The sequence below is a fragment of the Enterobacter cloacae complex sp. IR5458 genome, assembly GCF_049238025.1.
In the GTDB taxonomy this organism is placed as follows: Bacteria; Pseudomonadota; Gammaproteobacteria; order Enterobacterales; family Enterobacteriaceae; genus Enterobacter; species Enterobacter kobei.
Map to the genome: position 1 here is coordinate 1 of NZ_JBMKIF010000004.1, position 57,671 is coordinate 57,671.

At 57.6% G+C, this 57,671-nt stretch carries 51 protein-coding genes (1 of these 51 running past the window's edge); 18 read left to right on the top strand and 33 right to left on the bottom strand.

The genetic code is table 11. The features are described 5' to 3' along the window. Nucleotides 1-62 precede the first annotated feature (62 nt). The 11 genes from ACOTYN_RS04075 to nfsA all read right to left on the bottom strand — a co-directional run bounded on the left by ACOTYN_RS04075 (nt 63) and on the right by nfsA (nt 10,808). Nucleotides 63-1,532 carry a sensor histidine kinase gene (locus ACOTYN_RS04075; protein WP_332956646.1) on the bottom strand — a complete coding sequence of 490 codons (1,470 nt, stop codon included), beginning with the start codon at nt 1,530-1,532 and terminating at the stop codon, nt 63-65. Then, nucleotides 1,516-2,223 (bottom strand): response regulator transcription factor, encoded by a 708-nt coding sequence (locus ACOTYN_RS04080; RefSeq protein ID WP_023332505.1) that lies wholly within the window; start codon nt 2,221-2,223, stop codon nt 1,516-1,518. Before ACOTYN_RS04080 ends, ACOTYN_RS04075 begins: the two co-directional genes overlap by 17 nt. A 174-nt stretch (nt 2,224-2,397) precedes the next feature. Then, on the bottom strand, nt 2,398-3,528 hold the full coding sequence (rlmC, locus tag ACOTYN_RS04085; protein ID WP_318594430.1) for a 23S rRNA (uracil(747)-C(5))-methyltransferase RlmC: 1,131 nt from the start codon (nt 3,526-3,528) through the stop codon (nt 2,398-2,400). Between the two features lie 40 nt (nt 3,529-3,568). Further along, a complete protein-coding gene (locus tag ACOTYN_RS04090; RefSeq protein ID WP_045134203.1) occupies nt 3,569-4,087 on the bottom strand; it encodes a YbjO family protein in 519 nt (172 codons plus the stop codon). A 20-nt stretch (nt 4,088-4,107) separates the two neighbouring features. Beyond that, nucleotides 4,108-4,953, bottom strand: a complete 846-nt coding sequence (gene potI / locus ACOTYN_RS04095; protein WP_014883155.1) for a putrescine ABC transporter permease PotI — start codon at nt 4,951-4,953, stop codon at nt 4,108-4,110. Next, nucleotides 4,950-5,885, bottom strand: a complete 936-nt coding sequence (potH, locus tag ACOTYN_RS04100; RefSeq protein ID WP_032637105.1) for a putrescine ABC transporter permease PotH — start codon at nt 5,883-5,885, stop codon at nt 4,950-4,952. Before potH ends, potI begins: the two co-directional genes overlap by 4 nt. A 10-nt stretch (nt 5,886-5,895) precedes the next feature. Beyond that, nucleotides 5,896-7,029 (bottom strand): putrescine ABC transporter ATP-binding subunit PotG, encoded by a 1,134-nt coding sequence (gene potG / locus ACOTYN_RS04105; protein ID WP_023332502.1) that lies wholly within the window; start codon nt 7,027-7,029, stop codon nt 5,896-5,898. Nucleotides 7,030-7,127: 98 nt separating this feature from the next. Next, complete coding sequence (gene potF / locus ACOTYN_RS04110) at nt 7,128-8,240, bottom strand: spermidine/putrescine ABC transporter substrate-binding protein PotF (RefSeq protein ID WP_014883152.1); 1,113 nt, start codon at nt 8,238-8,240, stop codon at nt 7,128-7,130. Nucleotides 8,241-8,591: 351 nt separating this feature from the next. Then, complete coding sequence (locus tag ACOTYN_RS04115; protein WP_003858385.1) at nt 8,592-9,068, bottom strand: YbjN domain-containing protein; 477 nt, start codon at nt 9,066-9,068, stop codon at nt 8,592-8,594. Between the two features lie 63 nt (nt 9,069-9,131). Next, entirely contained in the window at nt 9,132-10,034 is a 903-nt protein-coding gene (gene rimK / locus ACOTYN_RS04120; protein WP_032628797.1) for a 30S ribosomal protein S6--L-glutamate ligase, read from the bottom strand. Between the two features lie 51 nt (nt 10,035-10,085). Then, the gene (gene nfsA, locus ACOTYN_RS04125; protein WP_332956636.1) at nt 10,086-10,808 is read right to left on the bottom strand and encodes a nitroreductase NfsA; all 723 of its coding nucleotides are present in this window, start codon (nt 10,806-10,808) and stop codon (nt 10,086-10,088) included. A 183-nt stretch (nt 10,809-10,991) separates the two neighbouring features. Between nfsA and ACOTYN_RS04130 the strand changes: the two genes are divergently transcribed. After that, on the top strand, nt 10,992-11,261 hold the full coding sequence (locus ACOTYN_RS04130) for a GrxA family glutaredoxin (RefSeq protein ID WP_014883149.1): 270 nt from the start codon (nt 10,992-10,994) through the stop codon (nt 11,259-11,261). A 30-nt stretch (nt 11,262-11,291) separates the two neighbouring features. On the opposite strand, the gene ACOTYN_RS04135 is transcribed toward ACOTYN_RS04130, so the two are convergent. Further along, entirely contained in the window at nt 11,292-11,660 is a 369-nt protein-coding gene (locus tag ACOTYN_RS04135; RefSeq protein ID WP_014883148.1) for an inner membrane protein YbjM, read from the bottom strand. A 279-nt stretch (nt 11,661-11,939) separates the two neighbouring features. Here ACOTYN_RS04135 and ACOTYN_RS04140 point away from each other — a divergent pair, with 279 nt between their 5' ends. Further along, complete coding sequence (locus ACOTYN_RS04140) at nt 11,940-13,625, top strand: aspartate:alanine antiporter (RefSeq protein ID WP_014169303.1); 1,686 nt, start codon at nt 11,940-11,942, stop codon at nt 13,623-13,625. Between the two features lie 250 nt (nt 13,626-13,875). Here the strand turns inward: ACOTYN_RS04140 and ACOTYN_RS04145 are convergent, their stop codons facing one another. Beyond that, nucleotides 13,876-14,427 (bottom strand): TetR/AcrR family transcriptional regulator, encoded by a 552-nt coding sequence (locus tag ACOTYN_RS04145; RefSeq protein WP_014883147.1) that lies wholly within the window; start codon nt 14,425-14,427, stop codon nt 13,876-13,878. An 81-nt stretch (nt 14,428-14,508) separates the two neighbouring features. Between ACOTYN_RS04145 and ACOTYN_RS04150 the strand changes: the two genes are divergently transcribed. After that, nucleotides 14,509-15,723, top strand: a complete 1,215-nt coding sequence (locus ACOTYN_RS04150; RefSeq protein WP_332956633.1) for an MFS transporter — start codon at nt 14,509-14,511, stop codon at nt 15,721-15,723. Then, complete coding sequence (locus tag ACOTYN_RS04155) at nt 15,713-16,525, top strand: Cof-type HAD-IIB family hydrolase (protein WP_014883145.1); 813 nt, start codon at nt 15,713-15,715, stop codon at nt 16,523-16,525. The genes ACOTYN_RS04150 and ACOTYN_RS04155 overlap by 11 nt, the downstream gene beginning before the upstream one ends. A 60-nt stretch (nt 16,526-16,585) precedes the next feature. Here the strand turns inward: ACOTYN_RS04155 and ACOTYN_RS04160 are convergent, their stop codons facing one another. Next, complete coding sequence (locus tag ACOTYN_RS04160; protein WP_014883144.1) at nt 16,586-17,818, bottom strand: MFS transporter; 1,233 nt, start codon at nt 17,816-17,818, stop codon at nt 16,586-16,588. Nucleotides 17,819-17,986: 168 nt separating this feature from the next. Here ACOTYN_RS04160 and ACOTYN_RS04165 point away from each other — a divergent pair, with 168 nt between their 5' ends. The 3 genes from ACOTYN_RS04165 to deoR all read left to right on the top strand — a co-directional run bounded on the left by ACOTYN_RS04165 (nt 17,987) and on the right by deoR (nt 20,157). Beyond that, nucleotides 17,987-18,715 (top strand): phosphatase PAP2 family protein, encoded by a 729-nt coding sequence (locus ACOTYN_RS04165; RefSeq protein WP_071922448.1) that lies wholly within the window; start codon nt 17,987-17,989, stop codon nt 18,713-18,715. 7 nt (nt 18,716-18,722) lie between these two features. Beyond that, nucleotides 18,723-19,331, top strand: a complete 609-nt coding sequence (ybjG, locus tag ACOTYN_RS04170) for an undecaprenyl-diphosphate phosphatase (protein ID WP_023338185.1) — start codon at nt 18,723-18,725, stop codon at nt 19,329-19,331. 67 nt (nt 19,332-19,398) lie between these two features. Continuing rightward, entirely contained in the window at nt 19,399-20,157 is a 759-nt protein-coding gene (gene deoR / locus ACOTYN_RS04175; RefSeq protein ID WP_014883141.1) for a DNA-binding transcriptional repressor DeoR, read from the top strand. A gap of 67 nt (nt 20,158-20,224) precedes the next feature. On the opposite strand, the gene dacC is transcribed toward deoR, so the two are convergent. Beyond that, the gene (gene dacC / locus ACOTYN_RS04180) at nt 20,225-21,430 is read right to left on the bottom strand and encodes a serine-type D-Ala-D-Ala carboxypeptidase (RefSeq protein ID WP_014883140.1); all 1,206 of its coding nucleotides are present in this window, start codon (nt 21,428-21,430) and stop codon (nt 20,225-20,227) included. Between the two features lie 242 nt (nt 21,431-21,672). Here dacC and ACOTYN_RS04185 point away from each other — a divergent pair, with 242 nt between their 5' ends. Further along, nucleotides 21,673-22,299 carry a glutathione S-transferase family protein gene (locus ACOTYN_RS04185; RefSeq protein ID WP_023338183.1) on the top strand — a complete coding sequence of 209 codons (627 nt, stop codon included), beginning with the start codon at nt 21,673-21,675 and terminating at the stop codon, nt 22,297-22,299. On the opposite strand, the gene ACOTYN_RS04190 is transcribed toward ACOTYN_RS04185, so the two are convergent. Together ACOTYN_RS04190 and bssR are read right to left on the bottom strand one after the other, a co-directional pair. Then, complete coding sequence (locus tag ACOTYN_RS04190) at nt 22,300-23,418, bottom strand: PQQ-dependent sugar dehydrogenase (protein WP_023336979.1); 1,119 nt, start codon at nt 23,416-23,418, stop codon at nt 22,300-22,302. 106 nt (nt 23,419-23,524) lie between these two features. Beyond that, nucleotides 23,525-23,908 (bottom strand): biofilm formation regulator BssR, encoded by a 384-nt coding sequence (bssR, locus tag ACOTYN_RS04195; RefSeq protein ID WP_023332493.1) that lies wholly within the window; start codon nt 23,906-23,908, stop codon nt 23,525-23,527. A 216-nt stretch (nt 23,909-24,124) separates the two neighbouring features. On the opposite strand from bssR, the gene rimO reads away from it, so the two are divergent. After that, nucleotides 24,125-25,450 (top strand): 30S ribosomal protein S12 methylthiotransferase RimO, encoded by a 1,326-nt coding sequence (rimO, locus tag ACOTYN_RS04200; RefSeq protein ID WP_045134211.1) that lies wholly within the window; start codon nt 24,125-24,127, stop codon nt 25,448-25,450. A gap of 63 nt (nt 25,451-25,513) precedes the next feature. Here the strand turns inward: rimO and gsiD are convergent, their stop codons facing one another. Genes gsiD through iaaA form a run of 5 tightly spaced genes read right to left on the bottom strand, consistent with a single transcriptional unit; the run spans nt 25,514 to nt 31,736 of the window. After that, on the bottom strand, nt 25,514-26,425 hold the full coding sequence (gsiD, locus tag ACOTYN_RS04205) for a glutathione ABC transporter permease GsiD (RefSeq protein ID WP_071922449.1): 912 nt from the start codon (nt 26,423-26,425) through the stop codon (nt 25,514-25,516). Nucleotide 26,426: 1 nt separating this feature from the next. Further along, nucleotides 26,427-27,347 carry a glutathione ABC transporter permease GsiC gene (gene gsiC, locus ACOTYN_RS04210; RefSeq protein WP_045268560.1) on the bottom strand — a complete coding sequence of 307 codons (921 nt, stop codon included), beginning with the start codon at nt 27,345-27,347 and terminating at the stop codon, nt 26,427-26,429. A 5-nt stretch (nt 27,348-27,352) separates the two neighbouring features. Next, complete coding sequence (gene gsiB / locus ACOTYN_RS04215; RefSeq protein WP_071922450.1) at nt 27,353-28,891, bottom strand: glutathione ABC transporter substrate-binding protein GsiB; 1,539 nt, start codon at nt 28,889-28,891, stop codon at nt 27,353-27,355. Nucleotides 28,892-28,914: 23 nt separating this feature from the next. Continuing rightward, the gene (gene gsiA / locus ACOTYN_RS04220; protein ID WP_023338180.1) at nt 28,915-30,786 is read right to left on the bottom strand and encodes a glutathione ABC transporter ATP-binding protein GsiA; all 1,872 of its coding nucleotides are present in this window, start codon (nt 30,784-30,786) and stop codon (nt 28,915-28,917) included. 11 nt (nt 30,787-30,797) lie between these two features. Next, nucleotides 30,798-31,736, bottom strand: a complete 939-nt coding sequence (iaaA, locus tag ACOTYN_RS04225; RefSeq protein WP_032637926.1) for a beta-aspartyl-peptidase — start codon at nt 31,734-31,736, stop codon at nt 30,798-30,800. A 188-nt stretch (nt 31,737-31,924) separates the two neighbouring features. Between iaaA and moeA the strand changes: the two genes are divergently transcribed. Further along, complete coding sequence (gene moeA, locus ACOTYN_RS04230) at nt 31,925-33,157, top strand: molybdopterin molybdotransferase MoeA (protein WP_071922452.1); 1,233 nt, start codon at nt 31,925-31,927, stop codon at nt 33,155-33,157. 1 nt (nt 33,158) lies between these two features. Beyond that, entirely contained in the window at nt 33,159-33,911 is a 753-nt protein-coding gene (gene moeB, locus ACOTYN_RS04235; protein WP_047343480.1) for a molybdopterin-synthase adenylyltransferase MoeB, read from the top strand. A gap of 89 nt (nt 33,912-34,000) precedes the next feature. On the opposite strand, the gene fsa is transcribed toward moeB, so the two are convergent. Next, complete coding sequence (gene fsa, locus ACOTYN_RS04240) at nt 34,001-34,663, bottom strand: fructose-6-phosphate aldolase (protein WP_071922453.1); 663 nt, start codon at nt 34,661-34,663, stop codon at nt 34,001-34,003. Between the two features lie 127 nt (nt 34,664-34,790). Between fsa and ACOTYN_RS04245 the strand changes: the two genes are divergently transcribed. From ACOTYN_RS04245 to ACOTYN_RS04260, 4 genes are all read left to right on the top strand, one after another. Next, on the top strand, nt 34,791-35,690 hold the full coding sequence (locus ACOTYN_RS04245) for a glycyl-radical enzyme activating protein (RefSeq protein WP_014883127.1): 900 nt from the start codon (nt 34,791-34,793) through the stop codon (nt 35,688-35,690). 4 nt (nt 35,691-35,694) lie between these two features. Further along, on the top strand, nt 35,695-38,127 hold the full coding sequence (locus ACOTYN_RS04250; RefSeq protein ID WP_071922454.1) for a formate C-acetyltransferase/glycerol dehydratase family glycyl radical enzyme: 2,433 nt from the start codon (nt 35,695-35,697) through the stop codon (nt 38,125-38,127). 167 nt (nt 38,128-38,294) lie between these two features. Beyond that, nucleotides 38,295-39,110, top strand: coding sequence for a Cof-type HAD-IIB family hydrolase (locus ACOTYN_RS04255; RefSeq protein ID WP_023336967.1), 816 nt, complete (start codon nt 38,295-38,297; stop codon nt 39,108-39,110). Between the two features lie 149 nt (nt 39,111-39,259). Continuing rightward, nucleotides 39,260-40,516: a DUF1479 domain-containing protein gene (locus ACOTYN_RS04260; protein ID WP_045134218.1), complete on the top strand. Its 1,257-nt coding sequence runs from the start codon at nt 39,260-39,262 to the stop codon at nt 40,514-40,516. Here ACOTYN_RS04260 and ACOTYN_RS04265 read toward each other — a convergent pair. Further along, entirely contained in the window at nt 40,513-41,586 is a 1,074-nt protein-coding gene (locus tag ACOTYN_RS04265; protein ID WP_032637126.1) for a LacI family DNA-binding transcriptional regulator, read from the bottom strand. The genes ACOTYN_RS04260 and ACOTYN_RS04265 overlap by 4 nt on opposite strands. Before the next feature lie 288 nt (nt 41,587-41,874). Between ACOTYN_RS04265 and ACOTYN_RS04270 the strand changes: the two genes are divergently transcribed. After that, nucleotides 41,875-43,176: an MFS transporter gene (locus ACOTYN_RS04270; protein ID WP_014883122.1), complete on the top strand. Its 1,302-nt coding sequence runs from the start codon at nt 41,875-41,877 to the stop codon at nt 43,174-43,176. A 17-nt stretch (nt 43,177-43,193) separates the two neighbouring features. Next, nucleotides 43,194-45,557, top strand: coding sequence for a TIM-barrel domain-containing protein (locus ACOTYN_RS04275; RefSeq protein ID WP_179120651.1), 2,364 nt, complete (start codon nt 43,194-43,196; stop codon nt 45,555-45,557). Nucleotides 45,558-45,647: 90 nt separating this feature from the next. Here the strand turns inward: ACOTYN_RS04275 and ACOTYN_RS04280 are convergent, their stop codons facing one another. After that, nucleotides 45,648-47,243 (bottom strand): ABC-F family ATPase, encoded by a 1,596-nt coding sequence (locus ACOTYN_RS04280; protein ID WP_014883120.1) that lies wholly within the window; start codon nt 47,241-47,243, stop codon nt 45,648-45,650. Nucleotides 47,244-47,465: 222 nt separating this feature from the next. Between ACOTYN_RS04280 and ldtB the strand changes: the two genes are divergently transcribed. After that, nucleotides 47,466-48,386 carry a L,D-transpeptidase gene (ldtB, locus tag ACOTYN_RS04285; RefSeq protein WP_014883119.1) on the top strand — a complete coding sequence of 307 codons (921 nt, stop codon included), beginning with the start codon at nt 47,466-47,468 and terminating at the stop codon, nt 48,384-48,386. A gap of 41 nt (nt 48,387-48,427) precedes the next feature. Here the strand turns inward: ldtB and ACOTYN_RS04290 are convergent, their stop codons facing one another. The 8 genes from ACOTYN_RS04290 to ACOTYN_RS04325 all read right to left on the bottom strand — a co-directional run. Further along, nucleotides 48,428-49,144, bottom strand: coding sequence for a GntR family transcriptional regulator (locus tag ACOTYN_RS04290; RefSeq protein WP_014883118.1), 717 nt, complete (start codon nt 49,142-49,144; stop codon nt 48,428-48,430). 15 nt (nt 49,145-49,159) lie between these two features. Beyond that, nucleotides 49,160-50,482, bottom strand: a complete 1,323-nt coding sequence (locus ACOTYN_RS04295; protein ID WP_014883117.1) for a PTS sugar transporter subunit IIC — start codon at nt 50,480-50,482, stop codon at nt 49,160-49,162. A gap of 51 nt (nt 50,483-50,533) precedes the next feature. Continuing rightward, nucleotides 50,534-51,910 carry a glycoside hydrolase family 1 protein gene (locus tag ACOTYN_RS04300; RefSeq protein ID WP_332956615.1) on the bottom strand — a complete coding sequence of 459 codons (1,377 nt, stop codon included), beginning with the start codon at nt 51,908-51,910 and terminating at the stop codon, nt 50,534-50,536. 161 nt (nt 51,911-52,071) lie between these two features. Then, entirely contained in the window at nt 52,072-53,112 is a 1,041-nt protein-coding gene (locus ACOTYN_RS04305) for an aldo/keto reductase (RefSeq protein WP_014883115.1), read from the bottom strand. A gap of 102 nt (nt 53,113-53,214) precedes the next feature. Continuing rightward, the gene (locus tag ACOTYN_RS04310; RefSeq protein ID WP_023332473.1) at nt 53,215-54,738 is read right to left on the bottom strand and encodes an efflux transporter outer membrane subunit; all 1,524 of its coding nucleotides are present in this window, start codon (nt 54,736-54,738) and stop codon (nt 53,215-53,217) included. Next, the gene (locus tag ACOTYN_RS04315) at nt 54,738-56,309 is read right to left on the bottom strand and encodes a DHA2 family efflux MFS transporter permease subunit (RefSeq protein WP_047624354.1); all 1,572 of its coding nucleotides are present in this window, start codon (nt 56,307-56,309) and stop codon (nt 54,738-54,740) included. Before ACOTYN_RS04315 ends, ACOTYN_RS04310 begins: the two co-directional genes overlap by 1 nt. Then, nucleotides 56,306-57,400: an HlyD family secretion protein gene (locus ACOTYN_RS04320; protein WP_014883112.1), complete on the bottom strand. Its 1,095-nt coding sequence runs from the start codon at nt 57,398-57,400 to the stop codon at nt 56,306-56,308. The genes ACOTYN_RS04315 and ACOTYN_RS04320 overlap by 4 nt, the downstream gene beginning before the upstream one ends. 101 nt (nt 57,401-57,501) lie before the next feature. Then, nucleotides 57,502-57,671: the 3' portion of an anion transporter gene (locus ACOTYN_RS04325; RefSeq protein ID WP_023332471.1), read on the bottom strand. 940 nt of this gene lie beyond the right edge of the window; only the last 170 of its 1,110 coding nucleotides appear in the window; its start codon lies off the right edge, out of view — the gene reads right to left on this strand; its stop codon occupies nt 57,502-57,504.

Below are 57,671 nucleotides of genomic sequence, written 5' to 3' on the forward strand. Positions count from 1 at the left end.
TGTATCCGGTCTAAAGTGTTACCCATGTTTCCGGTTCATACCGCAGCGCCACCCGGCAATTCTCACAACGGCACAAAGAACCTGAATCGTGCCCCACTCACCGACTCCATCAGCCGTATTCCACCGCCGTGCAGCTCCAGCATCCGTTTGACGATTAACAGCCCTAACCCGCCGCGGTTCTCCCGCGAGGCCTGAGTGTTCAACGCTGAAGGCCGCTGGAACAGATCGTCGCGCAGCGACGCATCCACGCCCGTACCGCTGTCAGCCACTTCGACCTGAAGCTGTTCATTCTCCTGCCAGACCGCCAGACGAATTTCCCCGCCGGTCGGCGTATGACGCATTGCGTTATCCAGCAAATTGGTCACCACGCGCTCGATCATTGATACATCGGCATTGACCAGCGGCAACGGCCCAGGCACGTCAATATGCAGATTGACCTCTCGCGTGCGGGCAGTGAGCTCAAACTTCTGCGCCACGTCGGAAATCAGCTCCCCCATCGCGAAACGCTCGCGCTGCGGTTTAATGCCGCCGTGCTCAAGACGCGCCAGCTCAAACAACTGCTGGGAAAGATGGCGTACCTTTTGCCCCTGACGCAGGGCGGTGGCGAGATATTGCTGGTGCTCCTGAGGCGTCAGCGTGGTGGATTTCAGCGACAGCGTTTCCAGATAACCCAGCAGAGAGGTCAGCGGCGTGCGGAGATCGTGCGAAATATTGGCGATAAACTCCCGGCGCTGGCGATCGCTGTCGGCCAGCTGATCCCACTGGCGGGTGATTTTGCGCGCCAGCTCGATAAAACTGTTGCGCAGGCGTGCCACTTCGTCATTGGCCGCGACGTCCGGCGGCTCTGCTGCCAGCAGCCTGATTGCGCTAATGCTGTCCTGCTCAAGCCCGGTGACCTCTTCCGTCAGGCGTTTAACCGGACGCGTCACCCAGTACCAGACCAGTAATCCCGCCAGCAGGCCGAACAGTGCAACCCACAGCAATGACCAGAGCACCGTGCTCCACAGCGCCTTATGCCAGGCCATGTCCGCCAGCGCATTCGACTCCTCGCCCTGCAAAATAATGTACAGGTAGCCCTTAAGCTCGCCGTCCTGACGCAGCGGCGTGGTGCTGAAGACTTTTTTGTTCTGGCTGCGCGGATCGTCGCCGAGTACCGGGATGGCGGTGCCGCTCAGGAAGGTCTGAACCGGTGCCAGATCGATTTTTTGCCGCTGAATATGCCCCGGCGGGGCGGCATCGGCCAGGATGTCGCCGTCGGGTGAGACAACATAGAGCTCCACGCTCGGATTAAAGGTCATCAGACGGTCAAAGAGCGGTTTCAGCGAACTGCGGTCAACCCTGCCCTGCGCGTCGAGAATCGGTTCCCGCTGGACGATCTGCTGCGCCAGTCCGCCCGACAACCGTTGCACCATGGCGTTGCCGTATTGCGTACTGGTGTAGAGCTGTACCGCGCAGGCGACGGTGGCGCAGAGCATCATCAGCAGAATGAACAGCAGCGTCAGGCGCTGGCTGAGGCTATAGCGACGCATCAGGCGTTGGCTCCGCAAATTTGTATCCCTTACCCCAGACGGTGCGAACGATTTCCGGCTCGGCAGCGTCCTTCTCAATCTTGATGCGCAGGCGGTTGATATGGGTGTTGACGGTATGCTCATAGCCTTCGTGCTGATAACCCCAGACCTGCTCCAGCAGCGCCAGACGGGAAAACACCTCGCCAGGGTGGCGGGCAAAGAAGTAAAGCAGTTCGAATTCGCGCGGGGTGAGATCCACCACCTGTCCGTGGAGCAGGACGCTGCGCGCCAGCGGATCGATCGTCAAACCGTGCGCCTGAATTTGCCCGTCCGTTTGTGCCTGCCCCATCGCCTGCTGACGGCGGAACAGCGCTTTGATGCGCGCAATCAGCTCCTGCACCGAAAACGGCTTAGCCAGATAGTCATCGGCACCGGTTTCCAGCCCGGTAATGCGGTCGGTTTCGCTGCTGCGGGCGCTGATGATGATGACCGGCAGGTAGCGCGTCATCTGACGGATGCGTCGGCAAATCTCCAGCCCGTCAACGTTCGGGAGCATCAGGTCGAGGATCACCGCATCCCACGGCTGTTTTTCCAGGCGCTGCAGGGCGTTGCCCCCGTCGGGCTCGTGGGTGATGGCGTAGCCTTCGTCTTCTAAATTGAGTCGCAGAAGCGCCGCGATATCGTGGTCGTCTTCCACCAGCAGGATGTGCTTCATGGGTAAGCCTTCAATCATTTCTTATGACGTAAGCTTACCTGATTTCGAGCGGGGGAAGAGTTCACATTTTGTTGAACATTGTGCGGGGTTCTTGCCGGGTGGCGGCTACGCCTTACCGGGCCTACTCCAGATTGTAGGCCCGGTAAGCGCAGCGCCACCGGGCGATGTTTAGGATTAGCGCGTTTTCACCAACAGCGTCAGCACTTCATAATGCGCGGTATGCGGGAACATATCGAAAAGCTGAACGCGTTCAATGCGGTAGCCCGGCAGGCTGGCGATATCTTTCGCCATGGTCTGCGCATTGCAGCTGGAGTAGACGATGTAATCCGGTGCCATCTGGCTCAGGTAATCGCAGAGTGCGTTTCCGATGCCCCGACGCGGCGGGTTGACCAGCACCAGTTCCGGCACATTGCCCTGGCCGGTGGCGAACTGGGTAGAGTCCAGTGCCTGGAAGTGGAGATTCGTTAATCCCAGCCCGGCGGCGGACTGTTTCGCGCAGGCAATCGCTTCGGCCGAGATCTCAATCCCGGTCAGCTGCATTTCAGGCGTGGCGCAGTGCAGGCCGAAACCGCCCACGCCGCAGAACAGATCCCACATATGTTGAATGTTTAACGCCCGAACCCAGTCACGGGCGGTGGCATACAACGCACTCGCCACGGTCGGGTTGGTCTGGAAGAAGCTTTGCGGGCGGATCCACAGCGGTACGCCGTTAAAATTTTCGGCCAGCGCAGGCTGGTCGGTGAAAAAGATCTCTTTCTCCCCTTCCATAATCGCCATATGCACCGGCTGTATGTTTGCCGTAATGACCTTAAGCTGCGGCAGTTGCGCCTGCAGCCACGGCAGCGCCGCGCGAAGCTGCGCCAGCTTCGCTTCCGAGCGCAGCACAAAACGCAGCATCATGCCGCCGTCTAGCTGGCTTTCCGTCAGCAGGAGATATTTGAGCTCGCCGCGCTTGCGGGCGACGTGGTAGGGCGTTAACCCTGCCCGCGCAATAAACGGTTTGAGTGCGGCAAAGACGGGTTCAAACGACGCGGGATACAGCGGGCAGTCGGTTAAGTCTTCCGGCGTGCCGTCGCGGTGCAGCATCCCCAGAAGCGGTTTTTCGACGCTGCCGCTGACCACCATTTTGGCTTTGTTGCGAAAGCCCTGCTCCGGTCCGCTGACGGGTGCGCACCACTCCCCCACCGCGTGTTCAGCCAGCAGCTGTTGCAGGTCGGCCATTTTGGCGGTGAGTTGTTGAGAGACCGGCTGTTCTATCCACTGACAGGAGCGGCAGCGTCCGGCGTCATAGAGTGCGCACTGCATATGAAAACCTTAAGAATAACGGGGGCTGCGATTATACACATTATTGCAACTGGAAGAACCGTCGACTGGACGCAGGCACGAACAGGAAGAACAGCACCAGCATATCCGGCAGTTTTTGCAAAAACAGCGCGTGCAAAATCTCGCGTTTTGATCCGCCCGCAATGCTGAACAGTTCGGGATAGCCATACCCCAGCGAGGCGGCCCACAGGTAGCTGGCGGCGGTCACCTGCGTCAGCAGATAGACCCAGCGCGCCCAGTTGCGCCCTTTGACCAGCGAAAACGCACAGTAGATCTCAATGAACACCAGCACCAGGCTGCTCAGAAAAACCAGCGTCAGATTCCACGTCTGCACGCTGCGGTGAATGAATTCACCGATACCGCGCACGCCCAGGGTATTCAGAATCATCAGCACGTCCAGGCAGCGGATCATAATAATGGCGAGCGCCGCCACCTGTACCAGCGCAGGAACGTTAGGACGAGCGTGCGTAAGCCGTGATTTTTTTAATAATCCCAATGTTTTACTTCCCTGAAAAACAGTGCCGCGTGATACGCGGCACATCACTGGAAATTTTAAATGCTTCAGCCGCGTCTTGCACGCTGGATATCACGCACGCGCTGTTTTTCCGCGCGCGCCATCAAATACCAGGCGATAAATCCGACAATTCCGACCACGCCGAGGATGATAGAGGCCAGGGCGTTGATCTCCGGGTTAACCCCCATGCGCACGCTGGAGAAGACCAGCATCGGCAGCGTTGTCGCCCCCGGACCGGAGACAAAGCTGGCGATCACCAGATCGTCGAGCGACAGGGTAAATGCCAGCAGCCAGCCGGAGATCACCGCCGGCATGATCATCGGCAGGGTAATGATGAAAAAGACCTTCAGCGGGGTCGCGCCGAGATCCATCGCCGCCTCTTCTATCGAGCGATCCAGCTCGCGCAGACGCGAGGAGATCACCACGGCGACATAGGCGGTACAGAACGTGACGTGCGCCAGCCAGATGGTGAGCATGCCGCGATCCGCCGGCCAGCCGATGGCATGCGCCAGCGCCACGAACAGCAGCAGCAGCGCAAGGCCGGTAATCACGTCCGGCATGACCAACGGTGCGGTGATCATAAAGGCGAAGCCGTTAGAACCGCGAAAACGGCCGAAACGCACCATCACCAGCGCGGCGATGGTGCCCAGAACAGAGGCCATCGTTGCCGCCAGTGCGGCGATGGTCAGGCTCAGCCCTACCGCGCTCATCATTGCATCGTCGTGGAACAGCTCACTGTACCAGCGCGTCGACCAGCCCGCCCAGACCGTCACCAGTTTGGAACTGTTGAACGAGTAGATCACCAGCATCAGCATCGGCGCATACAGGAAGGTAAAGCCGATCGCCAGGATCGCAATTCGCCACGGGGAGCGCACTACCGGTAAGTTATTCATCCGTGGTCTCCCATCTGTTTCTGCTGATGTTTGTGGAACCACATGATCGGCACGATCAACAGCAGCAGCATGATAATCGCCACCGCAGACGCCACCGGCCAGTCGCGGTTATTGAAGAACTCCTGCCACAGCACGCGGCCAATCATGATGCTGTCCGGCCCGCCGAGCAGTTCCGGGATCACAAACTCCCCTACCGCCGGAATAAAGACCAGCATCGACCCGGCGATAATCCCGCCTTTGGTCAACGGGACAATGACGCTGAAGAAGGTTTTCAGCGGACGCGCACCGAGGTCAAGCGAGGCTTCCACCAGCGAGTAATCTATCCGCGTCAGCGCCGTATAGATCGGCAGAACCATAAACGGCAGATAGGCATACACAATGCCAATATAGACCGCGAGGTTGGTGTGCAGGATCGTCAGCGGCTGATCGATAACCCCAAGCCACATCAGGACGTTATTCAGCACGCCGTTGTTTTTCAGGATCCCCATCCAGGCGTAAACGCGGATCAGGAATGAGGTCCACGACGGCAAAATCACCAGCAGCAGCAGGATATTACGCGTCGAGGGTTTACTGTGCGCCACGGCCCACGCCAGCGGATAGCCCATAACCAGACAGCAGAGCGTCGAGATCGCCGCCACCTGCAGCGACTGCAGATAGGCTTCAATATAGAGCGGGTCCTCGGTGAGCTGCAGGAAGTTACCAAGGTTTAAGGTCAGCGTCAGCTGCCCGTCTGCCCACTCCCACAGGTCGGTATACGGCGGGATCGCCCGCGCCATCTCCGCCAGGCTGATCTTGAAAACGATCAGGAATGGCAGCAGGAACAGCAGGATCAGCCACACGTAAGGCATGGCAATCACCAGCTTGCGGCCGTGCTTCATCTTAAGGCGCGTCAGCCAGCTGGCTGCGCGGGCTGGAGGTTCAAGTGTACTCATTGGCCGCTCCTTATACCGTCAGCACGACACAACTGTCAGCATCCCAGCACAGGCGCACTTCGTCGCCCCAGGTCGGCTGACCTTTGCGGTAGCGATGTTCGTTTTGCAGCTGGGCGCTCAGCATCTGACCGCTTTTCAGACGCACGTGATAGATAGACAAATCGCCCAGATAAGCAATGTGCACCACTTCACCCACGGCGAAGTTATAGCCATCGGCTGGCGGATCGTCACAGAGCATGATCTTTTCCGGACGCAGCGCGACGTAGACCGGCACGTTATCCACCACGGCACTGTCAGGATCGACCTTGAGCGGATGCTGCAGACCCGGCGATTCAATGACCAGGCCATCCTCCTGACGATCTTTCAGTAGCCCTTCGAAGACGTTGACCGAACCGATGAACTCGGCGCTGTAGCGGGTGGTTGGATGCTCATAAATCTCCTCCGGCTCGCCAATTTGCACAAACTTACCGCGGTTCATGATCGCAATACGTCCGGCCATGGTCATGGCTTCTTCCTGGTCGTGGGTCACCATTACGCAGGTCACGCCGACGCGCTCAAGAATATCCACCACTTCCAGCTGCATACGATCACGCAGTTTTTTATCCAGGGCCCCCATCGGCTCGTCGAGCAGCAGCAGCTTAGGGCGTTTTGCCAGGCTTCTGGCGAGCGCCACGCGCTGGCGCTGGCCGCCTGAAAGCTGGTGCGGTTTACGCTTCGCGAACTCCTGCATATGGACCAGACTCAGCATCTCGGCCACGCGCGCGGTGATTTCGGCTTTTGGCAATTTATCCTGCTTCAGGCCAAAGGCGATGTTCTGCTCCACCGTCATGTGCGGGAACAGTGCGTAGGACTGGAACATCATGTTAATCGGGCGCTGGTACGGCGGCACGCTGGAGAGATCCACGCCATCAAGCATGATTTGCCCGGCCGTGGGTTGTTCAAAACCGGCTAACATACGCAGCAGGGTTGATTTGCCACAGCCCGATGCGCCCAGTAGCGCGAATATTTCACCTTTATAGATAGTCAGGCTGACGTCGTCCACGGCATGCTGGCCATCGAAAGATTTGGTGAGGTTACGAATTTCAAGAAGCGGGGTCAGCGCTTTACGGACTTTCGCCTGCGGGCGGGGGATCGCGTCATTCACGGGGTGCTCTCCGGCAGAAATCAAATCATGGTGCAGGCGCACCAGAACGGTGCGCCTGTTGCCGGGTGCGCTTCGCTTGCCCGGCCTGTGATAAAGGGTTACTTACCGCTTTTCACCTTGGTCCACGCACGGGTACGTACGCGATCAATTTTTGGATCCTGTACTTTCAGGGTGAAGAGCTTGGCGAACACGTCCGCTGGCGGATAAATTGCCGGATTACTGCGGATCGCTTCACTCACCAGCGGCACGGAAGCCTTGTTACCGTTGGCGTAATAAACATGGTCGCTGATGTGGGCGATCACGTCCGGACGCATCAGGTAGTTAAGGAACTGATACGCTTCGTCTTTGTTTTTCGCATCAGCTGGCATCGCGAAGACGTCGAAGAAGGCCAGCGCCCCCTCTTTCGGGATGAAGTAGGACACATTCACGCCGTTTTTCGCCTCTTTCGCGCGGTTCGCCGCCTGCCACACGTCCCCTGCCCAGCCAATCGCAACGCAGATGTCACCGTTCGCCAGGTCATTGATGTACTGGGAAGAGTGGAAATAGCGAATGTTTGGACGCAGCTTCAGCAGCAGATCGGTCGCCGGACCGGTGTAGTCATCCGCCTTGTTGCTGTTCGGATCTTTGCCCAGGTAGTTCAGCACGGTGGCAAAGATCTCTTCTGGCGCGTCCAGGAAAGAGACGCCACAGCTTTTCAGCTTCTCAAGGTTTTCCGGCTTCAGCACCACGTCCCAGCTGTCCAGCTTGACGTCCGGGCCCAGCGCCGCTTTGACTTTATCCACGTTGTAGCCGATACCGGTGGTCGCCCACAGGTAAGGCATGGCGTATTTGTTATCCGGGTCATGCTTAGCCACCAGCTTCAGGACTTCTGGATCGAGGTTTTTCCAGTTCGGTAATTTGCTTTTGTCCAGTGGCTGGAAGACACCCGCCGTCAGCTGACGCTCCAGGAAGCTCGCGGAAGGCACGACCAGGTCAAACCCGGTGCTGCCTGCCATCAGTTTTCCTTCCAGCACTTCGTTTGAATCGAAAACGTCGTAGACTACTTTAATGCCGGTCTCTTTCTCAAAATTGGCCACGGTGTCCGGCGCAATATAGTCAGACCAGTTATAAACGTGCAGCGTTTTTTGTTCAGCAGCGAGCGTGCCGGCAGAGACGGCCATCAGAGCACCCGCAACCAGACCCGATAACCATTTTTTATTCAAGGCGATCATAGTGTTATTCCTTCTGAAAGCTCGTTAACAAACGAACTAAAACTGTGCAATCTGGATATATGCAAAAATCATGCATAGTTTGTCGCTCTGCTCAAAATAAAAAGAAACCTCTTTACCCGGCAGGATCCGCTCGCTTTTTGAAGCATCGCAAGAATAACTGTAGCCCGTGTCTCCGGCTATAGCCCAGACGAAAAAACGCCTTTTATCAATTTTTTATGCAGGTTTAGTCTACGTGATAAGCCGAAACGGCCTTTGGGGAGGTGAAAAATTCTTTAAAGAAAGGTTAAAAGCAGCAGAAAAAATGGCCTAATGCAGCCGCCATGGCAGCGACTGCGCAAAAGTCAGACAGCCTTAGTGAAGAAAATTGGGAGATGCATCATTATTCTCTGCATCATCTTCCGCGCTATACAGCAGATGGTGTGCATTGGCTTCCATCATAACCATGGAAATTTGCTCTTCACTCAAGCGCATAAACCAGGCGAACTGCTTAAAGGAGAGCCCTGCCCCGGAGAATAAAGACTGGCAAACGACCAGTTTTGGCAGATTATCATCCTGTATATCGAGAAATGCTTTCACCGTCAAAGAACTGGCATTGATGGCCGACAGGTCGGAGGCCAGCGCCAGTAGCGCAGACGGCTTCACTTCGGCCAGCGCGGAGAAAAGGATCACGTCGTTAATCAGATCGATTTTGGCATCAAAAATACCGTCGAAATTTTGCATATGAGGCAGATGCAGCGCCTGGCAGGAATCACATTCAAAGAACGTAATACCGGCATCATCGAGCCATTGACGTAACGTATCCAGTGTTGGTACGACCTGTAAATCCATCGCGGTGCAGCCTCTCTAATAAAAACTTCGCATAGATTACGCAAAAAGTGCGTTCAATGCCATTTAACCGCCCGTTTTCAGACAGTAGCCCGGCGTGGCATGACGCTCGATCCATGTGATCATTTTACCTGCAATATCGACCCCCGTGGTTTTTTCCACGCCTTCCAGCCCCGGTGAGGCATTCACCTCCATGACCAGCGGCCCGCGCGTCGCCCGCAGGAGGTCAACGCCCGCCACGTCCAGCCCCAACGTTTGCGCGGCTTTTACGGCAATGTCCCGTTCGCGATCGCTAATATCAGCCACTCTCGCTATGCCGCCGCGGTGAAGGTTAGAGCGGAAATCGCCCTCTTTGGCCTGACGCTCAATGGCCGCCACCACTTCATTTCCGACCACGAAACAGCGAATATCACGCCCTTTCGCCTCTTCGATATACTCCTGCACCAGAATGTGCGCATTCAGTCCCCGAAAGGCGTCGACCACACTTTCTGCAGCCTGCCGCGTCTCCGCCAGCACCACGCCGATACCCTGCGTGCCTTCTACCAGCTTGATCACTAAAGGCGCGCCGCCCACCATGTCTATCAGATCGCTGGTGTCGTCCGGCGAATGGGCTATTCCGGTAACGGGGAGATCGATCCCCTGACGGGCGAGCAGCTGCAGCGAGCGCAACTTGTCGCGGGCGCGGGAAATGGCCACGGATTCATTGAGCGGATAGCTGCCCAGCATCTCAAACTGGCGCAGCGCGGCGGTGCCGTAATAGGTGATCTGGGAGCCGATACGCGGGATCACCGCATCAAAATGCGGCAGCTTGCGGCCTTTGTAGTGTATAGATGAAGCGGCGGGGTCGATGTTCATATAGCAGGACATCGGGTCAAGGATCTCAACCTGATGTCCGCGTTTTGCCGCCGCTTCTCGCAGGCGTTTACATGAATAGAGCGTTCCATCCCGGGACAATATGGCAATTTTCACCCTGCACCTCTCTGAAGACATGGAAAAAGCCTTCATATCATACAGAATGGACTATCGCGTCGCCCAGCCCTGTTTATGCAGATAATCGAGAATAAACGGGCGATTTTCTTTAATGATGGTGCGGCGAATGTGCTCGCTCCAGGTATCGCGGCGGTTATTGCTGTCACGCGTCAGATAGTAATTCGCCAGCTCTTCATCATAGTGATTCAGGACATCACGATCGACCGGCTGGTAGTGGTTCTCGTGCACCAGCATTGCCGCAGGAATACGCGGTTTCAGGTCCGGATTATCCGCCGGCCAGCCGAGGCAGAGGCCAAACAGCGGCAGTACATGTTTTGGCAGCTTCAGCAGTTCGGTGACGCTTTCAATGTTGTTACGCAACCCGCCGATATAGACCCCGCCTAGTCCCAACGATTCCGCCGCAGTAAAGGCGTTTTGCGCCATCAGCGCGGTATCCACGACGCCCAGCAGCAGTTGTTCGGCGAGCTCCAGTTGCGCTTCAGGGCAAATCTGCAGATGGCGGTTAAAGTCGGCACAAAATACCCAGAACTCGGCGGCCTGGGCCACATGCTTCTGCCCGCCGGTCAGCGTCACCAGCTGTTCACGCATCGCCGGGTCGGTAATGCGAATAATGGAGCTGCACTGCAGGAAACTGGAGCTGGAGGTCGCCCTTGCGCTGTTAATAATGGCGGTACGCTGCGCCTCGGTGATCGGCTCATCGGTGAAGTGGCGAATGGAACGATGGGAAAGGAGCAGGTCAATCGTGGGTGTCATCTTCTCTCTCTTTGCTTGCTTAAAACGTATGGCAGCCAGTATAGGCAATGATCTGCGCGGTGTAATTGGCGAAACATAGCTCATAGGTATTATAACGACAGGCGAAACCTTCTTTAATGACGACAGGTTATGAGGCACTATACGTCTCATTCGCCGTCAGGCTTGTTTTTTGAGGAGAGAGAAATGTTTGCAGTAATTTTTGGTCGTCCAGGGTGCCCTTACTGTGTGCGCGCAAAAGAGCTGGCAGAGAAACTGACCGCAGAACGCGATGACTTCAATTTCCGCTATGTGGACATCCACGCGGAAGGCATCACCAAAGCCGATCTGGAAAAAACAGTCGGTAAGCCGGTTGAAACCGTCCCACAGATCTTCCTCGATCAGAAACACATCGGCGGTTGCACCGACTTTGAAGCCTACGCCAAAGAACATCTTGGCCTGTTTGCCGAGCAGTAATGAAAGGACGCCCTCACCCTGAGGGCGTTTTTATTTGTGGTGCCGTCGGTGCTGAATCAGGCTGCGCACAAATAAGTAGCAGAGCGCGCCAAGGGCGCACCAGAATATGGCACTTAGCAACCACGCCAGCTCCTGCCAGAAACTCCGCGTTGAAACATACAGCAGTCGCATTAGCAGCAGACATAATGGCGCTGCAAGTATCGCCCCCAGTAACGGTTTCACCACTTCCCCTTTACGGGAGAGAAAACTGGCGGCGGCTCCCGGTAGCGTGAAGAAGAGCAACCCCAGCTCCGGATGCCCGGACGCCCTGAATGCGCCCTTCACATTAAATGCGAGCGACATGCACACGACCGTGAACAGCAAAAAGCAGCTGATCACCCCCGCCCAGTTTCGTTTCATATTCAAACAATCCTCCTGACTTATCTCTATCAAATACACTTTCGTCGGGTAGACGCCCAGTCAGATAAAGCAATGCGGCAATCCTTGCCAAAGTACGCACAGGGTGATGCGATAATCAGTAGCTGTCAGTAGCTAATGCGATTAAACTACACGCCAGCTAATGTTTTAGGGAATAAAGCAGGAAACAGGGAGCGTTAACGCCTTTCCCTGACCCAGAAAACAGTAGCCCAAAAAGTCCTTTCATTCAACAACTTACTGGTAAACAAGAAGTTAGCCTCCGTGAATATAAACGTCGCAGACTTGTTAAATGGGAATTACATCCTGTTATTATTTGTGGTACTGGCGCTGGGTCTTTGCCTGGGTAAATTGCGCCTGGGATCGGTTCAACTTGGTAATTCCATTGGCGTTTTAGTCGTCTCCTTATTATTAGGCCAGCAGCACTTCAGCATTAACACGGACGCGCTCAACTTAGGTTTTATGTTGTTTATTTTTTGTGTTGGCGTGGAAGCAGGACCGAACTTTTTTTCGATTTTCTTCCGCGACGGCAAAAATTATCTGATGCTGGCGCTGGTGATGGTCGGCAGCGCACTGCTGATCGCCTTAGGACTGGGTAAGCTGTTTGGCTGGGATATCGGGTTAACGGCCGGTATGCTGGCAGGCTCCATGACCTCTACGCCAGTGCTGGTGGGTGCAGGCGATACCCTGCGCCATTCGGGCATGGCTGGCGCACAGCTTTCGACCGCGCTCGACCACCTGAGCCTGGGCTATGCCCTGACCTATCTGATTGGTCTGGTGAGCCTGATTGTCGGCGCGCGCTATCTGCCAAAACTGCAGCATCAGGATCTGCAGACCAGTGCCCAGCAAATCGCCCGTGAGCGCGGGCTGGATACCGACAGCAAACGTAAAGTCTACCTCCCGGTGATCCGCGCCTACCGCGTCGGACCTGAGCTGGTGGCATGGGCAGATGGGAAAAATCTTCGCGAGCTGGGGATTTACCGCCAGACCGGGTGCTACATCGAACGTATCCGCCGTAACGGCATTCTGGCGAACCCGGACGGTGACGCGGTGCTGCAGATGGGCGACGACATCGCGCTGGTGGGTTACCCGGACGCGCACGCCCGTCTCGACCCAAGCTTCCGAAACGGCAAAGAGGTGTTCGACCGCGATCTGCTCGACATGCGCATCGTCACCGAAGAGATCGTGGTGAAAAACCATAACGCCGTTGGCCGTCGTCTGGCGCAACTCAAGCTGACCGACCACGGCTGCTTCCTTAACCGCGTCATCCGCAGCCAGATTGAGATGCCCATCGACGACAACGTCGTGCTCAACAAAGGCGACGTTTTGCAGGTCAGCGGCGACGCGCGACGCGTAAAAACCGTTGCCGACCGCATCGGCTTTATCTCCATTCACAGCCAGGTCACTGACCTGCTGGCTTTCTGCGCCTTCTTTATTGTGGGCCTGATGATCGGGATGATCACCTTCCAGTTCAGCAACTTCAGTTTCGGAATCGGTAACGCCGCCGGTCTGCTGTTCGCCGGGATCATGCTGGGCTTCCTGCGAGCGAACCATCCGACGTTCGGTTACATTCCGCAGGGCGCATTGAACATGGTAAAAGAGTTCGGTCTGATGGTGTTTATGGCGGGTGTTGGCTTAAGCGCCGGCAGCGGCATTGGACACAGCCTTGGCGCCGTCGGCTGGCAGATGCTGGTTTCCGGCCTTATCGTCAGCCTGGTGCCGGTGGTGATCTGCTTCCTGTTTGGTGCCTACGTGCTGCGCATGAACCGCGCCCTGCTCTTCGGAGCAATGATGGGGGCGCGTACCTGTGCGCCGGCCATGGAAATTATCAGCGACACCGCGCGCAGCAACATCCCGGCGCTGGGCTATGCAGGCACCTACGCTATCGCCAACGTACTGCTGACGCTGGCAGGTACGCTGATCATCATCATCTGGCCAGGACTCGGATAACTCTGAAGTTTGCGCGTAATGAAAAAATTTTTGTTACGCGCAGAACTTTTTTATCAGGGGGCAGTCATAACTAGTGCCACTGCTTTTCTTTGATGTCCCCAATTTGTGGAGCCCATCAACCCCGCCGTTTTGGTTCAAGGTTGATGGGTTTTTTGTTGCCTTAAATAAACCCCAACAAAGAATAACCAAAGCCCGTTATCCAGCTTTTCTAAACATGGGCATACGTAATGCCAGGCTTAACGAGCGATGTCTAAGCGTTTCCCTCCCCCGCAATCCTCCCAACCATCGCCCGAATCTCGTCCCGGGTTAACGGCGCACGGTCGGTCACATAGTGCAACGTCATCCCTTCGATAAACGCATCCAGCGCGCGGGTGGTAACCGGATCGAACCACTGCTCCAGCGTAGTCTGGCTCATCTTCATCCAGTCCTGCATCACCGTTTTGAGCGCCGCGCTGCGGTGCATAAAGGCGTAAAGCTGGTACATCAGCGCCATGTTGTGCGGCGTCGTCACCTGCGAACTGTGGATCAGGGTGGTGATGGACTCGCACGCCATTTCAGGCCCGGTGACGCCCGCAAAGAAATCCCGATACTGCTGCGACATCTGTTGCGTAAACCATGTGAACGCTTCCTCCAGCAGTGGCTCCATACCGTCGAAATAGTAGGTCATCGACCCCAGCGGCACGCCCGCGCAGGCGGCGATTTTACGGTGCGTGACGGCGTGAATACCGTGCTCGGCAATGGTATCGAGTGTTGCCTGCAGGATCTTCTCCCGGCGATGCGGATCGTTCGGTGGTCTGCTCATAAATTCCTCACGTGGTTTGTGTACAAATGTACACAAACTTGCTAGTGTTGTCGCTATTGTTGTACTTCTGGTGCTACCCCAATGACGCTGACCTCTCCCCGTAAAACCCTGCAGCTCCGCATGTGGGCGCTGTTTATGTTCTTCTTTATTCCCGGTCTGCTGATGGCCTCCTGGGCCACGCGCACGCCCGCCATTCGCGATATTTTGTCTGTCTCTACGGCTGAGATGGGCATCGTGCTGTTCGGCCTGTCGATCGGTTCCATGAGCGGCATTCTCTGTTCCGCATGGCTGGTGAAGCGCTTTGGTACGCGAGCTGTGATCCGCACCACCATGTGCTGCGCGGTGTTCGGGATGGTGGTATTGAGCATCGCGCTGTGGTTTGCCTCGCCGGTGTTGTTCGCGCTGGGGCTGACGTTATTTGGCGGCAGCTTCGGTTCTGCGGAGGTAGCCATCAACGTTGAAGGGGCGGCGGTCGAACGTGAGATGAACAAAACCGTGCTGCCCATGATGCATGGCTTCTATAGCCTCGGTACGCTGGCCGGTGCGGGCGTAGGGATGGCGCTGACGGCCACGGGTGTGACCGCCAATCTGCATATCCTGCTGGCGGCGCTGGTGTGCATCATTCCGATCCTCACCGGCATCCGGGCCATCCCGGACGGCACCGGTAAAAACTCTGCTGACGAACGCTCGTCAGCCGAAAAAGGACTCCCCTTCTACCGCGATTTCCAGCTGATGCTGATCGGCGTGGTGGTACTGGCGATGGCGTTTGCAGAAGGCTCCGCCAACGACTGGCTGCCGCTGCTGATGGTGGACGGTCACGGCTTTAGCCCGACCTCCGGCTCGCTGATTTACGCCGGGTTTACGCTGGGGATGACCGTCGGGCGCTTCACCGGCGGCTGGTTTATCGACCGCTACAGCCGCGTGGCGGTGGTGCGCGCCAGCGCCCTGCTGGGCGGCCTGGGGATTGCGATGATTATCTTTGTGGACGTGGACTGGATTGCCGGCGTCTCGGTGATCCTCTGGGGACTGGGGGCGTCACTCGGCTTCCCGCTGACCATTTCCGCCGCCAGCGACACCGGGCCGGATGCCCCGACGCGCGTCAGCGTGGTGGCGACAACGGGCTACCTCGCCTTCCTAGTGGGGCCGCCGCTGCTCGGCTTCCTGGGTGAACACTACGGGCTGCGCAGCGCCATGCTGGTGGTGTTAGGGTTGGTGATCATCGCCGCGCTGGTGGCGCGCGCGGTGGCAAAGCCGGAAACGAAACAAACGACACTGGAGAAGGGATATGAGCGTTAAACTGATCGCCGTCGACATGGATGGCACATTCCTGAGCGATGCCAAGACCTATAACCGCCCGCGCTTTTTGGCGCAGTACGCCCGCATGAAGGCGCAAGGCATTCGCTTCGTGGTCGCCAGCGGCAACCAGTACTACCAGCTGATCTCCTTTTTCCCGGAGATTGCGCATGAAATTGCGTTCGTCGCTGAGAACGGCGGCTGGGTCGTGAGCGCCGGAGAGGATGTCTTTAACGGTGAATTGTCGAAAGCCCATTTCGAGACCGTCGCGAATGTATTAAACGACGTTCCGGGCATTGAAATTATCGCCTGCGGAAAAAACAGCGCCTATACGCTGAAATGCTATGACGATAACTTTAAGGATATCGCCGCGAAGTACTATCACCGGCTCGAAATGGTGAGTGATTTCGACAACCTGAACGACATTTTCTTCAAGTTTGGGCTGAACGTGTCAGACCATGAAATTCCGCGCATCCAGGCGATGCTGCATGAAAAGCTTAACGACATTATGGTGCCCGTGACAACCGGCCACGGCAGTATCGACCTGATTATCCCCGGGGTGCACAAAGCCAACGGCCTGCGGATCCTGCAACAGCGCTGGGGCATAGAGGACAGTGAAGTGGTTGCCTTCGGTGACAGCGGCAACGACGTGGAGATGTTGCGTCAGTCCGGGTTCAGCTTCGCGATGGCGAATGCCAGACCGCATATTAAAGCAGTGGCGCGGTTTGAAGCGCCGCATAATAACGAGGAAGGTGTGCTGGATGTGATTGAGAAGGTGTTGAACGGGGAGGCACCGTTTAATTGATATCGTGCGGTCTGGTGCCCTCGCCCTAACCCTCTCCCTGTGGGAGAGGGAATAAACAGATTACGGTTGCAGGGCGTTGCCGACGCGTTTGTCCTTCAGGAACACCATCATCAGGCCAACCCACAGCACGCCGTTGGCGAGGTTAAACAGACTGAACAGACCGTTGCCACCCATCGCGTAAGCGTGCTTGCTCACCTCGATACCGACGGTAAAGATCAGCATCTGCAGCATACCCATCGCCGCGGACACCGTGCCTTTACTCATCTCGCTGGCAAACAGCGTCAGGCGCACCAGCCCGGCGTTCGCCACGCCAATCCCGAAAGCATAAAGGCTGAGCCCCGCCGTCATCCACAGATAAGCGTGGGATGACGCAACGGTCGCCACCGCGGCCAGAATCAGCCCTGCTGCAATCGGCCAGCCACCCATAATAATCAGTGAACGCACGGTGCGGCGTGACGTCAGACGTGCCAGCACCAGGTTACCGATAATCAGCGCGCCAAAAATCGGCACCTGCAGCAGACCATACTCGTAGCTGCTGAGCTTTTCACCGCTGATGATAATGACCGGAGACTGCGCAATCCACGCCAGCAGCGGCAGGCTCACAAACCCGGTCGCCAGCGCCCCCGCCAGAAAGCGGCCATTCTTCAGCACTTCTTTGTAATCCCGGCCCAGCTCTTTGAGCGAGAGTTTTTCACCCAGACGGGTCGCCGTTTCCGGCATTGCGCGGTGCAGGCCAAAGAACGCGATAGCAGCGAGAACCGCAAAGAGGATAAACATCCCTTCCCAGGGCGCAACATGTACCCACGCGGCGCCCACCAGCGGCCCGAGTAAAGGGGCAATCAGCGCCACGTTTGCCATGAGCGCGGTAATTTTGATACACACCGCCTCTTCAAACGACTCCTGAATGGCGGCATACCCCACGGCACCGATAAAGCACAGGCTCACCCCCTGCAGGAAACGCAGCAGGGTAAATTGCTCAATGTTTTGCGCCAGCAGCGTAGCGAGGCAGGTGACGATAAACCACACCACGCCGGTCAGCATCACCGGGCGACGGCCAATACGATCCGACAGCGGCCCTAACAGCCACTGTAAAAACATGCCGCCAGCCAGATAGGCGGTCATGGAGGTCGGCACCCATTCAATTCCCGCGTTGTACTGCTCCACAACGGCCAGCATGCCGGGCTGGATCATATCGTTGCCGATATAGGTGGAGAATTCGTAGAGCACCAGACACAGGGGGAAAAGCAACGCCTGACGACCCAGACGTGAACCAGAAGAAGAACGGTTTAACATGCAATCTCTTTAAAATGACAAAATCGCGATGAGTGTAATGAAATGCCGCAGCCCGAGATAGTGATTTATCGAGGATAAACAGAAATAAAGCACATATCGTCTTCGTTTAAGGTTTCCTTAAGTTGACAGATTTATGATAGCCCGATTACTCGTCAACGATCCCAAATTATGGCACTCACTTCCAGCCGTTCAGAATTGTCTAACTTACAGACAAATAAGACAAAACGACTTTACCGCTTACCCTCCCGCTTTTATGGTTATCAGCTTTTCGTGCTGTTAGTCCTTGCCGTGGTGTTTACGTGGCTTTCGCGCGATGAAGCGCTCGACAGATGGATCACCGGTTTTTGGTATGACGCGGCGATGCAGAGCTTCCCGCTGCAGAAAGACCACCTGCTGGATTTGCTCAACCATCGTCTGGCGAAGTACATCGCCATCGCCTTAGGTGCCGTGGCGCTGCTTTACGGCGCTTACAAACGTAACGCCAGGCTGGTTACGGCGGCGCTGCTGATGGGGCTTGGCGCGCTGGTAGTGGGCGTACTGAAAAGCATTAGCCACCACAGCTGCCCGTGGGATCTGGTGGAGTATGGCGGGAAGGCGATGTCTTACCCACTGTTTAGCGCCGTCCCGACAGACAGCGGGCCGGGGCGCTGTTTCCCCGGCGGCCATGCCTCCAGCGGTTTTATGGTGATGGGGCTGTTTTTTGCCTTCTGGCGCGAGCGTCCACGTCTCGCCTGGAGCTTTGTTGCCCTCGGCGTGCTGCTGGGTCTGGCGATGGGCTTCGGTCAGGTGATGCGCGGGGCACATTTTTTCTCTCACAACCTGTGGGCCGGGTGGTGGGTTTGGTTTTCCCAGGTGGCCGTCTACGGGCTGGTTTCCACCCGGTTTGCAAAAGAGTGATAACGCTATGCTAGAGAATCTGAATTATCAGCTGTTTTATCTGATCAACGCCACACCGGCCTCGCCAGAGTGGATGATTGATTTTGCCACTTTCCTGGCAAAAGATCTGATTAGTATCGTGCCTGTGCTGGCCGCTATCCTCTGGCTCTGGGGCCCTCGCAGTCAGGTGAAGGCACAGCGCCAGCTGGTGATCAAAGTCGCGATGGCGCTCGGGGTCAGCGTACTGGTTAGTTATATTCTCGGCCATGCGTTCCCGCACGATCGTCCTTTTGTCGACCATGTCGGTTATACCTTCCTGCACCACGCGCCGGATGACTCCTTCCCGAGCGATCACGGTACGGTTATCTTCACCTTCGCGCTGGCTTTCCTGTTCTGGCATCGCCTGTGGTCTGGTGCGGTGCTGATGGTGGCAGCCGCGGCGATTGCCTGGTCCCGCGTGTATCTTGGCGTCCACTGGCCGCTGGATATGGTCGGCGGTTTCCTGGTAGGACTGATTGGCTGCGTGAGCGCGGCAATCCTGTGGAATCTCTTCGGTGAAGCGCTCTACCGGGGGCTCTCTTCCCTTTATCGCGCCATTTTTGCCCTCCCGATCCGCAAAGGCTGGATACGTGACTAACCCCAACCGGACAGGTTACACTGAGCCCCCGCCCTGCGGGGGCTCATTTTTTTTATCCTGAGGAACTATGGAAACACGACGCGATGACCGCATAGCTCAGCTGCTTCAGGCGCTGAAGCGTAGTGATAAGCTGCATCTTAAGGAAGCCGCCAACCTCCTCGGCGTCTCAGAGATGACCATTCGTCGTGATCTGAACAGCGACAGCGCTCCCGTGGTACTGCTGGGTGGGTACATTGTGCTTGAGCCGCGTAGCGCCAGCCATTATCTGATAAGCGATCAGAAAACGCGTCTGGTGGAAGAGAAACGCAAAGCCGCGCGCCTGGCCGCCACGCTGGTACAGCCGCACCAGACGCTGTTTTTTGACTGCGGCACCACCACGCCGTGGATTATCGAAGCCATCGACAGCAGTATTCCCTTTACCGCCGTGTGTTACTCCCTGAACACCTTTCTGGCGCTGCAGGAGAAACCCGAGTGCCGGGTGATCCTCTGCGGCGGTGAGTTTCACGCCAGCAACGCTATCTTTAAGCCGCTCAACCTGCAGGACACGCTCAGCAACTTATGTCCGGACATCGCGTTCTATTCCGCCGCGGGCGTGAATGTGCGTCAGGGGGCGACCTGCTTTAACCTGGAGGAGCTGCCGGTAAAGCACTGGGCTTTAAGCGCCGCGCAATACCATGTGCTGGTGGTCGATCACAGTAAATTTGGCAAAGTGCGGTCGGCAAGAATGGGCGAGCTGGCGCAGTTTGACGCCATCGTCAGCGATTGCCGCCCGGATGAGGAAATTGTGGCCCATGCGAAGGCGCAGCAGGTGAAGTTGATGTATTGAGAGGGGTGCGGTCTGATGCCCTCACCCCGCCCCTCTCCCACAGGGAGAGGGAGAAAAGCATGATGGATTAGCTGAACCAGCTGCCAAACCAGCTGTGGAATTTCATCAATACGAAATCCCACATCCGGCTGAAGAAGCCACCCTCTTCTACCGCTTCCATCACGATCAGCGGACGCTGTTCAATTGACTTACCGTTTAACTGGAAATCAATCGTCCCAACCACCTGGCCTTTTTTCAACGGCGCGGTGAGCTGCGGGTCGGTCAGGGTAAAGCTGGCCTTCAGGTTTTTCAGCTGACCGCGTGGAATGGTCACGGAACCGGCTTCCCCCGCCCCGAGATTCACTTCACTCTTGTCCCCAAACCAGACGCGCTGGCTGACGAACGTGGCATCCGGTTTAATCGGCGTCACGGTTTCATAGAAACGGAAGCCCCAGGTCAGCAGTTTTTCTGATTCGTTAAACCGGATGCGGTCGGTTTTGGTGCCCAGCACAACCGAGATCAAACGCATGTCGCCCTGCGTCGCAGAGGCCACCAGGTTATAGCCCGCGCCCGCCGTGGTGCCGGTCTTCATGCCGTCCACGTTAACGTTGCTGCTCCACAGGAGACGGTTACGGTTCGGCTGGCGAATTTTGTTGAAGGTAAACTCTTTCTCTTTGTGGATCGCGTATTCATCCGGTACGTCGTGGATCAGCGCTTTCCCCAACAGCGCCATGTCGCGCGCGGTACTGAACTGTCCCGGCGCATCCAGGCCGTGAACCGTTTTGAATGTCGTGTTGGTTAAGCCGAGTTTCTGCGCATAGCCATTCATCAAACCAATGAAAGAATCCTGACTGCCGGCCACATAATCGGCCAGCGCGATACACGCATCATTTCCCGACTGAATAATTACCCCTTTATTCAGATCGGAAACGGACACCTGATCCCCTGGCTTCAGGAACATCACCGATGACCCACGCAGTGCGGGGTTACCGGTCGCCCAGGCGTCCTTTCCGATGGTGACCATATCGTCCAGCTTGATCTTACCGGCTTTCAAGGCCTGGCCGACCACATAGCTGGTCATGATCTTGGTCAGGCTGGCCGGATCGAGTTTCTCATCGGCATTGCCTTCCGCCAGCACTTTCCCGCTGGCATAGTCCATCAGGATCCAGGCGCGCGCATCCACCGGTGGCGCTTCGGGCGCAGCCTGTTCTGCTGCGTAGAGAGTTGGTGCAAACAGGAAAAGGAGCGCAGAGCCTGCCGCCAGGCTGCGCAGAGAAGTCATTTTTCGCGTCATAAATGCCACCCGAGTGTCCATTCAAAAATTACGTCACATCACCGTGTCGCAAGAAGCGATGAGTAATAGCGCACTAAAACGGTGAAAGAAACCCAGCGAGGGTAAAGTTATTAAAGTTTATGCAATAACATTCATTTACGCTTTGATTCAGGCGATTTTTTTGTCTTCTGTTGCGTAATTGTTAGGTTTATCTCACCATGGCGAAAAAGGTGACCCGGATTAACAACTCATCAGGAGTAAATATGATTACGCTGTGGGGCAGGAACAATTCGACCAACGTGAAGAAAGTGCTCTGGACGCTGGAAGAGCTGGATTTACCGTTTAATCAAATCATGGCTGGCATGGCATTCGGGGTAAACAGAGAGGCCGACTATCTGGCGATGAACCCGAACGGCCTGGTGCCGCTGCTGCGCGATGACGAAACAGACGCGACGCTTTGGGAATCTAACACTATTGTGCGCTACCTCGCCGCCCAGTACGGCCTTGGCCGTCTGTGGGTTGAAAACCCGGCGCAGCGCGCCCAGGGTGAAAAGTGGATGGACTGGGCAAACCAGACGTTCTCTCCTGTTCACCGGGTGATCCTGATGGGGCTAGTGAGAACCCCCGAGGCCGAGCGCGACTATCCTGCTATTCATGCCGCTCAGGATGCCTGTGAAAACCTGTTTGCCATGATGGATGACGAACTGGCGAAGCACGCCTGGTTCTCCGGCGAGACGTTCGGCGTGGGGGATATTGCCGTGGCGCCGTTTGTCTGGAACCTGACCAATATGGGGCTGAACTGGACGCCGCGCCCTCACCTTGAACGCTGGCTCAAGCAACTGAGCGAGCGTCCGGCGTACCGTAACGTCGTGATGACCCCGGTCACCTGATTACGCACCGGACGGGCTGACTTTTAGCAGTTGCCCGTCCGTTTCATCGGTGAGCACATACAGATACCCGTCCGGCCCCACCCGCACATCGCGAATACGTTGATCCCGATCGCCCAGGATGCGCCCGTCCTCCGTGACCTTGTTGCCCTCCACGCTCAGGACGATAACGTCTTTCTCCTTTAGCGCCCCAATAAACAGTTTGTTTTTCCACTGCGGAAAAACGTCGCTGTTGTAGAACGCCATGCCGCTGACCGCGGGCGAGACTTTCCAGACAAACAGCGGCTTCTCGGTTCCCTCGACGTGTTCACCTTTGGCTTCGGGGATTTTCAGGCCACTGTAATTAATGCCGTGTGTCGCCAGCGGCCAGCCGTAATTTTTGCCTTTCTCCGGGATATTGATTTCATCCCCGCCGCGCGGGCCATGTTCGTTCAGCCAGAGCGTGTCGCTCCACGGATTCATCGCCATTCCCTGCGGGTTGCGAATGCCATAAGACCAGATTTCCGGCCGTGCGCCGGCGGTGTTCACAAAGGGGTTATCCGCAGGCACTTTACCGTCCTCGGTCAGGCGCACCACTTTCCCCTGCAGCTTGTCCAGGTCCTGCGCCGTCGGGCGCTGGTTGTTCTCGCCGAGTCCGATAAAGAGGTAGCCTTTGCCGTCAAACACCAGCCGTCCGCCAAAATGGTTACCGGTCGAGAGTTTCGGCATCTGGCGGAACACGACCTGGAATGCCTCGATGCGGGAAAGATCGTCGCTTAAGCGGCCATAACCCACCGTCGTTCCGGCTTTGCCGTCATGCCCTGCTTCGGCGTAACTCAGCCAGACGCGGCGCGACGTTGCAAAATCCGGCGCCAGCACCACGTCCAGCAGTCCTCCCTGACCGTTCGCCCAGACCTTCGGAACGCCGACAATGGGATCGGAAAGCCCTTTTCCGGCCTGCCAGTGTTTGAGCTGCCCGCCCTTGAGGGTGACCAGAAGCCCTTTATTGTCCGGCAGGAACGCCATCGACCAGGGGTGATCGAGTCGGTTTTGCAGCACCTCGACCTTCACCGCCTCTGGCGCCGCAAGAAGTGAAAAGGAAAAGCACAACGCAGGAAGGAAAATCAACGAGGACCGTGGCATGACGCGCTCCTTTTTCGGCATATGGCATAAAGATTAGCCAGTACCTCCGGGCGCGTTACCACTTTTACAAAAGCTTAATCAGAAGGGGGAGTTGCCTCCCCCGGGTTCAGTGTTGCTCAAGCTTCTCGTGCTCGGACAGACACATGATGCATAGAGAAAGCGTTGTCAGGCAGTTTTCAAGCTTCTCCGCGTTCACAGCGATAAAATTCGGGCAGTCGTGGCGTCCGTTCATCAAACATACCCCAGCAATGGAGAGCACCTCAGCGGCACGACGCAGCGCCATTAACTCGCATTCATCGTATTCCGCCCTCAGGATCGGTGCTTTTTCACGCATGAAATTGCAAAGTTCAAACAGATTATCACGCAGATGTTCGCTTTCGCTGACTGACATATAGCCTTTGGCCTTCCTGAGCTGCAGATAAGCGGCCAGGTCGATTCGGGCGTTGATCAGCTTGTTAAGCAGATCGCGTTTCAGTCTGTCAACGGACATGCTATTTCCTCCTCTGTCAGCCATGTTGCACAGTCAGAATAAGTTCATTTTTTGTACAGTTTAATGCCTGAGATCAATTATTCTTAACTGATTAACATTATTTACAATGTTACAACCTCTGCCCGACACATCCCGCTTGCAAAGAGTGTATAAATCCCACGCGATACGCTGTAAAATCCCGCCCTGATAACTCCATAATTGATGAATTTTTAACCTATGAGCAATGTTACGCACCCGCCGAAAATCGGCTTCGTCTCCCTCGGCTGCCCGAAAAACCTGGTGGATTCCGAACGCATCCTTACCGAACTTCGTACCGAAGGCTATGACGTGGTGCCAAGCTACGACAACGCCGATATGGTGATTGTGAACACCTGCGGGTTTATTGACAGCGCGGTTCAGGAGTCCCTGGAAGCCATCGGTGAAGCCCTGACGGAAAACGGCAAAGTCATTGTGACCGGCTGTCTGGGCGCGAAAGAGGACCAGATCCGCGAAGTGCATCCGAAGGTGCTGGAGATCACTGGCCCGCACAGTTACGAGCAGGTGCTGGAACATGTTCATCACTACGTGCCAAAACCAAAGCACAATCCGTTCCTGAGCCTGGTGCCGGAACAGGGCGTGAAGCTGACGCCGCGTCACTACGCTTACCTGAAAATTTCCGAAGGCTGCAACCATCGCTGCACCTTCTGCATCATCCCGTCCATGCGTGGCGACCTGGTGAGTCGTCCGATTGGCGACGTGCTGGCGGAAGCTAAACGTCTGGCCGATGCTGGCGTGAAAGAACTGCTGGTGATTTCCCAGGATACCTCTGCTTACGGCGTAGACGTGAAGCACCGTTCCGGTTTCCACAACGGCGAGCCGGTGAAAACCAGCATGGTGGGCCTGTGCGAGCAGCTCGCGAAGCTGGGGATCTGGACGCGTCTGCATTACGTCTACCCATATCCGCACGTTGACGACGTCATTCCGTTGATGGCGGAAGGCAAAATCCTGCCGTATCTGGACATCCCGCTGCAGCACGCCAGTCCGCGTATCCTGAAGCTGATGAAACGTCCTGGCTCCGTTGACCGTCAGCTGGCACGCATTAAACAGTGGCGCGAAATCTGCCCGGATCTGACCCTGCGCTCAACCTTCATCGTCGGCTTCCCGGGTGAAACCGAAGAAGATTTCCAGATGCTGCTCGATTTCCTGAAAGAAGCGCGTCTGGACCGCGTAGGCTGCTTCAAGTACAGCCCGGTTGAAGGCGCAACCGCCAACGAACTGGCGGATCAGGTGCCGGAAGAGGTGAAAGAAGAGCGCTGGAACCGCTTTATGCAGCTGCAACAGCAGATCTCTGCTGAACGTCTGCAGGAGAAAGTGGGCCGAGAGATCATGGTTATCATTGACGAAGTGGACGAAGAAGGCGCAATTGGCCGCAGCATGGCGGATGCCCCTGAAATCGACGGCGCGGTGTACCTGAACGGCGAAACTCGCGTTAAGCCGGGTGATATTATTCGCGTGAAGGTTGAAAACGCGGACGAATATGACCTGTGGGGTAGCCGGGTTTAATCGTACTGCACCTCATTTCCAGGCCGGGTAAGGCGTAGTCGCCACCCGGCACATTCCACTGCCCTACCCCTTAATCCTCGGATCCAGCGCGTCGCGCAGCCCGTCCCCCAGCAGGTTAAATGCCAGCACGGTCAGGAAAATCGCCAGACTCGGGAAGATCGCCACGTGCGGCGCAATCACCATATCTGCCCTCGCCTCGTTCAGCATCGCGCCCCACTCCGGCGTCGGTGGCTGTGCGCCTAACCCCAGAAACGACAGGCTGGCCGCAGAAATAATCGACACGCCGATGCGCATGGTGAAATAGACCACAATAGACGACACCGTTCCCGGCAGAATATGACTGAACAGAATGGTGGCATCGCTGGCCCCCATGCTGCGGGCGGACTCGATAAACGTCTGCTGTTTCAGCACCAGCGTGTTGCCGCGCACAAGGCGGGCAAAGGCGGGAATCGAAAATACCGCGACGGCAATAATCACGTTCGCCATGCCGCTGCCCATAATGGCCACCACGGCAATGGCCAGCAGAATGCCGGGGAAGGCAAACAGCACGTCGCAGATTCGCATGATGATGCGATCCCACCAGCCTTCGTAATATCCGGCGACGAGACCCAGCACGGTACCGATTGCCGCGCCGATCAGTACCGCAAACACCCCGGCGGCAAGCGAGATTTGCGCCCCCGCCAGCACGCGGCTGAAGATATCGCGCCCAAGGGAATCCACACCGAACCAGTGGAGCATGGACGGCCCATCATTCAGGCGGTCGTAGTCAAAATAGTTTTCCGCATCAAACGGCGCCACCCAGGGTGCAACGATCGCTACCGCAATCAGCAGCAGCACAAATAGCCCCGCCGTCATGGCGACCGGCTGACGGCGAAAACGCCGCCAGAATTCCGACCACGGCGTGCGGATATGCTCCGGTTTCAGCCCCGGCATAGCGTTTAAAACGGCCTGACGTCGCCAGTTCAACAATCGCATTTTACTTATACCTGATGGCCGGGTTAATGGCGGCGTAGAGCACATCCACCACTAAGTTGATAAGAATAAACTCCAGGGAGAAAAGCAGGACTTCCGCCTGAATTACCGGGTAGTCGCGCATCTCGACCGAATCGACCAGCAGACGCCCCAGCCCCGGCCAGTTGAAGACCTTTTCCACGACGATAGAGCCGCCCAGCAGAAAGCCAAACTGCAGCCCCATCATCGTCACCACCGGGATCATCGCATTACGAAACCCGTGCTTAAGAATGACCCACTTCTCGCTGACCCCTTTCGCCCGCGCGGTGCGAATATAATCTTCACTCAGCACGTCAACGAAGGAGGCGCGGGTAAAGCGGGCCATTACCGCCGAGACGGCAGCCCCCAGCGTCATAGAGGGCAGAATGTAATGCTTCCAGGTATCGGCCCCAACGGTCGGCAGCCAGCCCAGCTCAACGGAGAAGATTTGCATCAGCAGCATCCCCAGCGCGAACGCCGGAAAAGAGATACCGGTGACCGCCAGCGCCATACCGAGCTTATCCGGCCAGCGGTTGCGCCAGACCGCCGCAACAATCCCGGCGCCCAGCCCAAACACCACTGCCCAGCTCATACTGGCAATCGTTAGCCAGAACGTGGGCATAAAGCGGCTGGCGATTTCCTCCGCTACCGGACGACGCGACACCATCGAGATGCCAAAATCGCCCTGCAGAACGTTGCAAATGTAATGAAGAAACTGCATATACAGTGGCTGATCCAGGCCCAGCTGCTTGCGCACCATCTCAATGACGGCGGCATCTGCTTCCGGCCCGGCAACCAGACGCGCCGGATCGCCCGGCAGCATATGCACAAACAAAAATACCAGTATCGCCACAATCAGCAGCGTCGGGATAAGCCCAAGCAAGCGTTTACAAACATAATTCAGCATGAGTGTTATTTTAAATCCGCATCGTCAAAGCTAAAGCCCGTATCCGGCATGATGTAGAACCCGGTCAGCGCTTTGTTATGGGCTGAAACCAGTTTCTCCACCACCAGCGGTACCCACGGCGACTCTTTCCAGATAAGGTCCTGGGCGTCTTTGTAGAGGCGCGCTTTCTCTTCCGGTTTAGTGGTTTTCAGGGCATCGGCCAGATCGTTGTCCACCTGCGGATTGCTGTAAAACGCGGTGTTAAACAGGGTTGGCGGCCAGTTTTGCGAAGCAAACAGCGGTGCAAGCGCCCAGTCGGCTTCACCGGTCGACGCCGACCAACCGGTATAGAACATCCGCACGCCGCTCTCTTTCTGCCCTTTCCCCTCGACCTCCGCGGCCCGCTGACCGGCATCCATCGCGGTGACCTGCACCTTGATGCCCACCTGCGCCAGCTGCTGCTGGGTGAACTGCAGCACCTTCTGGGCGGTACTGTGATTATGCGACGACCACAGCGTGGTGCTGAAACCGTTCGGGAAGCCCGCCTCTTTGAGCAGCTCGCGCGCTTTAGCCGGATCGTACGGCCACGGCTGATAGCTTTGCGCATAGGCAATAGCCGGAGGCAGCACGCCGGTCGCCGGGGTGGCATAGCCCGCAAAAGCGACCTTCACCAGCGCCTGACGGTTAATCGCATAGTTGATCGCTTCACGTACCTTTGGGTTATCAAACGGCTTCTGCGTGACGTTCATGCTGATATAGCGCTGCATGATTGACGGACTGGCCACCAGCTCCAGCTTGCTGTTTTTCTGCAGAATAGCGGCCTGCTCATACGGGATGGGGAAAGCAAACTGCGCCTCACCCGTTTGCAGCATCGCTGCGCGGGTATTGTTATCCACCACCGGACGCCAGGTGATGGTGTCCAGCTTCGGCAGCCCTTTCTGCCAGTACCCTGGGAATTTCTTCACCTTCACAAAATCGGTCTGGTTCCAGGTGAGCAGCTCGTACGGGCCGGTACCGACCGGGTGGAAGCCAATCTCCTTGCCGTACTTTTTCAACGCGGCAGGCGAGATCATCGCCGTTGCCGGGTGCGCCAGTATATTGATAAACGCCGAGAATGGCGCTTTCAGCGTGATTTTGACCGTCGTCGGATCCACCGCCTCGGTGCTGGCGATGTTTTTATAAAGGTTATAGCGCTTCAGGCTGTTTTCCGGGTTGCTGGCACGGTCAAGGTTGACCTTTACCGCCTCCGCATTGAAATCGGTACCGTCCTGGAACTTCACGCCGGAACGAAGCTTGATGGTATAGACCAGACCGTCGTCGGAGACGGTATACCCCTGCGCCAGAACATTTTTGAGCTTCATCTCGTTATCCAGGCCGAACAGCCCCTGATAGAACGATTTCGCCACCGCCTGGGAAAGCGTATCGTTGGCGTCATACGGATCCAGCGTGGTGAAGTTGGAGCCGACGGCAACCACCACGTCCTTGGCGGCGAACGCGGGGGCAGCGGCCAGGGCTGCCGTCACGCTCGCGGCTAACAACCATTTACGCGCTACAAATGTAACCATTGTGTTCTCCTGCCTGTTGTAAGTTATAACCGTGAGAAGGCATTGTCCTGGCGCGGCGGAGCCACGAAGTGGCCCGGACCAACCTCACGCAGCGTGACGCGCTCCACGGCCTCGCCGCGTTTGCGAATATTGCTCGGCATTTCATCCTGCAGCAGCACGCGCTGGCCGTGACGATGCGCGGGGTCAGCAACCGGTACCGCCGCGATAAGCTTGCGAGTGTAAGGATGTTGCGGGTTCTCAAACACTGCCCTTCGCGGACCTATCTCCACGATTTGCCCCATGAACATCACCGCCACGCGATGGCTGATGCGCTCGACCACCGCCATATCGTGCGAGATAAACAGGAAAGCGATGCCCATATCCCGCTGTAAATCGAGCAATAAGTTGATGATTTGCGCCCGGATTGAGACATCCAGCGCCGAAACGGATTCATCCGCAATCACCACTTTCGGGTTCAGCGCCAGCGCACGGGCAATGCAGATACGCTGCCGCTGCCCGCCGGAAAACTCGTGCGGATAACGCCAGGCATGTTCCGGCTTGAGGCCGACGCGCTCCAGCAGCCAGGCCACGCGACGCTGCGCCGCCTCGCCGTCGAGCAGGTTATGCACCCGCAGCGGCTCCATAATTGAGTACCCTACCGTATGGCGCGGATCGAGGGAGGCATACGGATCCTGGAAAATAAACTGAATATCCCGGCGTACCGCCTGTAATTTGTTGTCTGGCAGGGTATCGATTCGTTCGCCGTTAAAGGTGATTGTCCCTTCCTGCGTCTCCACCAGCCGAAGCAGTGCGCGTCCGGTGGTGGATTTCCCGCAGCCGGACTCCCCCACCAGCGCCAGCGTTTCGCCCGGCCATAAATCGAAACTGACGTTTTCGACCGCGTGGACTTCGCGCTTCAGGCGATTGAAAATCCCGCTGCGCAGCGGAAAACGGGTCACCAGGTCGCGCACTTCAAGAATGGGTTTGCCCGGCACCACGGTATCCTGCTCGCGTTCATCCTCCTGCTGCCCTGTCGCTTCAAGGGAAATCAGCGGAAAACGACGCGGCAGGTCGCTGCCGTTCATCGCGCCAAGACGCGGCACCGCCGCCAGCAGCGCTTTAGTATAAGGATGCACAGGGGCATGAAAAATCTGTTCGACCGTGCCGGTTTCCACCGCGTTGCCCTTGTGCATCACCAGCACCCGGTCGGCGATGTCAGCCACCACGCCCATATCGTGGGTGATAAATATTACCCCCATCTCCATCTCTTGCTGCAGCACTTTGATAAGCTGCAGGATCTGCGCCTGAATCGTCACGTCCAGCGCCGTTGTCGGTTCATCCGCAATCAGTACCGCCGGACGGCAGGAGAGCGCCATGGCAATCATCACCCGCTGGCGCATACCGCCGGAAAGCTGATGCGGGTAACGTCCCAGAATGGCCTGCGCCTCGGGAATGCGCACCAGCTCCAGCATCCTTCTGGCTTCGTTGAGCGCCTCATCGCCGCTTAGCCCCTGATGCAGCCGGATGGACTCGGCAATCTGTTCCCCTACCGGGAAAACCGGGTTAAGCGAAGTCATCGGCTCCTGAAAGATCATCGCAATATCTGCCCCGCGCACGCCCTGCATCTGCGCGCCGCTCAGCTCGTTTAAATCAATGACCTGACGATTACGGCGGCGCAGGAGCATCTTCTCGCTGCTGATTTGCCCGCCCGTCTGTTCCAGCAGACGCATCAGCGCCAGCGCGGTGACCGATTTACCGGAACCGGATTCGCCAACAATTGCCAGCGTCTCGCCGCGTCTGAGCGAGAACGATAAATTTTCTACTGCGGGGATGAACTGCCGCTCTTCCTGAAACGCAATATTCAGCTGATGGACAGCCAGTACTTCGCCGTTGTCCAGCTCTTCACTGTGCGGCACGCGCGGCCCCCTTATTCACGATAGATGCCCGTGCTCGGTTCATCACCGGCGTAACCCCAGGCGCGATACATCCCTTCGCTGTTAAACGGCAGGGCCACGTTGCCCTCACGGTCCACGGCAATTAGGCCGCCAACGCCGCCCAGAGCAGGCAATTTTTCCATCACCACGCGCTCGCAGGCCTCGCTCAGGCTTAAACCGCCGTAATCCATCAGCGCGGTGATGTCGTAGGCCGCGAGGGCGCGAATAAACACTTCCCCGGTGCCGGTACACGACACCGCCGCCGTGGCGTTATTGGCATAGCAGCCGGCGCCCGGCAGCGGGCTGTCGCCGACGCGGCCGGGCAGCTTGTTGGTCATGCCGCCCGTTGAGGTCGCCGCCGCGAGGTTGCCGGCCTTATCCAGCGCCACCGCGCCGACCGTGCCCATTTTGGTGGTTTCATCCAGCGGCGCAGCATGATCAAGCTGCGTCATACCCGCTGAACGGGCTTCCAGCAGTTGCTGATAGCGCTCCTCCGTGGAAAAAAGATCGGGCGATACCGGTTCCATTCCGTGCTCACGGGCAAATTTCTCCGCCCCGGCGCCCGTCAGCAGAACGTGCGGACTCTCTTCCATCACCAGACGCGCCGCCAGCACCGGATTACGCAGATGACTCACGCCCGCCACGGCCCCTGCCTTCAGGGTGACGCCGTCCATCACGCAAGCATCAAGCTCGTGGGTTTCATCCCGGGTAAAGACTGAACCGATGCCAGCATTAAAGAGCGGACACTCCTCCAGCAGACGCACCGCCTCGGTGACCACATCCAGCGCGCTCTCGCCCGCTTCCAGCATTTTCTGACCTGTTTCAACAATGGCGTACAGCGCGTCAATATAACGCTTTTCCTGCTCAGGACTGAGCTGTGCACGGGTGATTGCCCCTGCGCCACCATGAATTGCGATTACCGCATTAACCATTCACATCACCCGTTAGCCTGATTCGCGGCTTTTTCTATAAATATCATTATCGTCGATGAAACTTCAGATGATTTTTGAATATAGAAAGACGCAACTGTGATGTAAAGCGTACACCCATCGGGTCATACAGTTAGCCGCACTTTTCTGCCATAATGGACGCTTTCGTTGTTACTCCTCAGGAGCCCACCATGGATTTTACCGCCGGACTGATGCCGCTTGAGACGGCACTCACGCAGATGCTTGACCGACTTTCGCCGCTGCAAGACGTCGAAACGCTGCCCCTCGTGCGCTGTTTTGGCCGAATCGCCGCGCGCGATATCGTCTCTCCGCTTAACGTGCCGGGGTTCGATAATTCCGCGATGGACGGTTACGCGGTACGCCTGGCGGACCTCCAGACGGGCAACGCCCTGCCGGTGGTGGGTAAAGCCTTTGCCGGTCAGCCGTTTAGCGGTGAATGGCCTGTGGGCACCTGCGTGCGGATCATGACCGGCGCGCCGGTTCCGCCAGGCTGCGATGCCGTGGTGATGCAGGAAGAAACCGAACAGACGGACGACGGCGTGCGTTTTACCGCCAGCGTCAAAGCGGGCCAGAACATCCGCCGTACCGGCGAGGACATTACCCTTGGCGCAACGGTCTTTGCCGCCGGGCAGAAACTGACGGTGGCGGAGCTGCCGGTGCTGGCCTCGCTCGGCATCGCGGACATTGACGTTATCCGGAAAGTGCGCGTCGCGGTGTTCTCCACCGGTGACGAGCTGCAGCTTCCGGGCCAGCCGCTGCAGGACGGTCAGATTTACGACACCAACCGGCTGGCAGTCCACCTGATGCTGGAGCAGCTGGGCTGCGAAGTGATTAATCTCGGCATCATTCCTGACGATCCGGAAAAACTGCGCGCGGCATTTATTGAGGCGGATAAATCCGCCGATGTGGTCATCAGCTCCGGCGGCGTCTCCGTGGGGGAAGCGGATTACACCAAAACCCTTCTTGAAGAGCTGGGCGAAATCGCCTTCTGGAAGCTGGCAATCAAACCGGGCAAACCGTTCGCGTTTGGCAAGCTTCCGCACAGCTGGTTCTGCGGTCTGCCGGGTAACCCGGTCTCAGCGGCACTCACCTTTTACCAGCTGGTGATCCCGCTGCTGGCGAAGCTTTCCGGCAACACCGCCAGCCCGCTGCCGGAACGCCTGCGCGTGCGCGCCGCGACGCGCCTGAAAAAATCGCCGGGTCGGCTTGATTTCCAGCGCGGCATTCTGGCGCATAACGCGCACGGTGAGCTGGAAGTCAGCACGACCGGGCACCAGGGTTCGCACATTTTCAGCTCCTTCAGCCTGGGCAACTGCTTTATCGTGCTGGAGCGCGAGCGCGGCAACGTGGAAGCGGGTGAATGGGTTGAGGTAGAGCGCTTCAACCACCTGTTCGGAGGCTGACATGACGGTGGAACTGAGCGACCAGGAGATGATGCGCTACAACCGCCAGATTGTCCTGCGCGGATTTGATTTCGAGGGACAGGAAGCACTCAAGGCGGCCAGCGTGCTGGTTGTTGGCCTCGGCGGGCTCGGCTGCGCCGCCGCGCAATACCTGGCCGCGGCGGGCGTGGGCAGGATGACGCTGCTGGATTTTGATACCGTATCGGTGTCTAACCTGCAGCGCCAGACGCTGCACAGCGACGCGACCATTGGCGAGCCAAAAGTGGAATCCGCCCGGGCTGCCCTGGCGCGCATCAACCCCAACGTTCAGTTCACCCTGCTTGACGCGATGCTGGATGACGAGGCGTTATTTGCGCAGATTGCGCAGCACGATCTGGTGCTCGACTGCACCGATAACGTCGCCGTTCGTAACCAGCTTAATGCAGGCTGTTTTGCCCACAAAACCCCGCTGGTCTCCGGCGCGGCGATCCGCATGGAGGGGCAGATCAGCGTCTTCACCTATGCGGAGGGGGCCCCCTGCTACCGTTGCCTGAGCCGTCTGTTTGGTGAGAATGCGCTAACCTGCGTTGAGGCGGGCGTGATGGCGCCGCTCGTCGGCGTGATTGGGTCGCTGCAGGCGATGGAAGCGATTAAAGTGCTGGCGCATTACGGTACGCCTGCCGCAGGAAAAATCGTGATGTATGACGCGATGACCTGCCAGTTCCGCGAGATGAAGCTGATGCGTAATCCGGGATGTGAGGTTTGTGGAGGTTAAAGCAAACGGCAACCTTCAGGTTGCCGTTTTAGTGTTTGCTCCCTCTCCCTGTGGGAGAGGGTTGGGGTGAGGGCATCAGGCCGCACCCGTCAGATCGACGTCCGACCAAACGCCCCCTGCCAGTCCTGCTCAAACTTCACAATCGCTGCGTCTACCGCAGGAGAGGTAATAAACTGCTGCGCCACGTCCAGCGGCAGCGTGATGGACTCGCATCCTGCCAGCAGGCAGTCCAGCGCCTGACGTGGGGTTTTAAAGCTCGCGGCCAGCACTTTTGATTGCGGGGCGTGCAGCGTCAGCAGCTGTTGCAGCTCAACCACGGTCTGGATACCGTCCCCGCCCTGCGCGTCCACGCGGTTCACGTATGGCGCGATATACTCTGCTCCTGCCAGCGCGGAGAGCATGCCCTGGGCCGCGCCGTACACCGCCGTACCCAGCGTCGGAATGCCTTCCGCTTTCAGCATCTTGATGGCTGCCAGCCCTTCGGCAGTTACCGGCACTTTCACCACCAGGTCGTTAATCATCGCGCGCAGCTTAAGCGCGTCTTCCACCATACCTTCAGCGGTCGTCGCCATCACCTGCGCGAACAGACGGCCTTTACCGCCCATCGCGTCGTGCAGCGCGGGCAGAAGCTCATCCAGCGGCGTTTTACCTGCCGCCACAATGCTTGGGTTGGTGGTCACGCCCGCCAGCGGGAAGATACGCGCCAGCTTTTTGACTGCCGCAACGTCTGATGTGTCGAGATAAAGTTCCATGATGTCACCCTCAAAATTAGCCTGCACTTAACCTATCACAGGAAAACCTGCTCAGGAGTTGACCTGCATCAAGATAACTTTCATTCGAAAGTCATTTAATCTTCATATGCAACCTGAGGATAAAAACATGATCTTCAATATTCAGCGTTACTCCACCCACGATGGCCCCGGTATTCGTACCGTGGTGTTCCTGAAAGGGTGCTCGCTGGGCTGTCGCTGGTGCCAGAACCCGGAAAGCCGTTCCCGTAGCCGGGACGTGCTGTTTGATGCGCGCCTGTGCCTTGACGGCTGCGACCTGTGTCAGCAGGCGGCGCCGGGCTGTATCGAACGCGCGCTGAATGGTCTCGTCATCCACCGTGAAAAATTGCGTGAAGAGACGCTCAACGCCCTCACCGACTGCTGCCCGACGCAGGCGCTGACCGTATGCGGTGAAGAACAGCAGGTGGGCGAGATCATGGCGACCGTGCTGCGCGATAAGCCCTTTTACGACCGCAGCGGCGGCGGTATTACGCTTTCCGGCGGCGAGCCATTTATGAACCCGGAGCTGGCGCACGCGCTGTTTAAAGCCAGCCACGAACAGGGGATCCACACCGCCGTTGAAACCTGTCTTCACGTGCCGTGGCACTATATCGAGCCTTCATTACCGTACGTCGATCTGTTCCTCGCCGACCTGAAACACGTCGATCCTGAGGTGTTCAAACAGTGGACGGACGGCTCGGCCAAACGGATCCTCGATAACCTGAAGCGCCTTGCCGCTGCCGGGAAAAAAATCACCATTCGCGTACCGCTGATTCAGGGCTTCAATGCCGATGAAGCGTCCGTGACCGCCATTACCAACTTCGCCGCCGATGAACTTGGCGTCGATGATATTCATTTTCTGCCGTATCACACGCTGGGCATGAACAAATACACCCTGCTTGGCCAACCCTACTCTGCCCCTGACAAACCGCTGGATAACCCTGCCCTGCTGGACTTCGCGCAGCAGTACGCCTGCCAGAAAGGGTTAACCGCGACCTTACGAGGATAAACCTATGACGACGTTAAATCTCAACACCCTCAGCGAGCGCATCAAGGCGCACAAAACCGCGCTGGTCCATATCGTTAAGCCGCCGGTCTGTACCGAGCGCGCGCAGCATTACACCGAAATGTACCAGCAGCACATGGACAAGCCGATCCCGGTGCGTCGCGCCCTGGCGCTGGCGCATCATCTGGCTGAGCGTACCATCTGGATAAAACACGACGAGCTGATTATCGGTAACCAGGCAAGCGAAGTTCGCGCCGCACCTATCTTCCCGGAATACACCGTCTCCTGGATTGAAAAAGAGATCGACGATCTGGCGGACCGTCCGGGCGCGGGCTTTGCGGTGAGCGAAGAGAACAAGCGCGTCCTGCATGCGATCTGCCCGTGGTGGCGCGGCCAGACGGTGCAGGATCGCTGCTACGGCATGTTCACCGACGAGCAAAAAGGCCTGCTGGAAACCGGTATTATCAAAGCCGAAGGCAACATGACCTCCGGCGACGCGCACCTGGCGGTGAACTTCCCGCTGGTGCTGGAGAAAGGTCTCGACGGCCTGCGCGCTAAAGTCGCCGAGCGCCGCTCGCGTATCAACCTGACGGTGCTGGACGATCTGCACGGCGACCAGTTCCTGAAAGCGATCGATATCGTGCTGGACGCGGTGAGCCTGCACATCAAACGTTTTGCCGCTCTGGCACGCGAAATGGCGGCCACGGAAACCCGCGAAAGCCGCCGCGACGAGCTGCTGGCAATGGCGGAAAACTGCGACGTGATTGCCCACGAGCCGCCAAAAACCTTCTGGCAGGCGCTGCAGCTGTGCTATTTCATTCAGCTGATCCTGCAGATTGAGTCTAACGGTCACTCCGTGTCGTTTGCCCGTATGGATCAGTATCTCTATCCGTTCTACCGCCGCGACGTGGAGCTGAACCAGAGTCTCGACCGCGAACACGCGATTGAGCTGCTGCACAGCTGCTGGCTGAAGCTGCTGGAAGTGAACAAGATCCGCTCCGGCTCGCACTCTAAGGCCTCTGCCGGTAGCCCGCTGTACCAGAACGTCACCATCGGCGGCCAGAAGCTGGTCAACGGTGAGCCAATGGACGCGGTCAACCCGCTCTCCTACGCGATTCTGGAATCCTGCGGTCGCCTGCGCTCCACTCAGCCGAACCTGAGCGTGCGTTACCACGCAGGCATGAGCAACGACTTCCTTGACGCCTGCGTACAGGTGATCCGCTGCGGCTTCGGGATGCCGGCGTTCAACAACGATGAAATCGTTATCCCGGAATTTATCAAGCTCGGCGTTGAACGTGATGACGCCTATGACTACGCGGCCATCGGCTGTATCGAAACCGCCGTGGGCGGCAAGTGGGGCTATCGCTGCACCGGCATGAGCTTTATCAACTTTGCCCGCGTGATGCTCGCCGCGCTGGAAGGCGGCCGCGACGCCACCAGCGGTAAGGTATTCCTGCCGCAGGAAAAAGCGCTCTCTGCCGGTAACTTCGATAACTTCGAGGAGGTGATGGCGGCGTGGGATACGCAGATTCGCTACTACACCCGCAAATCCATCGAAATTGAGTACGTGGTGGACACCATGCTGGAAGAGAACGTGCACGATATTCTCTGCTCGGCGCTGGTGGACGACTGCATCGAACGCGCGAAAAGCATCAAGCAGGGCGGCGCGAAGTATGACTGGGTTTCCGGCCTGCAGGTGGGTATCGCCAACCTCGGCAACAGTCTGGCGGCGGTGAAGAAGCTGGTGTTTGAACAGGGCGTCATCGGTCAACAGCAGCTGGCGGCGGCGCTGGCGGATGATTTCGACGGGCTGACCCACGAGCAGCTGCGTCAGCGTCTGATCAACGGCGCGCCAAAGTACGGTAACGACGACGACAGCGTGGATATGCTGCTGACGCGTGCTTACCAGACCTACATTGAAGAGCTGAAGCAGTACCACAACCCGCGCTATGGTCGTGGTCCGATTGGCGGTAACTACTACGCGGGCACCTCCTCCATCTCCGCAAACGTGCCGTTTGGTGCGGCAACGATGGCGACTCCGGACGGACGTAAGGCGTATACCCCGCTGGCGGAAGGGGCAAGCCCGGCGTCCGGTACCGACCACCTCGGCCCGACGGCGGTCATCGGCTCCGTGGGTAAACTCCCTACCGAGGCGATTCTGGGCGGCGTGCTGCTGAACCAGAAGCTGAACCCGTCGACGCTGGAAAACGACAGCGATCGCCAGAAGCTGATGGTGCTGCTGCGCACTTTCTTCGAGGTGCATAAAGGCTGGCATATTCAGTACAACATCGTCTCGCGCGAAACGCTGCTGGAAGCGAAGAAACACCCTGACCAGTACCGCGATTTAGTGGTACGCGTGGCGGGCTACTCGGCGTTCTTCACCGCCCTGTCGCCGGATGCACAGGACGATATTATTGCGCGTACCGAGCATACGTTGTAAAAAAGCGCCCGGTGGCGCTGCGCTTACCGGGCCTACATTGTCTCCCCCGTAGGCCGGGTAAGGCGAAGCCGCCACCCGGCTTTCTGACTTTCATTCGAAATTAAATTTGTGCTCCCCGTCACCTTGTTATTAGAATGTTTCAAAACGCAGTGACCCAGGAGCACAGTATGACCGTAAAAGTTATCGTCACCGATATGGACGGAACTTTCCTTGATGATGCCAAGCAGTACGATCGTGACCGCTTCCAGGCACAGTTTGAGCAGCTTAACGCCCGCGGCATTGAATTCGTTGTCGCCAGCGGCAATCAGTATTATCAGCTCATCTCCTTCTTCCCTGAGCTAAAAGATCGAATCTCCTTCGTGGCGGAAAACGGCGCGCTGGTGTTCGATCACGGGGAACACGTTTTCCACGGCGAACTGACTCGCCATGAGTCGCAGATCGTCATTGGCGAACTGCTGAAAGATAACGCGCTGAACTTCGTGGCCTGCGGGCTGCAGAGCGCTTACGTCAGCGATAAAGCCCCGGACGAATTTGTGGCGCTGATGTCTAAGCACTACCATCGCTTAACGCGCGTCAGCGATTATCACGAGATTGACGATGTGCTGTTCAAGTTCTCACTGAACCTGCCCGACAGCGATATCCCGAACCTGATCGACGCGCTGCATGTTTCTCTCGACGGCATTATGAAACCGGTCACCAGCGGCTTTGGGTTTGTGGACTTGATCATTCCTGGCCTGCATAAAGCCAACGGCATCAGCCGCCTGCTGAAGCGCTGGGAGCTCTCCCCACAGCAGTGCGTGGCCATTGGCGACAGCGGCAATGACGCGGAGATGCTGAAGCTGGTGAAATACTCATTTGCGATGAACAACGCGGCAGAAAGCATCAAACAGATCGCCCGCTACAGCACCGACGACAACAACCACCAGGGCGCGCTGAACGTCATTCAGGCCGTGCTCGATAACCATTCCCCGTTCGACGCCTAATCTCTCTCCCGCCGGAGCCCCGCTCCGGCCTATCACTCTTTTTCCGACCTGTGGCTTGCGTCAAGTTTTTAAACTTGCATTAACTTATTTTTAACTTAAAGTATCACTTGTAGATATTTTTACTTTCGAATGAAAGATGCGAGGCAATTATGACCTTTACCAGTGAAACTTTGCCAGCGGACCACAAAGCGGCAATTCGTCAGATGAAGCGCGAGCTACGCGCCCAGATCGGTGATGTTCAGGCGGTGTTCGACAAGCTCAGCGACAACATTGCCACCCGCGTGGCAGAGATCAACGCCCTCAAGAATAAAGGCCAACCCGTCTGGCCGACGATCCCGTTCGCGGATGTGAAAAACGGCACAATCACCGCTGAACAGCGCGAGGCGGTTAAGCGTCGGGGCTGCGCGGTGATCAAAGGTCATTTTCCGCGCGAACAGGCGCTGGCGTGGGATCAGTCGATGCTCGACTATCTCGATCTCAATAAGTTTGACGAGGTGTATAAAGGGCCGGGCGATAACTTCTTCGGCACCTTAACCGCCTCTCGTCCGGAGATTTACCCGATCTACTGGTCGCAGGCGCAAATGCAGGCGCGTCAGAGCGAAGAGATGGCGCAGGTGCAGTCGTTCCTGAACCGTTTATGGACATTCGAGAGCAACGGCAAGCAGTGGTTCGACCCGGATGTCAGCGTGATTTATCCGGATCGTATTCGCCGCCGCCCACCGGGCACCACCTCTAAAGGGCTGGGCGCGCACACCGATTCCGGCGCGCTGGAGCGCTGGCTGCTGCCTGCCTATCAGCAGGTGTTTGCCCGCGTGTTTGACGGCAATATTGATAAGTACGATCCGTGGAACGCCGCGCACCGCACCGAAGTGGAAGAGTACACCGTGGATAACACTACCAAGTGTTCGGTGTTCCGTACTTTCCAGGGCTGGACGGCGCTGTCGGACATGATCCCCGGCCAGGGACTGCTGCACGTGGTGCCCATCCCGGAAGCGATGGCGTACATTCTGCTGCGTCCGCTGCTGGACGACGTGCCGGAAGACGAACTCTGCGGCGTCGCGCCGGGCCGCGTGCTGCCGATTTCGGAAAAATGGCACCCGCTGCTCATCGAAGCATTAACCAGCATACCGGCGCTGGACGCAGGGGATTCCGTGTGGTGGCACTGCGATGTGATCCACTCCGTCGCTCCGGTGGAAAATCAGCAGGGCTGGGGCAACGTGATGTACATCCCTGCCGCGCCGATGTGCGAGAAGAACCTCGCCTACGCGAAAAAGGTGAAGGAAGCGCTGGAAACCGGTGCGTCACCGGGAGATTTCCCGCGTGAAGATTATGAAAAAAGCTGGCAGGACCGCTTTACCGTGAACGATCTCAACATCCACGGCAAGCGCGCGCTGGGTATGGTTTAACTGTCGTACAGCCCTTCCCGCTCAACGGCGGTGCGTCGTTTACCCTGACGTATCCGCCGTACCGATTCCCGCACGGTCAGCGTGCCGTTCAGCAGCAAGGTTCCCACCGGGGCGTCAGGGCGCATCAGCCGCTGCTGGAGCATATGTACCGCTTCCGTTCCCAGTTCATCACGCGGGACATGCACTGCCGTCAGGGGCACATCCTGAATCGCCGCCAGATTAAAGCCGTCGATGCTCATGACGGAAACGTCCTGCGGTACCCGCAATCCCTGTTTCTGCAAAGCGCTGATGGTGCCCGCCGCCATAAAGTCGCCGCCGACCAAAAACGCGGTGGGCAGATCTTTTCCCTTCTGCTGGTTAAGCCACTCGCTAACCAGCTGTTCCGTTTCGCGTGCGCTAAAGCTCGGCACCACCAGCAGATCGCGCTTGTCGCTGAACGTCAGGTTATGGGCGTGCCACGCGTCGCGGATCCCTGCCAGGCGCAGCTCCATGGTGTAACGGCGCAGGCACAGCACGTTCATCACGTCGCGGTGTCCCATTTCGAACAGGTATTCCGCCGCCCGCTCGCCAATGGCGCGATGGTCCGGCGCTACGGCAGGCAGACGCATGTGGCGGTCACGGCAGTTAATCAGCATGCAGGGTTTCCCCACGTCCACCGCCAGATCGTGGATATGCGGATCGTCAATACCGAGCAGAATGGCTGCCTGGGTATCCGGCTCGTTCATGCGTGCCAGAAAAAGCTGCGCGTCGCTGTCGTTCTCCTCCAGCGCACAGTAGCGTAGCCGAACCTCGTGCGAAGCTAACCCTTTGCTGATGCTCTGGATCACGCGGTAGTAAAAGATGTCGGACCGCTCGTCAAAGGCTCGCTGGGGAGCAAAAACCACCAGGCTGTTAAGCAGCAGACGCCCCGCCGCCATGCCATCCATCACCCCCAGCTCCCGTGCGCACGCCAGCACCTTTGCACGCGCTTTTTCGCTGGTGTTCGCTTTGCCCGCCAGCACGCGGGAAACGGTACTGATAGAGAGTTGCGTACGGGCCGCGATTTCGGTGATTTTTAGCCTTTTGTCCATTTTGTGATCTGGCTCCATTTGCGAAATGAAAAAATTTTCATAGCGTATCTGTCAGGTAATAACGGGCATAACGACCATCATGCCAGAGGGTTTTTGCCCGTTATGAGAAACTTTGCACAAAATCCACTATTGCCCACTCATTTTCTCCCTTAAGGTGAACTTGTCACACAACTTCCATACTAGTTGTATAGCAACTTAAGCATTCTAAACGGATAGAAATCAAAGGCATAACAATCTGTGTGACACCTGAACCTCCGTCCCCTTAGCGTCCGTCTTGTGGAGAGTAAAATGAGTCAGGACATCAATAACACCGTTGCGACAAGCAAAACCCGTCGCGTCATCAAGAACCTGCGCTGGTACGTGCTGGTGCTGTTTTTACTGGGCGTCACCGTTAACTACATCACCCGAAACTCATTGGGGATCCTCGCGCCGGAACTGAAAGAGAGCCTCGGGATCACCACCGAGCAATACTCCTGGATCGTCGGCGCATTCCAGATCGCCTACACCATTTTCCAGCCCCTGTGCGGCTGGCTGATTGACGTCATCGGCCTGAAGATTGGCTTTATGGTCTGCGCCGGGATCTGGGCGCTGATGTGTATCTTCCACGCGGGGGCCGGAAGCTGGCTGCACCTGGCTATCCTGCGTTTCTTTATGGGGGCCTCTGAGGCCGCCGCAACCCCGGCGAACGCCAAAACCATCGGTGAATGGTTCCCCAAATCGGAACGTCCTGTTGCCGCCGGTTGGGCGGGCGTGGGCTTCTCCATCGGTGCGATGCTGGCCCCGCCAATTATCTACTTTGCTCACGCGTCGTTTGGCTGGCAGGGTGCGTTTATGTTTACCGGCGTGCTGGCGCTGCTGTGGGTGATCCTCTGGTGGGCGTTCTACCACAACCCGGAGCAGCACCCGAACCTGAGCAAGGATGAGCTGGCATTTATCAAGCAGGATAACGAACCGCCTGCGGTCAAACTGCCGTTCCTGACCGCGCTGAAAACCGTCTCGAAAAACAAACGTTTCTACGGTATCGCCATCCCGGCCTTTATGGCGGAACCGGCCTGGGCGGTGTTGAGCTTCTGGGTGCCGCTGTATCTCGCCAAAGAACACGGCATGGACCTGAAGCAGATTGCGATGTTCGCCTGGCTGCCATTCCTCGCCGCTGACCTCGGCAGCGTGGCAAGTGGCTACCTGACGCGATTGTACACCCGCCTGTTCGGCTGCTCCCGCGTTAACTCGGTCGTCGCCAGCTCCGTCACCGGCGCGTTTCTGATGATTTCTCTGGGCATTGTCGCCATTACCCGCGACCCGTATATCACCATCGTGCTGATCTCCATCGGCGGCTTTGGGCACCAGATTATCTCCTGCATGCTCAGCGCCCTGGTCGTGGAGTCGTTTGATAAGGGCCAGATGGCGACCGTCAACGGCATGCGCGGCTCGGCGGCGTGGATCGCCAGCTTCCTGTTCTCGCTGTTAATCGGTGTGACCGCCGACAAAATCGGCTTTAACCCGCTCTTTATTGCCATGGGCTTCTTTGACCTGATTGGCGCTGTCTTCCTGGTAGCATTTATTGCTGAACGTCGCGCCAAGCGCGCCTGATAGTGGATGTATTGCATATGAAAACCCTGAAAAACTGGACCGTTGATACGCAGTCGGCAAACCATCTGGAACTGCTGGTGGATAACCAGCACCGCCTGTGCCTGTATGTGCTGGAAGAGAACCTGTTCCGCGTGCTGATCAAACGCAAAGGTGAACTGGCGCTGGACCGCACCTGGAGCATCGCCCCGGCGCAAGACGTGCCGTGGGAAGGTCGCCGTCGTGACGATGTCAGTGGCTTTACCTGCCCGGCCTGGACGCTGACGCGGCAGGAAAATACCGTGACGGTGGCGACGGAGCAGCTTCGTGTGACCGTCCACCAGCCCCTGTGGCTGGAGTGGCACTACCGCAATGACGCGGGCGAGTGGCAGCCGCTGGTCAATGACCGTCCGACCAGTGCGTACCTGCTGAACGCCCACGGTGACGGCGTGGCGCACTATCTGAGCCGTCGCAAGGACGAACGTTTCTACGGGCTGGGCGAGAAAGCGGGCGATCTACAGCGCAACGGTAAACGCTACGAGATGCGCAACCTGGATGCGATGGGCTACAACGCCGCCAGCACCGACCCGCTGTACAAGCACATTCCATTCACCCTTACCCGTCGCGACGACGTGAGCTACGGCCTGTTCTACGATAACCTGAGCAGCTGCTGGCTGGATCTGGGCAACGAGATCGACAACTACCACACCGCCTATCGGCGCTGGCAGGCGGAAGCGGGCGATATCGATTACTACATCTTTACCGGCAAGCGCGTACTGGACGTCACCAAAGCCTTCGTGCGCCTGACCGGGAAAACGCTGTTCGGACCGAAATGGAGCCTGGGCTACAGCGGCTCGACCATGCACTATACCGACGCGCCGGACGCGCAAAACCAGCTGATGAACTTTATCCGCCTGTGTGAAGAACACGCGATTCCATGCGACTCGTTCCAGCTCTCCTCCGGCTATACCTCCATTAACGGCAAGCGCTACGTCTTTAACTGGAACCATGACAAAGTGCCGCAGCCGAAGGTAATGAGCCAGGCGTTCCACGATGCCGGGTTAAAGCTGGCTGCCAACATCAAGCCGTGTCTGCTGCAGGATCATCCCCGCTATAACGAAGTGGCGGAACGTGGCCTGTTCATTCGCGACTCAGAAACTGATGCACCTGAACGTTCCAGCTTCTGGGATGACGAAGGATCACATCTCGATTTCACCAACCCGCAGACGGTGCAGTGGTGGCAGAACGGCGTGACCACGCAGCTGCTGGAGATGGGGATAGACTCGACCTGGAACGATAACAACGAATATGAAGTATGGGACGGGGAAGCACGCTGTTTTGGCTTCGGCAAAGAGATTGCCATCAAACACATTCGCCCGGTGATGCCGCTGCTGATGATGCGCGCCTCGCTGGAAGCGCAGCAGCGTTTCGCGCCGGAAAAACGTCCGTATCTCATTTCCCGCTCCGGCTGCGCCGGGATGCAGCGCTACGTCCAGACCTGGAGCGGCGATAACCGCACTCACTGGGATACCCTGCGCTATAACATCCGCATGGGGCTGGGCATGAGCCTCTCCGGGCTGTTCAACGTCGGCCACGACGTCGGCGGTTTCTCCGGCGACAAGCCAGACGCCGAACTGTTCGTGCGCTGGGTGCAAAACGGCGTGATGCATCCGCGCTTTACCATTCACTCGTGGAACGATGACCACACGGTCAACGAGCCGTGGATGTACCCGGGCGTCACCCCCGCTATTCGCGGTGCGATTGAGCTGCGCTACCGTCTGCTGCCCTATCTCTACACCCTGCTCTGGCAGGCGCACGCCGACGACGAACCGATGCTGCGCCCGACCTTCCTCGACCACGAGCACGACGCGCGGACCTTCGAAGAGTGCGATGACTTCCTGCTGGGCCGCGACCTCCTTGTCGCCAGCGTCGTCGAGGCCGGGCAGCGTAAACGCCACGTCTGGCTGCCGGATAACGAAACCGGCTGGTACGATTTCTACACTCACGAATGGTTCGCTGGCGGACAAGCGATCGTCCTCGACGCGCCGCTGGAGAAACTGCCGCTGCTGGTGCGCGCCGGTGCCGGTCTGCCGCTCAGCGAGCGCATCCGTCACGTGAGCGCCGAAAAAGACGATATCCGCGAGCTGAAGCTGTTCCCGGTGAAAGGCGTCGGCACCACGTCCGGCCTGCTGTTTGAAGATGACGGCGAGTCCTGGGGCTACCAGAAAGGCAATGCGCTGTGGGTGGCGTGGGAAATGGTGTGCGACGGAGCAACCGTCAACCTGAACATCAGTGCACGCGGTGATTATCGTCCGGCATGGAACGCGCTGAAGGTGTCGTTACCTACGGGGGAAAAACGTAAGCTGCTGGTGAATGGTGAAGAAAGGTGTGATTGGGTGGTGTAGTGCGGCCTGATGCCCTCACCCTGCCCCTCTCCCACAGGGAGAGGGAATGGAACGTAGGCCGGGTAAGGCGAAGCCGCCACCCGGCTTTTTTTAACTCTCGATACCTTTGCTGCGCAGGTAATCTTCGTAGTTACCGGTGAAGTCCACCACGCGCTCTGGCGTAATTTCGATCACGCGGGTCGCCAGCGAGCTGACGAATTCACGGTCGTGAGAAACGAAGATCAGCGTGCCCTGATACATCTCCAGCGCCATGTTCAGCGATTCGATAGATTCCATATCCAGGTGGTTAGTCGGTTCGTCCATTACCAGGATATTGGGTTTTTCCATCATCAGCTTGCCGAACAGCATGCGGCCCTTTTCACCACCGGACAGCACTTTCGCCGGCTTTTTGATGTCGTCCTGACTGAACAGCAGACGACCCAGAATGCTACGCACTGCCTGCTCGTCGTCGCCTTCCTGCTTCCACTGGCTCATCCAGTCAAAGACGGTCAGGTCGTTTTCGAACTCGTATTCGTGGTCCTGCGCGTAGTAACCAATCTGCGCGTTTTCTGACCACTTCACGGTGCCGTTGTCCGGCTGCAGTTCACCAACCAGGGTTTTCAGCATGGTGGATTTACCCACGCCGTTGGCACCCAGAATGGCAATTTTCTCGCCCACTTCCAGCAGCAGGTTGAAGTTTTTAAACAGCGGACCTTCATCGAAGCCTTTGGTAAGGGCTTCCACTTCCAGCGCGTTACGGAACAGTTTCTTGTCCTGCTCGAAGCGGATGAACGGGTTCTGACGGCTGGAGGCTTTGACTTCTTCCAGCTTGATTTTGTCGATCTGACGGGCGCGGGACGTCGCCTGACGAGACTTAGAGGCGTTCGCGCTGAAGCGGCTGACGAAGGATTGCAGGTCCGCAATCTGCGCTTTCTTCTTGGCGTTGTCGGCCAGCAGGCGTTCACGCGCCTGGGTCGCAGCCGTCATGTATTCGTCGTAGTTGCCCGGGTACACGCGCAGCTCGCCGTAGTCCAGATCCGCCATGTGCGTACAGACCATGTTCAGGAAGTGACGGTCGTGTGAAATGATGATCATGGTGCTGTCGCGGTCGTTCAGCGTCTGCTCCAGCCAGCGGATGGTGTCGATGTCCAGGTTGTTCGTTGGTTCGTCGAGAAGCAGGATGTCCGGGTTAGAGAACAGCGCCTGCGCCAGCAGGACACGCAGCTTCCAACCTGGCGCGACTTCACTCATCGGGCCGTAATGCTGTTCAACAGGAATGCCCACGCCCAGCAGCAGCTCGCCCGCACGCGCTTCAGCTGAATAGCCATCCATCTCGCCGTAATGCGTTTCCAGTTCGGCCACTTTGTAGCCGTCCTCTTCGCTCATTTCAGCCAGGGCGTAAATGCGATCGCGCTCCTGCTTCACTTCCCACAGCTCCGCGTGCCCCATGATCACGGTGTCCAGCACGGTGAACTCTTCGAAGGCGAACTGATCCTGACGCAGCTTACCGATGCGCTCGTTCGGATCGAGCGACACGTTGCCAAGCGTCGGCTCCAGGTCGCCGCCGAGGATCTTCATAAAGGTGGATTTTCCGCTACCGTTGGCACCAATCAGGCCGTAACGGTTGCCGCCGCCAAATTTGACGGAAATGTTTTCGAACAGCGGCTTACTGCCAAACTGCATAGTGACGTTGCTGGTAACTAACACGGGGAGATTCCTGCGAAAAGTGTGATAAACACGGCATTATGCCACAATTCCGAATTGAGATCCCGTGTTGCGGCAATCCACTAAACTTTAACAAAATCGAAAAAAATGTGATTTCGTACACATCTGAATTCCCTGCGAGCGGGAATGCACATATAATGCGCTCCCATCATAGATTCAGACTTATCAACTCATCGCCTGAATGGCTTAGATACCTCGCACAACATGAACATGAAATTAACAACGCTTTTTGCGGCGGCGTTAGCCGTAGTAGGTTTTTGTAAGACCGCGTCTGCGGTGACGTATCCCCTGCCGACAGACGGAAGCCGTCTGGTGGGCGAAAACCAGGTGGTGACGGTACCAGAAGGTAACTCTCAGCCGCTGGAGTATTTCGCCGCACAGTACCAGCTGGGCCTGTCTAACATGCTGGAAGCAAACCCGGGCGTTGACCCGTATCTGCCAAAAGCGGGTACCGTACTGAATATTCCTCAGCAGCTGATCCTGCCGGATACCGTTCATGAAGGTATCGTCATTAACAGCGCCGAAATGCGTCTGTATTACTACCCGAAAGGCACCAACACCGTTATCGTGCTGCCAATCGGCATCGGCCAGCTGGGTAAAGACACCCCAATGAACTGGACCACCAAAGTTGAGCGTAAGAAAGCGGGCCCAACCTGGACCCCTACCGCCAAAATGCACGCAGAATACATCGCTGCCGGCGAACCGCTGCCAGCCGTTGTGCCAGCCGGCCCGGATAACCCGATGGGTCTGTACGCGCTGTACATTGGCCGTCTGTACGCCATTCATGGCACCAACGCCAACTTCGGTATCGGCCTGCGCGTAAGCCACGGCTGCGTGCGTCTGCGTAACGACGACATCAAGTTCCTGTTCGAAAACGTGCCGGTCGGTACGCGCGTGCAGTTCATTAACGAACCGGTAAAAGCGACCACTGAGCCAGACGGTAGCCGTTACATTGAAGTGCACAACCCGCTGTCTACCAGCGAAGACCAGATCAACAACAACGAAGTCGTCCCTGTGACGCTGAACAGCGCGGTGCAGGCGGTGACCTCTCAGCCTGACGTGGAAACGACCATCGTTGACCAGGCCGTGCAGAACCGCTCCGGTATGCCGGTGCGTTTGAACTAATAACGAGCATTAAAAAAGCGGGCTTCGATGCCCGCTTTTTTTTACCCGTTATTCACGATAACTATCCCGCCGTGGTCGTACCGATAGTGGCAGTGGGCATATTCCAGCGGCGTGCCATCTTCCAGATAAATGACCTGCTCCACCTCCAGCACCGGATCGGTTTCCTCGCAGACCAGATGTTGCCTGTCCAGCGCATTGGGTTTTAGCGCCCGCACCACCCTGTATGACCCCATAATTTTCAGCCCCAGCGTCTCCTGAACATACTGAAACACCGAACCGTCAAGATGGCTTTTCGTCAGGCCGGGCACCAGGGTCATCGGCATTACCGTTGAATCCAGCGACATCGGTTCACCGTTTAATAAACGCAGGCGAATAAAATCATAGACCGGCGCATCGGCATTAATCATCAGCGACGCCTGCTCTTTCTCGTTCGGGAAGCGCAGTTCAAAATGCACCACCTGGCTCGTGACCGTACCCAGATGTTCCCAGGTTTTGGTGGCACCAAAATAGTCGCTGCCGGAGAGATCCCACTGGGAAAGCTGAAGGAAGTTTTTGCGGATAAAGGTGCCCTGCCCCTGACGGGTATAAACCAGACCTTCGACAATCAGCTGGCGCATCGCCTGCTGGATGGTCATCCGGCTGGTGCTGAACTCCGCTGCCAGCGCAAACTGGTCCGGCAGGGGTTCGTTGGCGGCGTACTGCTGGCTGATAATGCGTTTTTTAATTTCCCGCGCTATGGTGATGTACTTCGCCGCCATCGTCCTTCCTTTCAGTTAGTTTTCTATCCCGCTATTTTTCAACGCCACTCGCTCGGCAATCTTGAGGAAAGGCAGGTAGAAGAATACACCAAAAACAATGATTGCCAACTGCACCACCACCGCCCGCCAGTCCCCTGCCGTGGCCAGCCAGGCGCTCAGAATCGGCGGCGTGGTCCACGGGATCATCACCACGCAGCGCGACATTAACCCCAGCGTGGTGCAGAGCCAGGCAACGTAAATGCCAATCGCGGGCAACAGCACAAACGGGATCATCAGCGGCAGGTTAAAGACAATCGGCAGGCCAAAAATCACCGGCTCGTTGATGTTGAATAAACCGGGCGCCAGCGACAGGCGCGCCACCTGCTTCGCCGACTTCTGCCGGGAGAAGATAAAGATGGCGATCAGCAGCGAAATGGTGCTGCCCGTCCCGCCCACCATGCCAAACGTCGGCACGAAGATGTTGTTGATGATATGCGGGATGGGCTGGCCATTGGCAAAGGCCAGCATGTTCTCGTTGGTGTTGATCAGCAGGAACGGTTCCAGTACCACGCTGTTGACCACCGACTGATGAATCCCGAGCGTGAACAGGAAGTTACCGAAGCTGTAGATAAAAATCGTTCCCGGCAGGCTGGTGTTGATCAGCCGCAGCGGTTGCTGGATAAAGGTCGTGATGAGATGGATCAGGTCCGTGTGCAGCACGTTTGCCAGCAGTGCTGCCAGCACGGCAAACACTGACAATGTCAGAATGGTTGGGATCAGCGCGGTAAAGGATTTACTCACCGCCGGAGGCACATTTTCCCCCAGCGAAATGTGCAGCGCCTTGAGCCGCGAAATGGCAATAAACAGCTCCGTTGAGAGTAGCCCGATCAGCACTCCGGCAAAAATCCCGGTAGAGCCGATATTGGCGAACGTCAGTACCTGAGTGACGTTCACCGTGGTCTCGCTGCCGACGGGCGTCAACTGCAGGCGCATCGGCATCATGATGATAAAACTGCTGACGGCGATAACCACTGCCGAGACCGGATTGTCGAAATCTTTATTGCGCGCCAGCGACCAGGCAATCATCGGGGCCAGCAGCAGCGCGGCGATATTCAGCGTGCCGTTGATTATCGCCTCCCCCCAGACCTTAAACTGCGTGAGCGTGTCGCCGTCAAAAATCCACGGGAACACCACGTTGTTCACCAGCACCGCCAGACCGGCGAGGATGAAAATCGGCATCACCGTGGCGAAGGCATCGCGCAGGGAGCGCAGGTGCACCTGGTTTGCCAGGCGCGCCGAGAACTCAACAAATTTATCGACAAAGGACTGCATATGCGGTGTGATTTTTGTTTCAGACATAGCGGATAGTTCCCATCAATCAGTCACAAAAACGGCCCGGCAGCGTACGGCTTACATCTCGCGTCCGTTGGTATGAATGACCTGTTTCAGCCAGGCGTAGCTTTTCTTCGGCACGCGCTTCAGGTCTTTCAGGTCGTGGTTTTCTCGGTTGACGTAGACCACGCCGTAGCACTTACGCATGTCGCCCTGGGAGCTGAGAATGTCGATTAACCCCCAGCCGAGGTAGCCGATGACCTCTGCGCCATCTTCGAACATCGCCGCTTTCATTGCGTCGATATGCGCCCGGTGGTAGTCGATGCGGTAGGTGTCCTCAATCGGGTTGACGCCGTCCCAGGACTCAATCACGCCAATACCGTTTTCAATCGGGAAGACCGGCATCCGCCAGTCGTTGGCGTAGCGGGTGATGATGGTGCGAAAGCCCATAGGGTCGATCTGCCAGTTCCACTCGGTGGCTTTCAGGTACGGGTTATTTTTCTCACCGTGTAGCAGGTAATAGTTGACCGGCGTGCCTTCCGGGATGGCATCGCTGTCCAGCGTTTTGCTGGCGTAATAGCTGAAGGCCATAAAGTCGTTTTTGGTGCGCGCCAGCAGCGCTAAATCTTCGTCGCGGTAGATATCGCCAAAGCCTTCCTGCTCCACCACCGCCATCACCGCCGGGCTGTAACCCTGACCCGCAAAAACGCGCAGCAGGTTCTGGTTGAGGAATTCATCGTACTGCTGGGCGCAGAAGATATCGCGCGGTTTGCAGGTGGCCGGGTAAATCAGCTGGTGCGCCAGCATGCCGCCCATCAGCTGGCCCGGTTTGGTCTGGTGCAGATACTCGGTCAGCGACATATGCGCCACCATCGCATGGTGCTGTAACTCATAGAGCTCGCGAAGAGTTTGCTCCCCTTTCAGGTAACCGGAAATGCGGAAGGCTTCCGGCATATGGAAAATGTTCTGCTCGTTGAAGGTCAGCCAGTACTTCACCCGGTCGCCAAAGCAGTCGATCATCTTCTTGCCGTAGCGGATAAAGGCCTCCATCACGCGGCGATCGTTAAATCCGTTGTACTCCTGCGCCAGCGCCAACGGCATATCGAAGTGATAGAGGCAGATCATCGGCTCGATGCCGCGCGCGATAAGATCGTCAATAAAGCGGTCGTAAAAGGCGATCCCCTCGTCGTTGAACGCGCCATCGCCCTGCGGGCAGACACGGCTCCATGAGATCTGAAAGCGGTAGCAGTTCATGCCCAGATCCTGCATCAGGTCGAAATCTTCCCTGTAGCGGTGGTAGGAGTCGGTCGCCACTTTCCAGTCGGAGATATTTTCTCCGGCTTCACGAATGTCGTAGACCGACATGCCCTTTCCGCCCTCGTTCCATGCCCCTTCCGTCTGCATGCTGGAGACCGAGTTGCCCCATAAAAAATTGGCTGGCAGCGATGTATTCATGCTCTCTCCCTATATGACTAGTCATTTTAAATTTAATGACTAGTCATATAGGCGAAGATGAAAAGGGGATCAAAGGGGAGGATCGTTTTTTGTGAGATGGATTGAAATAATGCCTACGGAAAGCAGCCCCGGTAAGCGAAGCGCCACCGGGGAGAGGACGGTTATTGCTGTGCAAGCTGGTTACGACGATATTCCCCCTGGCGCTCAAGCATCCAGCCCGGGTATTCCCCCGGCAACGCGCTGACGGCATCAAGCTTTTTAAGCTCGTCTTCGCTTAAGCGGATCCCGGTTGCGGCGATATTGTCATTCAACTGATCGACGCGTTTCGCGCCCACGATCACGCTAGTTACCGCTTTCTGATGAAGCAGCCACGCCAGCGCGATCTGCGCGACGGAGACGCCTTTGCTTTCGGCAATCGTGCGCATTACATCCACGCAGTCGAAGGCGCGATCTTTATTGACCGGCGGGAAGTCAAACTCCAGACGGCGCCCGCCCGATTCGCTCTGCCCGTTGCGATCGTATTTCCCGCTCAGCAGACCGCCCGCCAGCGGGCTCCAGACCATCAGCCCGACGCCTTCGCTCTGCATCATCGGCACCAGCTCGCGCTCAAGATCGCGCCCGGCGATGGTGTAATACGCCTGCAAAGACGCGAAGCGTGCCAGCCCCAGACGCTCGGAGATGCCAAGCGCTTTGGCAATCTGCCACGCTGCCCAGTTCGAGACGCCGATATAGCGCACGTGGCCGTGCTGTACCAGGGTATCCAGCGCACGGAGCGTCTCTTCAATGGGGGTGGCAGGGTCAAAGCCGTGCAGCTGGTAGAGATCGATATGATCCAGCTGCAGGCGGCGCAGACTCTCCTTCACGCTGCCGATGATGTGATATCGCGAGCTGCCGCGCGAGTTCACGCCCGCGGTGCCGGTTTCACCGAACACTTTGGTCGCGACCACCACGTTCTCCCGCGGAACTTTCAGGTTCTTCAGCGCCTGGCCGGTGATCTCCTCCGAGCGCCCTTCCGAGTAAACGTCGGCGGTGTCGATAAAGTTGATCCCGGCATCCAGCGCGCGGCCCACCAGCTGTTCGGCTTCGCTCTGCTGCAGCTGGCCAATCTTGCCCCACATGCCGCCTTCCCCGCCGAAGGTCATGGTCCCGAGGCAGAGTTCAGAAACAAACAGACCGGTGTTGCCCAGTTTTTGATAACGCATAAGTCATTCCTCACATGTCGAATGGGTGCCAGTTAGTTATACCCGCCCCTCTGTCATCGCGAATGTGGCGTTCCTGTCCGTTTCTTGCCCAATCCTCTGAATTTATCCGCGCGGGGCGTCGCCAAAGACGCTGTAATCCGGGAGCTGCACCTGCTGATACGGCTCCCAGCCGCCGCCAAGCGCCTTGTAGAGCGCCACCAGGTCGAGCGCGCTTTGTACCTGCGCCTGAGCGCGCTGCTGCTGAGCCTGGGCGAGCTGACGCTGGGCATCCAGTACGTCGATAAAGCTGGCGATGCCCTGTCGGTAACTGTCGCTGGCTAAGTCAAAGGCGTTTTGCAGGGCGTCGATCGTTTTTGCGAGGCCGGCTTCACGCTGCTGGTCGGTGCGGTAGCTGACCAGCGCGTTTTCAACATCGCCGAGCGCGGTGAGCACCGTCTGCCGATAGTCCAGCACCGCTGCCCCCTGCTGCGCGCGCGCCACCTTCACGCTGGAGACCAGTCGTCCGCCCTGGAAAATCGGAATAGAAACCTGCGGACCGAAGCTGTAGAAATGGCTGCTCCAGTCGGTCAGCCAGTTGGTTTCGCTGTTACGCAGGCCAAACTGCCCGGAGAGGGTAAAGCTCGGGAACAGCTCGGCCACCGAGACGCCGATTTGCGCCGTGGCGGCATGAAGATTCGCCTCCGCCTCACGCACGTCCGGACGACGGCGCGCCAGCGTGGACGGAATGCCCGTTTGCACGATATCCGGCAGCGCAGGCATTGGCTGCGCTGACTGGAGTTCGGCATCCAGTGCGCCCGGCGGCTTGCCGAGGAGGATTGCCAGGCCGTTCATCGCCTGCCGCGCCTGCGCCTGATATTGCGGCAGTTGCGCTTCCAGATTTCCCAGCTGCGCCCGGGCATTTTCTACGTCCATCTGTGGCGAGAGCCCGCCGCGCTGACGGCTTTCGGTGAGATCCAGCGTCTGCTGCGCGCTCTCAATCTGGGTGTTCAGGGTGGCGATAATGCTCTGCGCGCCGCGCAGCTGTAGCCACGCCCGCGCCACTTCCGCTTCCAGCGACACCAGCGCGTCGTTACGCTGCTCGATAGCCGCCTTCTGCTGGGCTTCCGCGGCTTCCACCTGACGGCGCACCTTGCCCCACAGGTCAATTTCCCACTGGGCGTCGAAACTGCCCTGGTAGAGGTTGATCGGCTGCGTCAGCGGGCCTAACGCGCCCCGCAGGGCTGGATCGACATTATCCAGCTGGTCATACACGCCGTGGGATTTCAGCTCGCCTTCCAGCCCGAGCTGTTGGCGCGTCGCCTGTAGATTGCCATTAACCGACGGGAAAAATGCTCCGCCTGCCTGATTAATCTGTTCACGTGCCCCGGCAATGCGTAGCACCGTTTGCTGCAGGGTCAGGTTTCCGGCAATAGCCCGTTCAACGAGGCTATCGAGCTGCGGCGAGCCGAAGGTTTTCCACCAGCGCGGGTTGGTCGCAGCGGAGATGGTTTGCGATTTCACGCCGCTGTCGCCCTTATCGTTCCAGTGCGTGACGGCCGGCGGTGCGGGTGGCTGGTAATCCGGTCCCACGGCACAGCCAGCCAGCAGCAGCATTATCATCAGGGGGTGTAAACGTCTGTGTATCATCAATGTGCTCCTGCACTCCCCTCGCTCTTAACCGGCGAGAGCAACAAACAAAACGGAATCAGTAACAAGGCCACCACGCTCAGCAGGGTGAAGACGTCGATGTAGGCCAGGAAGCGCGACTGTTCGATCATGGTCTGGTACATCCGCCCGGTGGCAATGCCGGTTGGGTCACCCACCTGAGTCGTGAAGTTCTGGATCGCCTGGGCGCTTTCGCGTATCGCCTGCTGAAACTGCTCGTTAAACGGCGAAGCGTGATACGCCAGATGCGCGCTATGGGCCTGCGAGCGCTCGGTAATGGCCGCCGTCGAGAGCGAAATCCCAATCGAGCCCGCCACGTTGCGGAACATGGTAAACAGCGCCGCCGCGTCGGCGTTGAGCCGTCTCGGTATCGAGATGAAGGCAATCGTGGTGAGCGGCACAAACAGGAACCCCAGCCCAATCGACTGAGCGCTGCGGAACAGCACCAGGGTCTCGAAGTCGATATCCGGCGTCAGCGTACGTGACCAGAAGAACGAGACCGCCAGACAGGTAAAGCCAAAGGCGATAATCCAGCGCGTCTGCACCACCGGCATGAGCTTCAGCACCAGCGGGATGGTGAGTACAATCAGCACCGCGCCGGGCGACAGCACCAGCCCGGACCAGGTGGCGGTATAGCCCAGATCCTGCTGCGCCAGCTGCGGGATCACCACCGAGCTGCCGTATAAAATCATCGCCATCCCAGCCATTAACAGGCTGGAGATCGCGAAGTTGCGGTCTTTCATACAGTGCAGATCCACCACCGGCTTTCTGGCATACACCAGCCAGTAGATCGCGCCGATGATGCCGATCAGCGTCAGCACGGCGAAAGTGCGGATAAAGTTTGAGTAGAACCAGTCTTCATCCTCTCCCCGGTCCAGCATCACCTGCAAACAACCGAGCCCTAAGGCGATCAGCCCGATCCCCGTCCAGTCGATGGTTAGCTTCTCTTTCGATTTACTCTCCCACGGCGGATCTTCCAGCAGCTGATAGATCGCCAGTACCGTGACGATCCCCACCGGGATGTTGATAAAGAACACCCAGCGCCAGGAGTAGTTGTCGGTGATCCAGCCGCCGAGCGTCGGGCCGAGCACCGGCGCAACGATAATCGCAATAGAGGAGAGACCAAACGCTTTGCCCCGGTCCTCCGGCTTGAAGTAGTCGAGCAGCACCGACTGCTGGGTAGGCTGCAACCCGCCGCCAAAGAAGCCCTGCATCACGCGGAACAGGATGATCTGCCACAGCTCGGTGGCGATCCCGCACAGGAACGAACAGACGGTGAACATCACAATGCAGATTAAGAAGAACTGCTTGCGGCCAAACACCCGGCTCAGAAACGCCGAGATGGGCAGCACGATGCCGTTCGCCACCAGATAGCTGGTTAAAACCCAGGTCGATTCGTCATAGCTGGAGGAGAGCGAACCCGCGACGTGCGGCAGCGCCACGTTAACGATGGTGGTGTCCAGAATTTCCATAAACACCGCCAGGGTGACAACAATCGCCACCGCCCACGGGTTACTGGCGGGTTTCCAGCTGTCGTGGCTATGATCCGTCATTCCACTGTCACCTTCGGCGCCACCGACAGCCCCAGCGGCAGCGGTTTATTCGGGTCGAGTCCCTTATCAATCACGATTTTCACCGGCACGCGCTGCACAATTTTGACGAAGTTGCCGGTGGCATTTTCCGCCGGGAAAGCGGAGAAGCGTGAGCCACTGCCCTGCTGAATACTGTCGACGTGGCCCTCAAGTTCCATATCCGGCCACGCATCCACGGAGACGGTGACCTTATCGCCGGGCTTCATGCGTTCAAGCTGGGACTCTTTAAAGTTCGCCACCACCCATACGTTAGGGGAAACCAGTGAGAACAGCGCGGTGCCCGCCTGCACCAGCGTCCCGGGCTGCACGTTGCGTTTGGTGACAAAACCGTCGAACGGGGCGCGGACTTCGGTGTAGGAGAGATTCAGATTGGCCGTTTCGAGCTGCGCTTTCGCCTGCTCGACCTGACGCTCACGTGCTTCAACGTTGGTTTCCTGCTGGCGAATTTGCAGTTGAACCTGCTCCGCCACTTCCAGCTGCGCCTGGGCGCTGGCCAGTGCAGCCTGCGCGCTGCGCAGCTGTGCGTTCGCAGAATCAATACTTTGTTGCGTGGTCGCCCGCGGGTCGACGCCGCGTTGACGACGGTACTCCGCCTGCGCGTTCGCCAGATCGGCCTGCGCTTTCAGTACCTGCGCTTTCGCTTCGTCGCGCTGGGCAGGATACTGCACTTTTGAGAGCGCCAGCTGCGCCTGGGCCTGATGGAGCTGCGCGATAGCCAGTCCAAGCTGAGCCTGAGCCTGATCGCGCTGGGCGGTGGTATCGCGTGGATCGATAACCACCAGCAGATCGCCTTTTTTAACGCGCTGGTTATCGCGCACGTGCAGCCCGGTGACATAGCCCGCCGTTTTGGGGGCAATCGTCACCACATCGCCATCGGTAAAGGCGTCGTCAGTTGTCTCTTCGTTACGGGTTAAAAACCACCAGACCAGCGCCACGACAACCATCACTACCACGACAATGCCGAGGATAATTAACGGTTTTTTGCCCGGTCGCTTACGTTCATTATTGTTGTTTTCCTGCTCGTCAGCAGGCGTTTTTTGATCTTCAGCCATAGTTCAGCAACGGTCCTGTCAGTGAGCGGCATCACACTATGCCGTTCACTAAAGCTAGGACGTTGCTATACGTTTGCCAGGAAAAACTGACAAATTGCGCACTATATGAGAAGGAATAATCCGAAACCGATCGCCGCAGCCCACACCAGCATGGGGAGGGACCAGAGATGGAAGCGCCACCAGATACGACGATCGCTGGCCATACGCAGGGCGATGAGGTTTGCCAGCGAGCCGGGCAGCAGCCCAAACCCGCCAATGTTCACCGCCCAGG

Bases quoted from the DNA above. Each gene is read 5' to 3' on its own strand.
- moeA (WP_071922452.1), top strand. From the start codon at position 31,925: ATGGATTTTACCGCCGGACTGATGCCGCTTGAGACGGCACTCACGCAG.
- potI (WP_014883155.1), bottom strand. From the start codon at position 4,953: ATGAATAACTTACCGGTAGTGCGCTCCCCGTGGCGAATTGCGATCCTG.
- rimO (WP_045134211.1), top strand. From the start codon at position 24,125: ATGAGCAATGTTACGCACCCGCCGAAAATCGGCTTCGTCTCCCTCGGC.
- ACOTYN_RS04320 (WP_014883112.1), bottom strand. From the start codon at position 57,400: ATGGCTGAAGATCAAAAAACGCCTGCTGACGAGCAGGAAAACAACAAT.
- iaaA (WP_032637926.1), bottom strand. From the start codon at position 31,736: ATGGTTAATGCGGTAATCGCAATTCATGGTGGCGCAGGGGCAATCACC.
- ACOTYN_RS04155 (WP_014883145.1), top strand. From the start codon at position 15,713: ATGAGCGTTAAACTGATCGCCGTCGACATGGATGGCACATTCCTGAGC.
- ACOTYN_RS04165 (WP_071922448.1), top strand. From the start codon at position 17,987: ATGGCACTCACTTCCAGCCGTTCAGAATTGTCTAACTTACAGACAAAT.
- gsiC (WP_045268560.1), bottom strand. From the start codon at position 27,347: ATGCTGAATTATGTTTGTAAACGCTTGCTTGGGCTTATCCCGACGCTG.
- fsa (WP_071922453.1), bottom strand. From the start codon at position 34,663: ATGGAACTTTATCTCGACACATCAGACGTTGCGGCAGTCAAAAAGCTG.
- ACOTYN_RS04290 (WP_014883118.1), bottom strand. From the start codon at position 49,144: ATGGCGGCGAAGTACATCACCATAGCGCGGGAAATTAAAAAACGCATT.
- gsiB (WP_071922450.1), bottom strand. From the start codon at position 28,891: ATGGTTACATTTGTAGCGCGTAAATGGTTGTTAGCCGCGAGCGTGACG.
- rlmC (WP_318594430.1), bottom strand. From the start codon at position 3,528: ATGCAGTGCGCACTCTATGACGCCGGACGCTGCCGCTCCTGTCAGTGG.
- ACOTYN_RS04260 (WP_045134218.1), top strand. From the start codon at position 39,260: ATGACCTTTACCAGTGAAACTTTGCCAGCGGACCACAAAGCGGCAATT.
- ACOTYN_RS04150 (WP_332956633.1), top strand. From the start codon at position 14,509: ATGACGCTGACCTCTCCCCGTAAAACCCTGCAGCTCCGCATGTGGGCG.
- ACOTYN_RS04115 (WP_003858385.1), bottom strand. From the start codon at position 9,068: ATGGATTTACAGGTCGTACCAACACTGGATACGTTACGTCAATGGCTC.
- ldtB (WP_014883119.1), top strand. From the start codon at position 47,466: ATGAACATGAAATTAACAACGCTTTTTGCGGCGGCGTTAGCCGTAGTA.
- ACOTYN_RS04190 (WP_023336979.1), bottom strand. From the start codon at position 23,418: ATGCCACGGTCCTCGTTGATTTTCCTTCCTGCGTTGTGCTTTTCCTTT.
- ACOTYN_RS04080 (WP_023332505.1), bottom strand. From the start codon at position 2,223: ATGAAGCACATCCTGCTGGTGGAAGACGACCACGATATCGCGGCGCTT.
- gsiD (WP_071922449.1), bottom strand. From the start codon at position 26,425: ATGCGATTGTTGAACTGGCGACGTCAGGCCGTTTTAAACGCTATGCCG.
- ACOTYN_RS04090 (WP_045134203.1), bottom strand. From the start codon at position 4,087: ATGTGCCGCGTATCACGCGGCACTGTTTTTCAGGGAAGTAAAACATTG.
- ACOTYN_RS04310 (WP_023332473.1), bottom strand. From the start codon at position 54,738: ATGATACACAGACGTTTACACCCCCTGATGATAATGCTGCTGCTGGCT.
- ACOTYN_RS04315 (WP_047624354.1), bottom strand. From the start codon at position 56,309: ATGACGGATCATAGCCACGACAGCTGGAAACCCGCCAGTAACCCGTGG.
- bssR (WP_023332493.1), bottom strand. From the start codon at position 23,908: ATGTCCGTTGACAGACTGAAACGCGATCTGCTTAACAAGCTGATCAAC.
- ACOTYN_RS04300 (WP_332956615.1), bottom strand. From the start codon at position 51,910: ATGAATACATCGCTGCCAGCCAATTTTTTATGGGGCAACTCGGTCTCC.
- ACOTYN_RS04265 (WP_032637126.1), bottom strand. From the start codon at position 41,586: ATGGACAAAAGGCTAAAAATCACCGAAATCGCGGCCCGTACGCAACTC.
- ACOTYN_RS04135 (WP_014883148.1), bottom strand. From the start codon at position 11,660: ATGAAACGAAACTGGGCGGGGGTGATCAGCTGCTTTTTGCTGTTCACG.
- ACOTYN_RS04295 (WP_014883117.1), bottom strand. From the start codon at position 50,482: ATGTCTGAAACAAAAATCACACCGCATATGCAGTCCTTTGTCGATAAA.
- moeB (WP_047343480.1), top strand. From the start codon at position 33,159: ATGACGGTGGAACTGAGCGACCAGGAGATGATGCGCTACAACCGCCAG.
- ACOTYN_RS04270 (WP_014883122.1), top strand. From the start codon at position 41,875: ATGAGTCAGGACATCAATAACACCGTTGCGACAAGCAAAACCCGTCGC.
- nfsA (WP_332956636.1), bottom strand. From the start codon at position 10,808: ATGACACCCACGATTGACCTGCTCCTTTCCCATCGTTCCATTCGCCAC.
- potF (WP_014883152.1), bottom strand. From the start codon at position 8,240: ATGATCGCCTTGAATAAAAAATGGTTATCGGGTCTGGTTGCGGGTGCT.
- ACOTYN_RS04130 (WP_014883149.1), top strand. From the start codon at position 10,992: ATGTTTGCAGTAATTTTTGGTCGTCCAGGGTGCCCTTACTGTGTGCGC.
- ACOTYN_RS04275 (WP_179120651.1), top strand. From the start codon at position 43,194: ATGAAAACCCTGAAAAACTGGACCGTTGATACGCAGTCGGCAAACCAT.
- ACOTYN_RS04245 (WP_014883127.1), top strand. From the start codon at position 34,791: ATGATCTTCAATATTCAGCGTTACTCCACCCACGATGGCCCCGGTATT.
- ACOTYN_RS04255 (WP_023336967.1), top strand. From the start codon at position 38,295: ATGACCGTAAAAGTTATCGTCACCGATATGGACGGAACTTTCCTTGAT.
- ACOTYN_RS04250 (WP_071922454.1), top strand. From the start codon at position 35,695: ATGACGACGTTAAATCTCAACACCCTCAGCGAGCGCATCAAGGCGCAC.
- ACOTYN_RS04305 (WP_014883115.1), bottom strand. From the start codon at position 53,112: ATGCGTTATCAAAAACTGGGCAACACCGGTCTGTTTGTTTCTGAACTC.
- ACOTYN_RS04145 (WP_014883147.1), bottom strand. From the start codon at position 14,427: ATGAGCAGACCACCGAACGATCCGCATCGCCGGGAGAAGATCCTGCAG.
- potH (WP_032637105.1), bottom strand. From the start codon at position 5,885: ATGAGTACACTTGAACCTCCAGCCCGCGCAGCCAGCTGGCTGACGCGC.
- dacC (WP_014883140.1), bottom strand. From the start codon at position 21,430: ATGACGCGAAAAATGACTTCTCTGCGCAGCCTGGCGGCAGGCTCTGCG.
- ACOTYN_RS04185 (WP_023338183.1), top strand. From the start codon at position 21,673: ATGATTACGCTGTGGGGCAGGAACAATTCGACCAACGTGAAGAAAGTG.
- ybjG (WP_023338185.1), top strand. From the start codon at position 18,723: ATGCTAGAGAATCTGAATTATCAGCTGTTTTATCTGATCAACGCCACA.
- ACOTYN_RS04160 (WP_014883144.1), bottom strand. From the start codon at position 17,818: ATGTTAAACCGTTCTTCTTCTGGTTCACGTCTGGGTCGTCAGGCGTTG.
- deoR (WP_014883141.1), top strand. From the start codon at position 19,399: ATGGAAACACGACGCGATGACCGCATAGCTCAGCTGCTTCAGGCGCTG.